Here is a 54,595-nt window from a genome sequence, read left to right on the forward strand (position 1 = left end):
ACGCCGCGGCGGCCCCGACGCTCAGATCATGATCATCGACTACAACGCCGAGATGATCGCCGCCGGCCGGACCAAGGGCGGCGAGCCGGAGATCACCTGGAACGTGGGCGACGCCCAGCGCCTGCCGCTGCCCGACGCCTGCGCCGACGCCTATGTGATCTCGTTCGGCATCCGCAACGTCACCGACATTCCCGCGGCCCTGCGCGAGGCGCGCCGGGTGCTGAAGCGCGGCGGCCGGTTCCTGTGCCTGGAGTTCTCGCATCCGGCCACCGAGATGCTGCGCAAGGCCTATGACGCCTATTCCTTCAAGGTCATTCCGCAGATCGGCCAGATCGTGGCCAAGGACCGCGACAGCTATCAGTACCTGGTCGAGAGCATCCGCCGCTTCCCCGACCAGCGGACCTTCGTCTCGATGATCGAAGAGGCCGGCTTCAAGAAGGCCGGCTACACCAACTTCACCGGCGGCGTCGCGGCCCTGCACCACGGCTGGGCGCTCTAGATCATGGGCAGTCTCGCCGCCTTCGGACGGCTGGCGGCCGCCGGCTGGTCGCTGGCCCGCAACGACGCCCTGCTGCCGCGCGAGCTGGACGAGCTCTATCCGCCCAGCGTGAAGGCGTTGTCGAAGTCGTTGCGGATCTTCGCCGGCCGCCAGGCGCGCGATGGCCGTCCCGGCGAGCGGCTGGCCCGCTCGCTGGAAAGGCTCGGCCCCGTCGCCATCAAGCTCGGCCAATTGCTCTCCACCCGCGCCGACATCTTCGGCGCGGCCTTCGCCGAGGACCTGTCGCGGCTGAAGGACAAGCTCGACCCCTTCCCCACCGCGATCGCGCGGCGCGAGGTGGAGCTGGCGCTCGGCCGTCCGATCGAGACGCTGTTCGCCAGCTTCGGCGAGCCGGTCGCCGCCGCCTCTCTCGCCCAGGCGCACGAGGCGATGCTGCTGGACGGCCGCAAGGTCGCGGTGAAGGTGCTGCGTCCGGGCGTCGACCGCCGCGTCGCCCAGGACGCCGAGGTGCTGTGGCTGGCCGCCAGCCTGGTGGAGAAGGTCTCGGTTCCCGCCCGCCGGCTGGAGCCCAAGGCCCTGGCCGCGACGGTCATCCGCGCCACCGAGCTGGAGCTGGATCTGCGGCTGGAGGCGGCTGGCGGCGACGAGCTGGCCGAGATCATGGCCCGCGACGGCTACATGTCCGCGCCCAAGGTGGTGTGGGACGGGGTCGGCAAGAAGGTCCTGACCCAGGAATGGGCCGCCGGCGCCCCGCTGTCGGACCCGGCGACGCTGGACCTGCCCGGCCTCGACCGCCCGGCCCTGGCCGACAAGCTGCTGCGCGCCTTCCTGTCGCAGGCGCTGGACCACGGGGTCTTCCACGCCGACCTGCACGAGGGAAACCTGTTCGTCGCCGCCCCGGCCGAGATCACCGCCGTCGATTTCGGCATCATCGGGCGCCTGGCGCCGGCCGAGCGGCGCTATCTGGCCGAAATCCTCTGGGGCTTCCTGCAACGCGACTACGAGCAGATCGCCCAGACCCACTTCGAGGCCGGCTATGTGCCGCGCACCCATTCCGTCCACGCCTTCGCACAGGCCTTGCGGGCGGTGGGCGAACCGCTGTTCGGACGTACGGCGCGCGACGTCTCCATGGGCCGGGTCCTGACCCAGCTCTTCGAGATCACCGCCCTGTTCGACATGCGGCTGCAGCCGCAACTGGTGCTGCTGCAGAAGACCATGATGACGGTCGAGGGCGTCGCCCGCCGGCTCGATCCCGACCACGACATCTGGAAGGCCGCCGATCCGGTGGTGCGCCGCTGGATGCTGCGCGAACTCGGGCCCGCCGCCCGCGCCAGGCGCTTCGTCGACGAGGGGCTGGAGGCGCTGCGCGCCCTTCACCGGCTGATCGAGAACCCTCCGCAGCCGCAAGCCGCGCTCGCCGTGGTCCAGAAGGAAAGCCCGGCCTTCGCCTGGTTCGCCATCGGCGCGGCCGTGGCCGGGGCGGCCTTCGCCCTGGCCGCCTGGGTGTTCTGAGCCGCCGGCCGCCATGTCCTACGACCTGCCGCCCGCCCTGCGCCTGGCCGCCGACCGCCTGATGGAGGGCGTCTCGCGCAAGGACATGGCGCAGCGCGCCGACGCGATCTCCCGCCGTTATCGCGGCGGCGGCGGATCGGCGGCGGTGGTGACCTCACAGGCCGACGCGACGGCCTATGTCCTGACCCGGCTGCCGGCCACCTACGCCGCCTGCGCCCGCGTCTTCGCCGAGGCGGCCGAGCGCGCGCCCGACTTCGCGCCGCAGAGCCTGCTGGACGCCGGCGCCGGACCCGGCGGAGCCGGATGGGCGGCGCTGGAGGCCTGGCCGCAGATCGCCGCCGCCAGCCTGCTCGATTCCAACCGCGCCTTCCTCGACATCGCCGAAGCCCTGGTTGCTGAAGGGCCGGCGCCGCTGAAGGCCGCCCAGCGGCTGCGCGCCGACCTCACCGCGCCCGGCGACTGGCCGGCCGCCGACCTGGTGGCGGCCAGCTACGCCCTGGCCGAGATCGCGCCCGCCGCCCTGGCCGGAACGGTGGAGCGATTGTGGGCCGCGACACAGGGCCTGCTGGTCCTGGTCGAGCCGGGGACGCCGGCCGGCTACCAGCGCCTGCTGGCCGTCCGCGACCAGCTCATCGCGGCGGGCGGCGTGATCCTCGCCCCCTGCCCGCACCAGCAGCCCTGCCCGCTGGCCGCGCCGGACTGGTGCCATTTCTCCCAGAGGCTGGCGCGTTCGCGCGACCACCGCCTGGCCAAGGGCGCGGAGACGCCGTTCGAGGACGAGAAGTTCAGCTATCTGGTCGTCGCCCGGCCAGGCGTCGCGGCCGGTGTTCCCACGCCCCGCGTCCTGGCGCCGCCGCGAGCCGGCAAGTCCGGCATAGAGCTGAAGCTCTGCACCCCTGCCGGGGCGCTGGAAAACCGCTTCGCCGCCCGGCGCGACAAGGCCGCCTATGCTGTGGCCCGCCGGATCGACTGGGGCGAGGCCCTTCCCGGCTAGATCGGGCGTTTGCTCGAAGGCTCTGGCCTTACCGCGCCTGGCGGGCGACAGTCGCGCCCGCGCTCGCCCTATTCAGAGCCGCACGATTTCAACGAAACAAGGGAGGCCATTATGCCCAAGAGCCGCGAAATTCATCTGGTCAAGCGCCCGAACGGCATGCCGGCGCCCGAGGACTTCGCCATGGTCGAGACCGATGTGGCCGACGCCGCCGACGGCGAGGTGCTGGTCCAGAACCTCTACATGTCGGTCGACCCGGCCATGCGCCCGCGGCTGACCGCCGGCCAGGAACTGAACGAGGCGATGATGGGCGGGGCGCTGGGCCGGGTGGTCCAGTCCAGGCATCCCGACTTCGCGGTCGGGGACCTGGTCACCAATCGCAACGGCTTCCGCGAATTCTTCGTTTCGAGCGGCCAGGGCCTGGCGCGGCTGGCCGCCGATCCCGACCTGCCGGTGATCGCCTACATGCACGCCATGGGCATGACCGGCTTCACCGCCTATGGCGGCATCCTGCATATCGGACAGCTCAAGGACGGCGAGCAGGTCTTCGTCTCCACCGCCGCAGGGGCGGTCGGCTCGATCGCCGCCCAGATCGCCAAGATCAAGGGCTGCTACGTGGTCGGCTCCACCGGCTCGGCCGACAAGGCGGCCTGGCTGAAGGACGAGGTCGGGCTGGATGCGGTGATCAACTACAAGGAGACCCCAATCAAGAAGGCCCTGGAAGAGGCCACGCCCAAGGGGATCGACGTCTATTTCGACAATGTCGGGGGCGATCACCTGGAGGCGGCCCTGCGGCGCATGAACACCCTGGGCCGCATTCCGGTCTGCGGCTTCATCTCCGGCTACAATTCGGGCCATTCCAGCGTCTCGAACCTGTCGAACATCATCTATTCGCGGGTGATGCTGCGCGGCTTCGTCGGCACCGATTTCCTGCACCTGCACGACCAGTTCCTGGCCGACATGGCCGGCTGGCTGAAGGCCGGGAAGATCAAGACCCAGCAGACGGTGCTGGACGGCATCGCCAATGCGCCCGCCGCGATGATCGGCCTGATGCAGGGCAAGAACGCCGGCAAGATGCTGGTGAAGCTGGCGGAGTAGTCCGACCACGCTCCGCTCATCCCGGCGAAAGCCGGGACCCAGGCGGCCCATCCCTCCGCACAAGCTTTGATCCAGCTTGGGCCCCGGCTTTCGCCGGGGTGAGCGGGGGAAGGGGAGCAACTGGTCCCTACATGACTATCCCGCATCTTCCCTCGTCCCGCGCCGGTGCTAGGCTCCCCTGCTCGCAGACCGGGAAGACCGCATGTTCCGCACCCTCGCCGCCCTCGCCTTCGTCCTGGCCCTGGGAGGCCTGGCGCCCGTCTGGGCCGCCGACGTGGTTCCGCCGATCGCCTACAAGGAACGCACCCTGGCCAACGGGCTGAAGGTCTATTCCTCGGTCGACCGCACGACGCCGAACGTCACGGTCCAGGTCTGGTACGGGGTCGGCTCCAAGGACGATCCGGTCGGCCGCTCGGGTTTCGCGCACCTCTTCGAACACATGATGTTCAAGGCCACGCGCGACATGCCGTCCGAGACCATCGACCGGATGACCGAGGACGTAGGCGGCTTCAACAACGCCTCCACCTATGACGACTTCACCAACTATTACGAGGTGGTGCCGGCCGAGCATCTGCAGCGCCTGTTGTGGGTCGAGGCCCAGCGCCTGGGCGCGCTGGTGGTGGACGAGGCGACCTTCAGGTCCGAGCGCGACGTGGTGAAGGAGGAGCTGCGCCAGTCGGTGCTGAGCCAGCCCTACGGGCGGCTGTTCTATCTCTACCTGCCCCAGGCCAGCTATCAGGCCCACCCCTACAAGCGGCCGGGCATCGGCTCCATCGAGGAGCTGGACGCCGCCACCATCGACGACGTGCGGGCCTTCCACGCCGCCTATTACCGGCCCGACAACGCCGCCCTGATCGTGGTCGGCAATTTCGATGAGGCGCAGCTCGACGCCTGGGTCGACAGGTATTTCGCGCCACTGAAGACGCCCGCCACGCCGATCAGGCGGGTGACGGCGGTCGAGCCCCCGCGCACCACGCCCGGCGTTTTCAAGGGCTATGGCCCCAATGTGCCGCTGCCCGCGGTCCTGATGACCTGGCATGCGCCGGCCGCCAGCAGCCCCGACGCCCCGGCCCTGACCGTGCTCGACGCCATCCTCTCCAGCGGCAAGTCCTCGCGGCTCTACAACAGCCTGGTCTACGAAAAGCAGGTGGCGGCCGACATCTTCTCCGACGCCTCCCTGCCCCAGCAGCCGGGCATGGTGATGCTGGGCGCCATCCTGGCCGGCGGCAAGACCCTGGCCGAGGGCGAGGCGGCGCTGCTGGCCGAGGTCGCGCGCCTGCGCGAGGCGCCGCCGAGCGAGGCCGAACTGGCCGAGGCCAAGAACGAGCTGATCGCCCACAAGCTGCGCGAGCGCGAGACCATCGACGGCCGCGCCTTCGCCCTCGGCTACGCCCTGCGCACGGCCGGCGACGCGGCCCTGGCCAACCGGGAGTTGGCGGAGCTGCAGGCCGTCACCGCCGCCGCCGTGCAGCGGGTGGCGCGGACCTATCTGACCGACGCAGGCCGCATGACCATCCTCTACCAGGCCGACAGCGCCCGCCCGGCCGGTGAGACGGACGCGGCGCCCAAGCCGCCGGTCGTGGCGTCCGCCAAGTATGACGGCCCGGTCGTCACCCTGGCGCCGGAAGGCCAGCGCCAGGCGCCGCCGCCGGTCGGGACGCCGGTCAAGCCGGTCCTGCCGCAGCCGGCGGAACGGACCCTGGCCAACGGCCTGAAGGTGATCGTCGCCAGGTCATCGGACCTGCCGCTGGTCTCGGCCTCGCTCACGGTGCGCGCCGGCGCCTGGGCCGATCCGCAGGGCCTGGCCGGCGCCATGGGCATGACCGCCGGCATGCTGACCGAGGGCACCAAGACCCGCGGGGCCCAGCAGATCGCCAGCGAGGCCGAGGCGCTGGGCGCCACCCTGACCTCGGGCGGCGGCCAGGAGTCCGCGGCCGTCACGCTCAACGTCATGCCGGGCAAGCTGGACGCGGCCATGGCGATCATGGCCGACGTGGTGCGGAACCCGGCCTTCGCCAGCGAGGAACTGGAACGCCAGCGCAGCCAGGCCCTCGACGGCCTTTCGGTCGCCTACCAGTCGCCCGGCCAGCTCGCCAGCCTGGCCGCCGCGCCGGTGGTGTTTGGCGGCACGCCCTTCGGCCAGGTCGCCTCGGGCACCCCGGCTTCGATCGCCAGGATCGCGACGGGCGACCTCGCCCGGCTGCACGGACGCTATTTCCGGCCCGACAACGCCATACTGGTGATGACCGGCGACATCGCCCCGGAGGCGGGTTTCGCCCTGGCGGAGAAGGCGTTCGGCGACTGGGCCGCGCCGGCCGATCCGGCTCCCGCCCGCGCCGAGGTCAGCCCCAGGGCCGCCCCGCGCGCCGTGGCTATCGACCTGCCGGGCACGGGCCAGGCGGCGGTGAGCGTCGCCAAGGCGGCGATCGCGCGGGGCGATCCCGACTACTATGCGGGCGCGGTGGCCAATTCGGTGCTGGGCGGCGGCTACTCCGCCCGCCTGAACCAGGAGATCCGCATCAAGCGCGGCCTCTCCTACGGCGCCAGCTCGCGCCTTGCGGGCATGCGCACCACCGGCCTCTTCCGCGCCGTCGCCCAGACCAAGAACGAGTCCGCGCCGCAGGTGTTGGACCTGATCCTGGCCGAGCTGCAGCGCATGGCGAGCGCCCCGGCCGGGCCGGACGAACTGAAGGCCCGGAAGTCGGTGCTGATCGGCGGGTTCGGCCGCGAGCTGGCCACCACCGACGGCCTGGCCGGCATCCTGGGCAATCTCGCCCTCTACGACCTGCCGCTGACCGAGGTCGCCGACTACACCGGCAAGGTTGAGGGCGTCACGGCCGCCCAGGTCCAGGCGTTCTCGGCCAAGGCGCTGTCGCCCGCCAGCGTCAGCGTCATCGTGGCCGGCGACGCCAAGGCGTTCGAGGCCGGCCTCAAGCAACGCCGCCCCGACCTGGAGGTGATCCCCGCAAAGGACCTCGACCTGGACGCGGCCAGCTTGCGGAAGTGAGGTGGTTAGTGGCTCCGCCGCTGAGGGAGATGGCTGAGTCCGCAGGCCCCCTCCGTCTCGGCGCTGCGCGCCGATCCACCTCCCCCAGCGGGGGAGGAATTGTTCATGCTTGGCGGGCCCATTTGCTGAGGTCGCGTTCGCGGCCCATGAGCGCCAGGCCCGAAGCGATGGATTCCAGTTCGGCGCCGCTCTCGATCCTTTCGGCGGGGAAGCGGCGGTAGAAGATGTCCCGCACCGCCGGGACCAGGGACGAGCCGCCGGTCAGGAACACCTTGTCGACGCCCTCGGCGCCGAGTCCTGCGTCCGCCAGCGCGCGGTCGACGGCGTCCTCGATCAGGCGCAGTTCCGGGGCGATCCAGTCCTCGAACTCGGCCCGTTCGACCTGGGCGCCGATGTCGATGCCGCCGGCGGCGAAGCGAAAGGCGGCGGCGTCCTGCGAGGACAGCGCCTCCTTCAGGTCCGAGACGGCGCGATAGAGGCGGTAGCCGTAGTTCTCGTCCAGCACCTCGACCAGCCGTTCGATCTTCTCCGGCTCCACCGCCTCGCGGACCAGCTTGCGGATCTCGCGCATGTCGCGGCTGGCGCGCATCAGGGCGAGCTGGTCCCAGCGGGCGAAGGTCGAATAGTAGCGGTTGGGGATCGGCAGCACCTTGCCGAACGAGGTGTAGCTGGACCCCTTGCCCAGGGCCGGCGAGACCAGGTTGTCGATGATGCGGTAGTCGAAGGCGTCGCCCGCCACCCCGACCCCGGCGCGGCCGAGCGGGATCGCGGTGATCTCCCCGGCCTGGCGCGTGAAGCGGATGATCGAGAAGTCGCTGGTGCCGCCGCCGAAGTCGCCGACCAGCACGGTGGCGTCTTCCTTCAGCTCGCGGGCGAAGAAGAACGCCGCCCCGACCGGTTCGTAGGCGTAGAGGATCTCCTCGAACCCCAGCCGTCGGAACGCGGTCTCGTAGCGCGCCAGGGCCAGGGCCTCGTTCGGGGCGCCGCCGGCGAAGGTCACCGGCCGCCCGACGATCACTCGCCGCGGCAGGTCGGCCATGTCGCCGCCGCCATGCTCGCGCAGCTTCAGGAGGAAGGTCGAGAGCAGGTCCTCGAACTGGTAGCGTCGCCCGACGATCTGGGTTTCGGTGAAGCTCTCCGAGGCGGCGAAGCTCTTGAACGACTGGATGAACCGCGTTTCCAGCGGGTCTTCCACATAGGCCTCGATGGCCCATGGGCCGGCCTCGATCTCCCGTTCGTTCGGCAGGTCGGGCGGGGCGTAGAACGACAGGGCCGAGCGGAAGGCGAACACGTCACGCTCCGGCGCCGGGAACCGCGCCAGATGCGCCGGCCCTTGCGCGCCTGCGAGCGCGACGACCGTGTTGGTCGTGCCGAAGTCGATGCCGATGCTGAGACCGGTCATGGGTCGCGCTCCTTTCGGGGATGGGACGGGAAGACCGCCCGCACCCCCGAAGGCGCGGGCGGCCCTAGATCAGGTGGGCGAGCGCGCGGCTCACGCCTGCGCCTCCGCCAGGTCCTGCTCGTAGGCGGCCAGGGTCGCCATCTGCAGCACGCGGGCGACCGAGGCCGACAGCGGCGCGATCTGGACGGACTTGGTGAGGCCGAGCAGCATCGGCCCGATCACGGTCGCCCCGCCCAGGGCCTGGACGAGCTGGGTCGAGATCGAGGCCGAATGGATGGCCGGCATGATCAGCACGTTGGCCGGGCCGTTCAGGCGCATGAACGGATAGTTGACCCGCTTGGAGGGATCGAGCGCCAGGACCGGCGTCATCTCCCCCTCGTACTCGAAGTCGACATCCATCATGTCGAGCATCGCGACCGCGTCGCGGACCTTTTCCGAACGCATGCCCATCGGGTTGCCGAAGGTCGAATAGGACATGAAGGCCACGCGCGGCACATAGCCCAGGGTCTTGACCGTGCGGGCCGCCTCGACGGCGATCTCCACCAGTTCCTCGGCGTCCGGCATCTCGGTGATGCTGGTGTCGGCGATGAACAGGGTATGGCCCTTGGCCAGCACCACGCTCATGCCCATGATCCGGCCGTCGGGCTCGGGGTCGACCACCCGCAGCACCTCTTCCAGCACCTGGTCGTAGGACCGCGTCACGCCGGTCACCATGCCGTCGGCGTAGCCCAGCGACACCATCGAGGCGGCGAAGGAGTTGCGGTCCTGGTTGACCAGCCGCTGCACGTCGCGCTTCAGGTAGCCCTGGCGCGACAGCCGCTCGTAGAGGAAGTCCACGAACTCCGGATTGTGGCGCGAGACCCGGGCGTTGACGATCTCCAGCTTGGTCTCGGCCGGGTCGAGGCCGGCCTCGACCATGTTCGCCTTGACCAGTTCCTCGCGTCCCACCAGCACCGCATGGCCCAGGCCCGCGGCTTCGAAGGCGTGGGCGGCGCGGATCACCGTCGGCTCCTCGCCCTCGGCGAAGACGATGCGCTTCTTGGGCGCCTTCAGCACCGCGCCCTGCAGCTTCTGGAGGAAGGCCGCGGTCGGGTCTAGGCGCTGGGCCAGCGAGGCCCGATAGGCGTCCATGTCGGTGATCGGCCGGCGGGCGACGCCGGTGTCCATCGCCGCCTGGGCGACGAAGGGCGGGATGTAGGCGATCAGCCGCGGGTCGAACGGGGTCGGGATGATGTACTGCGGCCCGAACTTGAGCTGCGTGCCGTGATAGGCGGCGGCCACCTCGTCGGGCACGTCCTCGCGCGCCAGTTGGGCCAGGGCCTGGGCGCAGGCGATCTTCATCTCCATGTTCACCCGGCGCGCGCGCACGTCCATGGCCCCGCGGAAGATGTAGGGGAAGCCGAGGACGTTGTTCACCTGGTTCGGATAGTCCGAGCGGCCGGTGGCGACGATGGCGTCGGCGCGGACGGCGTGGACCTCCTCCGGGGTGATTTCCGGATCGGGGTTGGCCATGGCGAAGATGATCGGCCGGTCGGCCATCGACTTCACCATCTCCTGGGTCAGGGCGCCCTTGGCCGACAGGCCGATGAAGACGTCCGCGCCGGCCATGGCGTCGGCCAGGGTCCGGGCGTCGGTCTCGATCGCGTGGGCGCTCTTCCACTGGTTCATGTCGTTCGGGCGGCCGCGATAGATCACGCCCTTGGAGTCGCAGGCGATCACGTTCTCGGGCGAGGCGCCCATGGCCTTGATGAGCTCCAGGGTGGCGATGCCCGCCGCCCCGGCGCCGTTCAGCACCACCTTGACCTGCGAGATGTCGCGCCCGGTGATGGCGCAGGCGTTGATCAGGCCGGCGGCGGAGATGATCGCCGTGCCGTGCTGGTCGTCATGGAACACCGGGACGTCAAGCAGTTCCTGCAGCTCGGTCTCGATGCGGAAGCATTCGGGAGCCTTGATGTCCTCGAGGTTGATGCCGCCGAAGGTGACCCCGATGTTCTTGACCACCGTGATGATCTCGTCGGGATCGGTGGCGCTGACCTCGATGTCGATGGAATCGACGTCGGCGAAACGCTTGAAGAGGACGCTCTTGCCCTCCATCACCGGCTTGGAGGCGAGCGCCCCCAGATTGCCGAGCCCCAGGATCGCCGTCCCGTTGGAGATCACCGCCACCAGGTTGCCCTTGGAGGTGTAGTCGTAGGCGGCCTCGGGATCCTCCGCGATCTTCAGGACCGGTACGGCGACCCCCGGCGAATAGGCAAGCGACAGGTCCCGCTGGGTGGCCATCGGCTTGGTCGGGGCGATGGCGATCTTCCCGGGAACCGGGTGCTTGTGGAAGCTCAGGGCTTCTTCGTCGGTGAAGGTGCGTTTCTCGGCGTCGCTCATCGGCGCGGCGTTTCCTCTTGGCCTTCTGAGGCCTGGCTAGGCTGAAAGGGCGTCACCCTATAAACCCCGAGCGCCTGCTGACAACCGCTGAGCGCCGCCTTAGCGTCCTGCCGCCGCGGCGCCGTTGCGCATCTGCCGCGTCTGCGAGCCGTCCGGCGACAGGAAGATCAGCCCATCCGGATCGAACCGAATGCGCCGCGACGGGGCGCCCTCGACGAAGAACAGACCGTTCTCGTCTAGCGGCGTGAGCACGTTCTGCGGCTGTCGACCATAGCGCAGGACCAGGACCTTTCCGTCCACGGCCGCCTCGAACGGACCATAGCCGCCGGCATAGGCCGCCAGCCTTTCATGGGCGATCTGCGGATGGGCCTCCAGCGCCTCGAGCGTCCAGCGGTTCTCGGTCAGGGCCGGCTCGCCGAGCGGTGCGGAGACCAGCTTGGCCAACGCCAATCGCTGGGCCTGCGCCAGGGCCTCGTCGGCGGTGGTGGGTACGTCGGGGATCACCCCGGTCCCTTCCCAGTTCGTGCCTGTGATCGGATTGATCGGCGTGCCGCTGGAGATGAACACCGAAAGGCCGTCGTCCAATGGCGCCGACCCGCCTGGATTGGCTCCGCCGCGAGAAGCTTCCCCTACCACGGTCGCCCGTTTGGCCGCTTGCAGGGTGTAAGCGAAGCTTTCGGCCGCTGAAGCCGTGCGACCGCTGGTCAGGACGTAGAGCGGTGTTTCCAGCCGCCGCTGCGTGGTGATTGGAACCGTCGGCCCCTCGTCGCCGTCGGGTTCGCCCCGAGTCTTGAAGGTATTGTAGATTTTCGCCCCGTCCGGCGTGAAATGGCCGATCAGGTAGCCGACCATGGCCGGTGAGCCGCCAAAGTTCTCTCGAAGATCGAAGATCACCGCGTCCGTTCCGGCGACCAAGGCCAGGGCGGCGTCAGCGGCTCTTCGCACCGCCTGGTCGCCAGTCGGCTCGAAATGGGCGAAGCCGCGCATGTCGATGTAGCCGATATTGCCCGGCAGGATGCGAACCGCCGCAAAGCCATAGCCGCCCCGCCGCGCCAAGAAGCTGGGCGGACCAGATGGGCCGCGTTGGCTGGTCGTCGGTCCGGGAGGAGTCCAGCTTACCGAGAAGTGCCCGTCGAGTGGCCGGAGACGTTCGGTCAGGGCCGCCGCAAAATCCCGCGGATCGGTCAGCTTGTCATAGACGCCCTTCTTCGCCTCCGCTCGCAATTCCGCGGCGATCCGGTGAGCGCGCGGTGCGTCGAAGAAGCGGGTGTCGATGGCCTTGGCCAGGGCCTCGACCTTGGGGCGTGGCGTGATCTGCGGGGGTGTCAGGGCCGAGGCGGCGGCGACGGATGCAAGCGCAGCCGCCAGCGCGGTCGGAGCCAGGACGGCGCGGCGCCAGCTGGGGAGAGGACGGGACATGCGAAAACTCCGGGGCTGGCGACGGCTATGGCCGACTTGGCGACACGCCGGAACGCCGGTCAAGGCCGCCGAGCCGTCGGCAGCCTGACGTCGCGCCTTGACCGGCCGGCCTTGGGCGGGAGACTAGGCGCCCGCAATCGCCTTCGGAGAGTTTCCCCTGACCGCCCCAATCGATATCGCCGTGGCCGGCGCGCTCGGCCGCATGGGCCAGGCCGTGGCCAAGGCGCTGGCCGAGCGTTCCGACATGCGGCTGGCCGCCCGTTTCGACCGTCCTGGCGCGACCGGCGAGGGACTGGTCTCGATGGAGGCGGCGTTGGAAGCCTCCCAGGCGGTGATCGACTTCACCACCCCGGCCGCCTCCGTGGCCCTGGCCCAAGCGGCCGCAGCGCGCAAGGGGCCGGCCCTGGTCATCGGCTCGACCGGCGCGTCGCCCGAGCAGGTCGGCGCCATCGAGGCGGCCTCGAAGGCGGTCCCGATCGTGTTCGCCGGCAACTACTCGCTGGGCGTCAACATGTTGATGGGCCTGGTCGCCCAGGCGGCGCGGGCCCTGCAGGCCGACGCCTACGACATCGAGGTGACCGAGGCGCACCACAAGCGGAAGGTCGACGCCCCGTCCGGCACCGCCCTGATGCTGGGCGAGGCCGCCGCCCGCGGCCGCCAGGTCGCCCTGGCCGAGGTCGCCCAGCGGGTCCGCGACGGGATCACCGGCCCGCGCCCAGCCGGCGAGATCGGGTTCTCGGTCGTGCGCGGCGGCGGGATCATCGGCGAGCATTCGGTAATCTTCGCGGCGGAGGATGAGATCCTGACCCTCAGCCACTCGGCGCGGGACCGCGGCCTCTTCGCCCGCGGCGCGGTCGAGGCGGCGCGCTGGGTCGTGGGCCGTCCCCCCGGCCTCTACGACATGCAGGATGTTCTGGGATTGAAGTGATGGCCGATCTCCTAGCCCGCGACGCCACCGGACAATTGCTGGCGCTGAAGGCCAAGGAGATTTCCGCCGTCGAGCTGCTGAAGCTCGTCCTGGCGCGGCACGAAAGGACCCATGGGCGGCTGAACGCCGTGGTTGCGGCCGATCTCGACCGGGCGCTGGACTACGCCAGGGCCGCCGACGACCTGCGCGCCAAGGGCGCCGCCGGGGCGCTGACCGGCCTGCCCATGACGGTCAAGGACACCCTGGACGTCATCGGCATGCCCGCCTCTTCCGGGGTCGAGGTTCTGCGGCGGCGAAAGCCCGATGACGCCGCGGTCGTGGCCGCCGTGCGGGCGGCGGGCGCGGTGATCTGGGGCAAGACCAACGTGCCGGTCAGGGCCGCCGACTGGCAGAGCTTCAACCGGCTCTATGGCGCGACCAGCAATCCCTGGGACCTGGCGCGCACGCCCGGCGGGTCTTCGGGCGGCGCGGCCGCGGCGCTGGCGGCCGGGGTCACCGCCCTGGAGATCGGATCGGACATCGGCGGCTCCCTGCGGGTTCCGGCCAGCTTCTGCGGGGTCTTCTCGCACAAGCCGACCTGGGGCCTGGTCAGCCAGGCGGGCCACATTCCGCCGGCCCCCGGAACCCATGCCGAGCGCGATCTCAACGTCGTCGGCCCGATGGCCCGCTCGGCCCGCGACCTGCGGCTGCTGATGTCGATCCTGGCCGAAGGCGTGCCGGCCAAGGCCGAGATTCCCGATCTCAAGACCCTGAAGCTCGGGCTGTGGCTGGACGGCTTTCCTTTGGACTCCGAGGTCAGGGCGACGATCGAGGATCTCGCCGGCCGCCTGCGCGCGGCGGGCGCGGAGGTGCGGCCGATCTCCGCCCCGGTCCCGCTCGACCAGCTCATGGACAGCTACCAGGTGCTGCTGGGTTCGGTGGTCGCCACGGACATGCCCGCCGCGGCCCAGGCGCGTCTGCGCCGGATGCGGGCCCTGGCCGCCCTCGCCCGCGGGCTCGGCGCCGGCCGGGCGTCCTGGGCGGGCCTGGCGCGCGCCTACGCCGCCAGCCATGCGGAATGGATCGCCGCCGACGAGGTGCGCGCGCGCCTGCGCGCCACGGTCGAGGCCGACCTGGCAAGCCTCGACGCCATCCTCGTCCCCGTCGCCCCGACCGTCGCCTTCCCGCACGATCACCGGCCGTTCGCCGCGCGGCGGCTGAAGCTGTCGGACGGTGGGACGATCCCCTATGGCGCCATGCTCAACTGGATCGCGCTGGCCACCGCCTGCCACCTGCCGGCCACGACGGTCCCGGCGGGCCTGGCCGCCAGCGGCCTGCCGGTCGGCGTCCAGATCATCGGCGCGCATGGCGCCGACTCCCGCACCCTCTCCATCGCCCAGGCCGTGGACGAAGCCCTCGGCGGCTTCATCGCCCCGCCGCCGGGATAAGGAAATCGCTCCCTTTCTGGAGGGAGGATCAAAGCGCCTTGAGCCGTTCCGCCGCCTCTGGCATTCCCGCCCCACACTTCCAAGACAGGGGCGAGCCCGCATGACCATGACCGCCAGGTTCAAGCGCTGGGAGGGCAATCGCGACCTGCCGCTGCCGGCCTACGCCACCGCCGGGGCCGCCGGGTTCGACTTCCGCGCCGCCACGCCCGAGGGCGAGACGGTGACCATCGCGCCGGGCGCGCGCAAGGTGATCCCGACCGGCTTCGCCGTCGCCCTGCCGACAGGCTACGAGCTGCAGGTGCGGCCGCGTTCAGGCCTGGCGGTCAAGAACGGGATTTCCATCGTCAATGCGCCCGGCACGGTCGACTGCGACTATCGCGGCGAGATCATGATCTGCCTGATCAATCTGGGCGCCGAGGACTTCCACGTCCGCCGCGGCGACCGCATCGCCCAGGGGATCATCGCCGCCGCCCCGCAATGGGAGCTGGTCGAGGTCGAGGAGCTGGACGACACTGTTCGCGGAGCCGGCGGCCACGGTTCGACCGGAGTCTAGTTTCGGCGGAGTGCGGCTGGCTCGGGCCCGCCGCTCGCCCAGTCGAGCAGCTCGACCGTATGGACGACCGGGACGCGCGCCCCGCCGGCGATCTGGGTCAGGCAGCCGATATTGCCGGCGGCGATGACGTCGGGGGCCGTCGCTTCGAGATTGCCGACCTTGCGCTCGCGCAGGCGTCCGGCCAGCTCCGGCTGCAGCAGGTTGTAGGTTCCGGCCGAGCCGCAGCAGATATGCGCCTCCATCGGCTCGGCCACCGCAAAGCCCGCCGATTGCAGCAGGGTCTTCGGAACATGGCCGATCTTCTGGCCGTGCTGCAGCGAGCAGGCCGAGTGGTAGGCGACCTTCAGGGGCCGGGGGGCCGCGGCCTCGATGGGGCCAAGCGCTTCGAGAACCTCGGAAACATCCTTGGCCAGGCCGGCGACGCGCGCGGCCTTGCCGGCCCATTCGGGCGACTGCTGGAAGAGGACGCCGTAGTCCTTCACGCTCGTACCGCAGCCCGAGGCGGTGACGATGATCGCGTCCAGCCCCTCGCCTTCGATCTCGCGGGTCCAGGCGGCGATGTTGGCGGCGGCGAGCGCGTGCGAGCGCTCGGTCTTGCCCATGTGGTGCGGCAAGGCTCCGCAACAGCCCGAGCCGTCCGCCACCACGACCTCGACCCCCAACCGGGTCAGCAGGCGGATCGCCGCGGCGTTGATCTGCGGCGCCAGCACCGGCTGGGCGCAGCCGGCCAGCATGGCCACCCGCATCCGGCGCGGGCCCTGAGCCTCGAACACCTGCGGCTTTTCGGCCGGGTCGGGCGGCGGCAGGCGGGCTGGCGCCATCTGCGCCATGGTCTTCAGCCGCCCAGGCAGCAGGCCCCGCAGCGGGCGGCCGACCTGCGCGGCGCGCAGGGCCAGCCGGAACGCGGCCCGGTTCGGCAGCAGCCAGGCCAGCAGGCCGCGCAGCAAACGCTCCGGCCACGGACGGACATGGTGCTGCTCGATATGCGCGCGGGCGTGATCGACCAGGTGCATGTAGTCCACGCCCGACGGGCAGGTGGTGGCGCAGGAGAGGCAGGAGAGGCAGCGGTCCACGTGCTTGACCGTTTTGGGCGAAGGGGGGCCGCCCGCCTCCAGCATCTCCTTCATCAGGTAGATGCGCCCCCGTGGGCTGTCGAGCTCGTCGCCCAGCAGCAGGTAGGTCGGGCAGGTCGCGGTGCAGAAGCCGCAGTGGACGCAGGTGCGGATGATCTTCTCGGACGTGGCGACCTGGGGGTCGTCCAGTTGCTCGGGGCGGAAATTGGTCTGCATCAGGGCTGCATCCGGCCAGGGTTGAAGATCCCCTGCGGATCGAATTGGCGGCGCACCCGCTCGCTGAGGGCGGCGACGGCGGGCGACGGCGGCTGGAACGGCGGGGTGCAGGCCCGCACCTCTTGGCTGGCCCGCATCAGGGTCGCATGGCCATCGGCGCCGGCGACCTTCGCCAGCACGGCCCGCACCTGCGGGGCGTGGGCGTCGGGGACGGCCGGCGCCTCCAGCCAGACGCCGCCGCCGGCCCAGTCGTAGACGCAGCGGCCGCCCAGGTCGCCGGCCAGGCTGCGCCCGATCTCCGCGCCCAGGGTCGGGGGGACCGAGAGCTTCCAGACCTGGGTCTCGCCGCCGGCCAGCAGCCGGGCGTCGGCGATCTCCGACCAGACCGCGCCGGACGCCTCGTGGTCCAGCACAGTCAGCGGCCCCAGCCCGGCCAGCAGGTCGGCGAGGTGCGCGATCCGTGCGCTCATCGAAGGTTTGACGCCCTCGACCCGCAGCAGGGTCGCGCTGGCCCCCGCTCCTGCGACTTCGGGAACCGCCGAGCCGCATGCGATGTCGGCCGGTAGGTGCGCGGCCGAGGAGACCTGGGCCGGGCAGCCCATGGCCTTGGCCATCGCCGTCATCGCCGCCTGGTCCGACAGGCCGCCGATCGAAAGGGTCTGCGAGGTCGGCGGCGCGGGCAGCACCTTCAGGGTCAGCTCGGTGACCGCGAACAGCGTGCCGAAACTGCCCGCCGTCAGTTTGGGCAGGTCGAAGCCGGTGACGTTCTTGACCACCCGGCCGCCCGCCGCGAAGGCCTCCCCGAAGCCGTTGACGCCCTTGACCCCCAGGCTGTGGTCGCGCGGGCCTCCGGCGGTCAGGCGGCGCGGGCCGCCGCGGCCGGTCATCACCGCCCCGCCGATGCTCCCGCCCTGGGCCGGCAGGCCCCAGAGCGGGCCGAAGTCCGGCGGCTCAAAGGCGAGGCACTGGCCGTTCGCGGCCAAGAGCTGGGCGATCTCGGCCATCGGCGTTCCCGGCCGCACGACCAGGATCAGCTCCTCCGGCTGATAGGCGACGACGCCGGCCAGGGCCGAGAGGTCCAGCACCGCGTCGGCCGCCACCGGCCGCCCGAAGGCCCGGCGCGTTCCGCGGCCCAGCAGTTCGAGCGTGCGGCCCCCCGCCAGGGCGTCCTTCACCGCCTCGACCGTCTGGTCGGCGTCGGCCGGGCTCCAGGTCTGGCCCATCTCAGAACCGCTCCAGCTCGGGGAAGCGGAGCTGGCCGCCATGGATATGGACGCGGCCGAGTTCGGCGCAGCGGCAGAGCTTGGGAAACACCTTGCCCGGATTGAGCAGGCCGCCCTCGTCGAAGGCGCATTTCAGCCGCTGCTGCTGGTCGAGGTCGGCGGGGCCGAACTGCACCTCCATCAGGTCGCGCTTCTCCACGCCCACCCCATGCTCGCCGGTCAGCACGCCGCCGACCTCGACGCAGAGGGTGAGGATGTCCGCGCCCAGCTTTTCGGCCAGGTCCAGCTCGCCGGGCTTGTCGGCGTCGTAGAGGATCAGCGGGTGCAGGTTGCCGTCGCCGGCATGGAAGACATTGGCGATGCGCAGGCCGCAAGCCTGCGACAGCTCGTTCATCCGGGTCAGGACCCTTGGCAGGGCCGCGCGCGGAATGGTGCCGTCCATGCAGTAGTAGTCGGCCGAGATCCGCCCCACCGCCGGGAACGCCGCCTTGCGTCCAGCCCAGAAGCCTATGCGCTCGGCCTCGTTGGTCGAGATGCGCAGATAGCTCGCCCCGCAGCGGTCGCCGATCTCGCGCACCACCTCGATCAGGTGGTCGACCTCGGCCGGCGGCCCGTCCAACTCGACGATCAGCAGCGCCTCGACATCGAGCGGATAGCCGACCTTCACGAAGGCCTCGGCCGCGGCGATGGCCAGCCGGTCCATCATCTCCATGCCGGCCGGAATGATCCCCGCGGCGATCACCGCGGCCACGCAAGCGCCCGCCGCCTCGACCTCGGCAAAGCCCATCAGCAGGGCGCGCTGGGTCTCCGGCGCCTGCAGGATGCGGACCGTGACCTCGGTCACCACGCCCAGCAGCCCTTCGGAACCGCAGACCACGCCCAGCAGGTCCAGGCCCTCCGGGTCGAGGTGCTTGCCGCCCAGCCGCAGCACCGTGCCGTCGATCAGCACCATCTCGACCCCCAGCAGGTTGTTGGTGGTCATGCCGTATTTCAGGCAGTGTACCCCGCCGGAGTTCTCCGCGACATTGCCGCCGATGGAGCAGGCGATCTGGCTGGAGGGATCGGGGGCGTAATAGAAGCCGCGCTGCGCCACTGCCTGGGTGACGGCCAGGTTGGTGACCCCCGGCTGCACCACCGCGCAGCGGTTGTCGTAGTCCACCTGCAGCACGCGGTTGAACTTGCCCATGCCGAGGATGATGCCGTCGGCCAGCGGCAGCGAGCCGCCCGAGAGGGAGGTGCCGGCCCCCCGCGGCACCACCTTCAGCCCCTCGCGATGGCAATAGGCCAGCACCCGGCTCACCTGCTCGACGGTCTCGGGCAGGACCACGATCATCGGCCGCTGGCGATAGGCGGTCAGGCCGTCGCACTCGTAGGCGGCCAGTTCGGCGTCGTCGTCGATTACCCCTTCGCCGGGAACGATGGCGCGCAGGGCGGAGACGAACTCCGGGCGGCGGGCCAGCAAGGCGGCATCGGGCGGCGGCATCTGCATGTCGGTTTCGACATAGCGCGAGGCGCGGGTGAACGCCAATCGCCCGGAGGCCACGGTGAGGGTTTGTGCAGGCCGCGCGTCTTGGGAGTCGGCAGCCGGGACCGGAGGTGGTTCGAGTGCAAACTCTGTTCAAAGAGTCTCTTGTTCACGAACGCGTCATGTCGGAGTTCATAGCCTCGCTTGAAGAGGAGGAACTTCATGCCGCGATTCATCGCTCGGTCCATCGCCCTGGGCGCCTGCGCCGCCGCCGTCCTGGCGACGCCGGCCCTCGCCCAGGCGCCAAACGGCGAGACGCTCTTCAAACAGCAATGCGGCGTGTGCCACTCGATCGCCCCGGCGCCGGGCAAGATGGGTCCCCCGCTGAAGGGCGTGGTCGGGCGCAAGGCCGGGACCCTGCCCGGCTACGCCTATTCGGGCGCCATGAAGGCCTATGGCGTCACCTGGGACGCAGGCAAGCTGGAGGCCTATCTGGCCAAACCGACGGCGGCCGTTCCGGGAACCAAGATGATGATCGGGGCGGCCAATCCGGCCCAGCGCTCAGCGATCGTCGCCTATCTCGCCACCCAGAAGTAGCGAGGCTCCATGAGCGCGGTTGAGCTTCGCCGGGGCGCCGGCGGGGCCGCCGCGCATGCGGCCCCGGGGCCTGCGACCGACTATCACGCTCTGGGCGCCTTCACCGAGACCTGGGCGTTCCTCGAGCTGTTCTTCGGACGCTGCGCCGAAACGGTGGGGATCGACGCCGAGGGCGAGGCTTCGGCGCGGGCCGAAGCGCTGGCGCGCGCGGTGCCGGCCAATCCGGCGTTCGCGCCCCTGGCCGGCAAGACCTGCACGCTGGCCCGCGAGGCGGCCGATCTGGCCCAGCGCCGCCAGGCTCTGCTGGAGGACCTCGCCTACGCCAGTCTGCGCCGCATGGGGGTGGAGGTCTGCAACGCCCCGCCCGCCGGCCCGCCGCCGGCGCTCGACGCCCTGCATATGAGCGCCTGCGATCTCGTGCGCCGCACCGTGCTGTTGCTGGGCCAGCTCAAGGCCCGGCGAGGCGGCTCGGCCTAGCTTAACCGGTCATCCACACGAAGGCGGTACGCGGAAACCACGTTCCTCGAGGCTTGGATCACCATCGCCTTTCGGCGCGTGGTCTACGGTCGAGGGTGTTCGGGGGAATGCGCGTGAAACGGCGAACGATCGTGGCGGGAGCCGCGCTGCTGGCAGGGCTGTCCGGGGGGCAGGCCGCGGCCCAGGCCAGCGACGCCATCTGGATGTGCGCGTCGGAAGTGGCCGGCCCCGACGGGATCGGCATGACCATGGGCCTCCTCGGCCCCGGGCTGCGCCGTACCGCTCAATCGACGATCTACGTGGCCACCTTCCGATCCCCGATCGCGCAACAGTCTCACGACGCGGTTTACGAAGCGGCGTTCGGCCAGCACATGGCTTCGCGCGGCCAGGGCGGCGGCACGGTCTCCTGCGGGATCAAGGCGTCCGACGCTGCGGTCCAGTCGGCGTTGGCCACCCTCACCGGGACCTCCTACGTCGGCTATACGGGCGCCGGCGGCATCAAGGTCACCCGGAGCGTGGTGCGCATCGACTGGCGCCCCGCGGACGTGGCGGCCGCCCCGCCGCCGCCCGCGGTCGCAGCAGCGCCCGCCCCGGCCAAAACCGTTTCGGCTCTCGGCGCGGCGTTCGAGGACCTCGGCCCGCAGGCCGCAGCCATCGTCCGGTTGGATCCGGCCGCCGGCGCGCTGGTGATGGCCGTCGAGGCCGGCGGGAAGGCCGAGATCGGCGGCCTCAAACGCATGGACGTGGTCACTGAGATCGCCGGCCAGCGGGTCGACCGGGCCGTCGATGTCATCACGATCGTCGGCCGCATGCGGCCTGGCTTCGTCGCACCGGTGAAGGTCTGGCGCGGCGGTGCGACGACCGATTTGAACATCGAGATCGCCGCCCTGCCGGTGCAGGCCCCGCCCGCGCCGGCCGCACAGGGCGGCGGCCAGTCGTCCGAGCTCAAGGCCGCGCTTCAAGCCGCACTGGACCGTGGGAAGGGCTACGCCGCTCAGGCGCACACTGCGGCGGAGGAAGGCAAGGCCATGGCCGCCCAGGCGCGCGCGGCCGCCGTGGTCGCGCAGGACGCCGCGCAGCGCGGCGAGAAGAAGGAAGCCGGCTATTCGGCCTGGAACGGCCTGACGGCGGCGAGGGTGAAGTATCGCCACGCCGGCGGTGGCGTGAAGGAGGCGCCCGCTGGACCCGGCGTTCGCACCTACGAGGACGGCGAAACGGTCGCAGGACAATTCGATGGCCGTTTCGTGACTGGCCTTGGTGTGAACCGGCTGGTCAAAGGGACAGTCTACGAAGGTGAGATGGACAAGTTCCAGCGAGAGGGCCTCGGTGTGCTGACCGCAGCCCAGGGCTGGGTTTACGCGGGCAGGTTCGCTGCCGGGCGCACGGCGTTGGGTGTCTTCACGAACAGCACCGAGCCGCCCTATGCCGAATTCGCCGTCAGCACCTTGAAGGGCCAGCAGCAATCGGGCGTGATGATCCTCAGGGACGGTCGCCAGCAGATCGGCGAGTTCTTCTCGGAGAAGCTGACCGGCCTGGGCGCCGAATACGATGCGAGCGGCAGGCTGTTGCGACAGGGCTTCTGGGCGGCCGGCGAACTCAAGACGCCGATCGCCGAATCAGCGGCCCTGACAGGGGCCGCCGCACCCGCGACGCCCGCTCCGGGCGGTCCGCAATAACGTGACCGGGTGGAAGGTCAGGCCAGGGCCTGGGCCATGCGCAGGGCCAGCTTGCGGGCGACTTCGGACTTGGCCGTGCGGTCCCAGCGTTCGACGCCGCCGGCGGTGACGATGCTGACCGCATTGTCGTCGCCGCCCATGGTGCCGGCGATGCTGACGTCGTTGGCGACGATCCAGTCGCAGCCCTTCCGGGCCAGCTTGGCCTGGGCGTAGGCTTCCACGTCGTCAGTCTCGGCCGCGAAGCCGACCACCAGTCGCGGACGCTGGGCGCTGCGCGACAGGGTGGCCAGGATGTCGGGGTTCTCGACCAGGGAGATGGTCGGGGGTCCGCCAGCGCCCTTCTTCATCTTCGAGCCGGCCGCCGTTTCGGGCCGCCAGTCGGAGACCGCCGCCACGCAGACGGCGATGTCGGCGGGCAGGGCCGCCTCGCAGGCGGCCAGCATCTCGCGCGCGGTCTCGATGTCGACCCGCTTCACCCCGGCGGGCGTCGGCACGGCGACAGGGCCGGCGACCAGCGTCACCTCCGCGCCGAGGTCCGCCAGGGCCTTGGCGATGGAAAAGCCCTGCTTGCCGCTGGAGCGGTTGGTCAGCAACCGCACCGGGTCGATCGGCTCGGCGGTCGGGCCGGCGGTGACGATGGCGCGCTTGCCGGCCAGCGGCCGCGCGGCCGGGCCTTCTAGGGCCGCCATGATCGCCTCGAAGATCGCCGCCGGCTCGGCCATGCGCCCGAACCCGAACTCGCCGCAGGCCATGGCCCCCTCGTCCGGCCCGACGAACCGCACGCCGTCGGCCTTCAGGGTCGCCAGGTTGCGGCGCGTGGCCGGATGCTCCCACATGCGCACGTTCATCGCCGGGGCCATCAGCACCGGCTTGTCGGTGGCGAGCAGGGTGGTGGCGGCGAGGTCCCCGGCCAGGCCGTGCGCCGCCTTGGCCATCAGGTCGGCGGTGGCCGGTGCGACCACAACCAGGTCGGCCGAGCGCGACAGCTCGATATGGCCCATCTCCGCCTCGTCGGTCAGGGAGAAGAGCTCGGAATAGACCTTGTCCTCGCAGAGGGCCGAGAGCGACAGCGGGGTTACGAACTCCGCCCCTGCGTGGGTCAGGATCGGCCGGACCCCGACGCCGGCCTTGCGCAGCAGCCGCACCAGTTCGAGCGACTTGTAGGCGGCGATCCCGCCGCCGACGATCAGGAGAATTCGCTTGTCCGACAAGGCTTTTCCACCCTCCGTTCCGGCCGCTCGTCATAGAGCCCTTTGGCCTTGCAAGCTAGGCTCTGGACAAGCACCGATTTCTGTTCTTAATTTGTTCTGCAACCTGCCCGCGCAAGGAGAACCCAAGTGGCGCTGCAGTACAGACATGTGTTGAGCCTGGGCCTCGCCCTCGTGCTGGTCGCCGCCTGCGAGCGGCCCTCGGCGGTGGCCGACAAGACGCCCGATCAGGCGCCCGTGCAGGGCCTGCGCGAGGCCGCGCCCGCCCGCACCGCCGAGGCCGGACGCAACGAAGCGCCGGTGCGCGAACTGGACGGGCGGCCGATCTGGTCGTCCAGTCGCCGGGGCACGGCCGAGGAGAACGCCCAGCGCGCCTTCGATCGCAACGGCGAGGCGTTCGGGGCCAGGACCCTGGACGAGTTCATCCGCAAGACCCACGCCTTCGTGGCGAATCCGCCGCGCGGGACCGAGCGGCTGACCCGCCGCAACGGCGACGTGCTGCTCTACGATCCGAAGGGCAATGTCTTCGCGGTCGCCACCAAGGACGGCGCGCCGCGCACCATGTTCAAGCCGGACGAGGGCGCGGCCTACTGGCAGGAACAGAGGGACCGCGAAGCGCGGCAGTCGGCCCGTAGCGAGCGGGGCGAGCGCGACAGCGAAGGCTAATCCAAGACGCGGGCTTCTTCCGGCAGCATGATCGGCACGCCGTCGCGGATCGGATAGGCCAGCTTGGCGCCGTTGCTGATCAGTTCGCCGGCCTCGCGGTCATAGACCAGCGGGCCGTGGGTGATCGGGCAGACCAGGATTTCCAGCAGCCGCGGATCGACTTCCGCGGTCAGGGACAGGGGGACAAGGGCGTCGCTCATGGGCCCCTTCTACTGGATGGATTGCGGCCCGTCATCGTCCGCGCCGAGCCCGTCGATCTCCAGGAGGGCGGTCAGGGCCTCGCAGCGCTCGGTCATGGTGGGCGCCTCCAGCAGCGCCTGCTTCTCTGGCGGGTCGAACGGCAGGCCCATGGCCAGGCTGGTGACCAGGCTTTCCAGGGGCGCGGACTCGGCCGTCTCCCAGTCGATGTCCAGTTCGCGGCGGTTCAGATAGCGCTTGAGGGCGCCGGCGAAACGCCGCCGGTCGAAGGCGGCGATCTCCGCGCCTTCGTCCGAAAGGTCGTCGGCGAAGGCGTCGAAGGCCGCGCGGACCTGGCGATAGGGCGTGGCGACCGACAGCTCTTCCTTCAGGAGGAACCGACAGATCCCGGTCAGGGTGATGAGGTAGCGGCCGTCGGAGGTTTCGGAAAAGCTGGTCACCCGTCCGGCGCAGCCGACGCCGGCCAGGTTCGGCCGGGTGCGGTCGCCGCCGCTGCGCGTCTGGACCATGCCGATCATGCGGTCGCCGGCCATGACGTCGTCGATCATGTTGAGATAGCGCGGCTCGAAGATCTGCAGCGGCAGGTCGCCGCCCGGCAGCAGCAGCGCCCCGTCGAGGGGAAACACCGGGATCACCTGGGGCAGGTCGGAAACCTTGCGGAATACGGCGGCCGGCATGACGCGCCTCCCCTTCACGAGAACAGGATGGATGACAGCCGTCGCCGCCCCGCGCGGGTGATGTCCGATCCGGCGCCCGCCGCCTCGAAGATGGTCAGGAGCTGTTTGCGGGCGGCGTCCTCGTTCCAGTCGCGTTCGCGCTCGATGATCGTCAGCAGATGGTCGACCGCCTCGCCCCAGGCGCCGCGGGCGGCCAGGGCCTTGGCGATCTCGAACCGGGCCTCGTGGTCGCCTGCGTCCCGGGCCAGGCGCTGTTCGAACTCGCTCACCTCGCTCGGACCTTCCTCGGCCAGGGCGAGCGCGGCGCGCACGCTGTCGAGATCGGCGTCCTTGGCCCCTTCCGGCGCCATGGCGGCGACCTCGGCCGCCCGCTCGGCGTCGCCGCCGGCCAGGTAGCAGCGGGCCAGGCCGCCGATGGCCTTCACATTGTCGGGTTCGCCCTGCAGCACCTGGGCGTAGGCCTGGGCCGCGCCGCCGACGTCGCCGACATCCAGCGACTCCTTGGCCATAGCCAGCAATTCGTCCGTGGCGTTGGCCGGCGCCTGGCCGGCGATGCGGTCGACGAACTGCTTCACCTGGCTGTCGGGCAAGGCGCCCATGAAGCCGTCCACCGGCCGGCCGCCGACGAAGGCGAACACCGCGGGGATCGACTGCACGCGAAGCTGGCCGGCGAACTGCGGGTTCTGGTCGATGTCGATCTTGACCAGCTTCACCTTGCCCTTGGCGGCCAGGACGTTCTTCTTGATGGACGGGCCGAGCTGGCGGCAGGGACCGCACCAGGTCGCCCAGAAGTCGACGATGACCGGCGTCTCCTTCGACGCCTCGATCACGTCGGCGATGAAGCTGGCGTCCGTGCCGTCCTTGATCAGGTCGTCGGCGGATTGGGGCTGGGTTTCGCCGATCAGGCTCATGTCGATCTTCCAGACTTTGGGTAAGGCCCGGGCTTAACGCGCCCGGCCGCTAAAATGGTCCCTTCCTGCGCCGGCTTCAACGGCGCGGTGAGGACTTAGGACGCCTGGACCAGCGCCATGGCGGCGAAATCGACGACGATGGGCGTCACGCCCAGGGCCGCCAGGAAGGCGGCGAAGCCTTCGCGCGATACGCCGGTGGTCGCGGTGTTGGTCAGGGGATGGAAATTGACCCGCTCGGCCTGCGCCAGCCGCCGGTCGAGCACGAAGGTCAGCCGGCGCTCCACGTCGTTGATGAGGCCGAACGCCGTGACCGAGCCGGGCGTCACGCCCAGGGCCTGCTCCATCAGCTCCGCCGATCCGAACGACAGCCGCGCCGAGCCGATCACCGTATGCAGGCGCTTCAGGTCGATCGCCGTGTCGTCCTGGGCCGAGATCAGCCACAGCCGGCCCTTGGCGTCCTTCAGAAACAGGTTCTTGGTGTGGGCGCCGGGGATGTCGTCCTTGATCCCCTCCCCTTCCCCCACGCGGAACACGGCCGGATGATCGGTGGTGTCGTGCGCGATGGCGTGGGCGTCGAAGAAGGCGATCAGGTCGGAACGGGTCTTCATGGCGCCTGCTTAGCCGAAGGCGGGCTCTGGCCGCTAGCGGGGGGCCGCCAAGGGGACTAGAGCAGTCGGGATAGAGCCAGTCTGGAGGGAACCCATGGAGCTCGAGTGCTATCCGACCGCCGAGCGGCCGCCTGAAATCGTCCCTGGCCGGCCGCAGCGGGCCTGGATGGACCACTTCGCCGAGCGCCACCCCTATCGATGCCTGCCGCTGGCCATGGCCAACACCACCGGCTGGGAGATCCTCTGCCCGATGGCCTTCACCGCCGAGTGGAACGGCGGGGTGATGCAGGACGACATCACCCTGACCGCCGACCGGCCGCATCCGGACTTCCACAACTTCGTGAAGAGCCATTTCAGCCACGGCGTCGTGACCTTCCACCCCGGCTATCTGTTCCGCACCCCGCCCGGCTGGTCGATGGTCGCCCAGGGGCCGCCGAACCACGTCAAGGACGGCGTCCAGCCGCTGGCCGGCCTGGTCGAGACCGAATGGCTGCCCTTTCCCTTCACGATGAACTGGATCTTCACCCGGCCGGGCCGCGTGCGGTTCGAGAAGGGCGAGCCCTTCTGCTTCATCACCCTGACCAAGGACCGGGAGATGGCGCAGTTCCAGCCGGTGATCCGCGGCATGGATCGCAACCCCGAGCTGCGCGACCAGTACGACACCTGGGAAAAGCACCGCAGCGAGTTCAACAAGCGCATCTTCCGCGCCGACCCCGACGCGACCAAGGAGGCCTGGCAGCGCTACTACTTCCGGGGCGAGTTCCCCGAGGAGGTCGCCGAGGCCCCGAAGGACCATGTGAACAAGCGCCGGCTGAAGAGTCCAAAATTTGGTTGAGAGGGGTGTTGCCAACCTGCGGGCGCTCTGCCATAAGCCCGCTCTCGATTTTCGGGCGGCGGGGAAAACAAAGTCGCTTCGGAGTGCGGGCGTAGCTCAGGGGTAGAGCACAACCTTGCCAAGGTTGGGGTCGTGAGTTCGAATCTCATCGCCCGCTCCAATCGAAAATCGGACCAAGCAGGGGTCGCCTTCGGGCGGCCCTTTTGCTTTTCCGGCTCCTCGTGCATTGCATTCGCCGCCGCTGCGGGCGTATAGGCGCTGGCCATGACCTTCGTTTTCGACCCCGCCAGCCCGAGCCGAGCGCGCACTGCGCCTGCGGCCGCCTGCGCGTCGAAAACCACCATGACCATGATTATCACCCCCACCTCTGGGACGGGGCGAACGCGCGCGCTTTAGCCAAGCCGACGGATCGCAAGATCAGGAACCCCGCTCCCGAACAGGCAGCGGGGTTTTTTGTTGTGCGCGCCGTCGGTCCTCCACCTCGAAAGGACTGAAAGATGGACTGCCAGGACCTCCCCGATCATCCAGCCGCCGCGGGCCTCGCCGCCCGACGCTTCGCCGACGCCCTGGCGGCGCAGGCGCTGCTGACCCACACGGCGCGGCTGGAGGCGACGCTCGCCCCCACCGCCGGGCTGGAGGCGCTGTTCGCCGTCGAGCAGGCGCTGGACCTGGCCTGGCCGGCGGCCGCCCCGGCCTGCGAGATGATCTGGGCGACCGAGGAGGCGCCCCAGACCCTGGCCCTGCGCGCCTTCGACGAGGCCGGCCACCTGCTGCTGGCCCAGGCCTATCGCCGCGGGGGGCTCAAACATGGCTGAACCAGCACCCTGCCCTCACCGGACCTTCCTGCTGGAGACCGCGCCGGAGGCGGACGCCCTGCTGCGGGTGCTGGCGCCCTTCGCAGCGCTCGGCGCGCGCATCCTGGCCCTCGAAGCGCGCGAAGCCTCAGATCGCACCTCGATCCGCATCGAGGCCGCCGGGGTCGGCGGCGAGGCGGGCGACCATCTGGCCGAGCGCCTGCGGCGCCTGCCCTTCGTCATGCAGGTCGGCGTGGTCTGGCGGCTGGAGGCTGCGACCTGAGGTCGCGGTGCGACCAAGATCCCGAATTCATGATTCTGAATGAGCGGCTCACCGCGGGGCCGCAGCCTGGAGATTCCGGTCACGGCCGAGGGCGTCGAGACCGCCGAGCAGCTCGAATTCCTGCGCGGGGAAGCCTGCGCCGAGGTCCAGGGCTACGCCATCGGCCGCCCCGCCCCCGTCGACGCCCTGGAGGGCTGGACGGACGAGGCGGTCCGCAAGGCGCTGGCGGGCTAAGCCCGCCCGGTCAGTTCGCCGGCCGGGTCACCCGCGGGCCGAGATTGGCGATGACCGCCCGCGCGTCGAAGGCGCGCGGGTCGTCGGCCGGCTTGGCGCCGCGGTTCATGACGATCTCGGCGCTGGCCTCGAACTTGGTGACGGTGCGCACGTCCATGCGGTCGGCCCAGAAGGGGTCGCCCCACCAGGGGTCCCAGGTCCGCCAGCCGAAGCCGCCGTAATAGCGCCAGTAGGGCCGCCAGTAGCCGTAGGACGGGCCGTACCAGGGGCTGTAGAGCGGGTCGCGCTCGACATAGGTCCGGCGGTCCGCCTCGGTGTTGCGGTCGACGACGGCGAACCAGTCGTAGCCTTCCTGCACGGTCAGCTCGGCGGCGCGGAACAGCAGATAGCCCTCGACGGTCTCGCGCGAGGTGAGGCTGTTGCCCGAGAAGTTCACCCGAAAGCGGTTGGCCTCGACCCGCTGTTCGGAATAGCCGCCGGACACGGCCTGGCCGGGCAGGTTCGGCTGATAGGGCGTGGCGGTGGCGCAGGCGCTCAGCAGGCCCGCTAGGGCGAGGCTGGCGACGATGGCGGCTGACTTGCGTGACATGACTTCAGAATCCGAAGTTCCATCGTCCCTCGACGACGGGTGATCTTAGGCGAAACACCTGGGCCTAATTATGGTTGCGCTTGTTAAGCTCCGCCAGCCTTCTGGGCCATCATCAGGGCCGCGGCGAGCAGCAGGAGGCCGACCGCGACGGCGAAGCCGCGCCGGAAACCCGGTTCGCTCATCCTGGCGGCCAGGGCCGCGCCGCCCAGGCCATAGGCGCTCATGGCCACGACATCGAGCGCCAGGGTGGCGCAGGCGAAGGCGGCGAGCTGGGCCGGTAGCGGACGCGCCGGGTCGAGGAACGGCGGCAGGACGGCGGTGAAGAACAGCACCGCCTTGGGATTGGCGATCTGCACCGTGAAGCCGTCGAGGAAGGCCGAGCGGCCCTGGCGGAAGGCGCCGGCGGCGGGCTCGGCGTCCTTCTGGAACGCGCCCTTCAGCGACTTCAGACCCAGCCAGGCGATGTAGGCCGCCCCCGCATAGGCCAGCAGGTGGAACACCTGGGGAAAGGCCAGGACCAGGGCGCCCAGGCCCAGGGCGGCCGCGCCGAACCAGACCAGGGTGGCGCTGTTCATGCCCACGACCCCGACCAGGGCCGCGCCCTTGCCCTTCTGCGCGCCGGTGGCGATGGCGAACAGATTGGCCGGGCCGGGCGTGGCGGCCATCACCGCCATCACCCCTAAGAAGGTCGCGTAGCGGGCCGGATCGACGGGGAGGTTCATGAGCGGCCCGAGGCGAGGGGAGGGGTGCAGAAATGCTGAGTCCGCCCCGAGGTAATCCCCATTGCGTCGCTCGGAAAGCTCTGCGACCTGCCAGGCCGGATCGGGAGGGACGATGGGTCCGGAGTTCTGGCTCTATTTCGCCGTCGGCTTCGCCGCGCAGCTCGTCGACGGCGCGCTGGGCATGGCCTATGGCGTGGTGACGACCACGGTGCTGCTGGCGGGCGGCGTGACCCCGGCCAACGCCTCGGCCAGCGTGCATGCGGCCAAGGTGTTCACCGGCGCGGCCTCGGCCATTTCGCATATCGCTCACCGCAATGTGGACTGGCGGCTGCTGGTCCTGCTGTCGACCGGCGGCGTGGTCGGGGGCGTGCTCGGGACCTACATCCTGACCTCGGTCGATGGCGATGCGATCAAGCCCTACGTGGTCGGCTGGCTCGGTTTGATGGGCCTGGTCATCCTCTATCGCGCCTGGAAGGGGGCTCGGCCCAAGCCGTTCTCGTGGAAGTCGCCGCTGCCGCTGGGCCTGACCGGCGGGTTCTTCGATGCGGTCGGGGGCGGGGGCTGGGGGCCGGTGGTCACCTCCACCCTGCTGGGCTCGGGCGCGGACCCGCGCAAGGCGATCGGCACCACCAACGCCGCCGAGGCGTTTGTGGCCGCGGCGGTCTCGGCGGCGTTCCTGGCGGCCCTGGTGTCGGGCCATTGGGAAACCGACGGCCTGACCGATCACCTGTGGTCGGTGCTGGGGCTGATCGGCGGCGGCGTGATCGCCGCCCCGGTCGCCGGCTGGATGACCAAGGTCCTGCCCCTGCGGATGCTGACCTGGATCGTCGGCCTGGTGGTGACGGGCCTGGCCATCTGGCAGGCGGTGATCCTGTTTGGTTAGGCGCCGACGATCGCCAGGGTCCAGAGGATCCGGCCGGCCGCGCCCAGCAGCAGGAGGGCGCTGGCGGCCATCTGGATCATGAACCCGGCCTCGCGCTTCTTCGGATCGGCGACATAGCCGACCGCATAGAGGATGCGCCCGACGATCCAGACCACGCCCAGGCCCGCGGCGATCAGGTCGTTCCAGTAGATGGCGAACAGCCAGAGGCCCGCCAGGAAGATCGGCAGCCATTCCAGCGTATTGGCCTGGACCCGGATGTGGCGCTCGAGGATCGGATCGCCGGTCATGGCCGGGGCGGCGACGCCGCTTTGGGCGCGGGCCCGGCCGACCCGAACTCCCATCCAGACATAGACCAGCAGCGCGGCTACGGTGACCAGCGCCACATAACTGTGCGGTTGCATGTTTCCCCCTGAAGTCGGTGGCGCCTCGCGCGCCTTGGGGCCAAGCTTGGCACAGTCCGGCGCCCGCAGGGAACCGCCCATGCGGGTCGATGCGTTTCACTGACACCTACGGAACATTGGCATCCACGGAACACTGGAGGCCCGCCCATGCAGGTCCTTTCCGAAGCGATCCGCGATATCTCCTACGATCCGCAGCGCGCGAAGCTGTTCGTGACCTTCAACGACGGCGACCAGTACGTCTATGTCGGCGTCCCCGGCGAGGTGCACCGAAGTTTTCTGGACGCGGACTCCAAAGGCCAGTTCTTCGCCTACGAGATCCGCGATCAGTACCCGTACAACCGGGTCGGGGCCTGAAACCGCGATCCTTCCCCGTCAGCGGGGCTGACTGACGGGGGCAGGCATATGGCGCGGATGAGCAGCCGCAACCCACTTCGCATGTCGTCCCGGAAAGCGCGCAGCGCTTGTCCGGGACCCATGAACACCTGAGCTTTCAGGCTCTGGCGCCGCCGAGACGGCCCCTGAACCGCATGTGTTCATGGGTCCCGGTCTTGCTTCGCAAACCGGGATGACACCCATATGCGATCGCTCCGCCCCCAGCGGTCACCCCCGCCGGTCGCGCTTGGCCGAGACGCGCAGGCGCAGGGCGTTGAGCTTGATGAAGCCGGCGGCGTCACGGTGGTCATAGGCGACCTTGCCTTCTTCGAAGGTGACCAGCTCCTGGTCGTACAGCGAATAGGGGCTGGTGCGGCCGATGACCGTGACATTGCCCTTGTAGAGCTTCACCCGCACCTGGCCGGTGACGTTCTTCTGGCTGTAGTCGATGGCCGCCTGCAGCATCTCGCGCTCGGGGGCGAACCAGAAGCCGTTGTAGATGAGCGATGCATATTTCGGCATCAGCTCGTCCTTCAGGTGCATCGCGCCGCGGTCGAGGGTGATCGACTCCATGCCGCGGTGCGCGGCCAGCAGGATGGTCCCGCCGGGGGTCTCGTAGACGCCGCGCGACTTCATGCCGACGAAGCGGTTTTCGACCAGGTCGAGCCGGCCGACGCCGTTGTCGTGGCCGAGCTGGTTCAGCTTGGTCAGCAGGGCGGCGGGCGAAAGCTTCACGCCGTCGATGGCGACCGGATCGCCGCCCTCGAAGTCCATGGTGAAGATCGTCGGTTCGTTCGGCGCGTCCTCGGGCGAGATGGTGCGCATGTGGACGAACTCGGGGGCCTCGACCGCCGGGTCTTCCAGCACCTTGCCCTCGGAGGAGGAGTGCAGAAGGTTGGCGTCGACGCTGAACGGCGCCTCGCCGCGCTTGTCCTTGGTGATCTGGATCTGGTGCTTCTCGGCGAAGTCCAGCAGGGCCTCGCGGGACTTGAAGTCCCATTCGCGCCAGGGGGCGATCACGTGGATGTCGGGTTCGAGGGCGTAGTAGCCCAGCTCGAAGCGGACCTGGTCGTTGCCCTTGCCGGTGGCGCCGTGGCTGACGGCGTCGGCGCCGGTCTGGCGGGCGATCTCGATCTGGCGCTTGGCGATCAGCGGCCGGGCGATCGAGGTGCCGAGCAGGTACTGGCCCTCATAGACCGTGTTGGCGCGGAACATCGGGAACACGAAGTCGCGCACGAATTCCTCGCGCAGGTCCTCGATGAAGACGTTTTCGGGCTTCACGCCGGCGGCGATGGCCTTGGCGCGGGCCGGTTCGATCTCCTCGCCCTGGCCGAGGTCGGCGGTGAAGGTCACGACCTCCGCCCCGTATTCGGTCTGCAGCCACTTGAGGATGATCGAGGTGTCGAGCCCGCCCGAATAGGCCAGGACGACTTTCTTGATGGAGGGTTTGCTCGTGCTCATGGGTGGCACCCTACGCCAGGATCAAAACAATTGGATTGCAAAGACACCAACAATCGTCGCGATATTGGCGCCAGATTCCATGTTCGTCAGCATAGAGGGCGCCTGGCGCCAATGAAAATCGACGCCATCGACCGACGCATCCTGCGGGCCCTGCAACGCGACGGCCGCATGCAGAACATCGACCTGGCCAGGGAGGTGGGACTGTCGCCTTCGCCCTGCCTGCGGCGGGTGCGGCTGCTGGAGGAGGCTGGGGTCATCGAGCGCTATGTCGCGGTGGTCGACGGGGCCAGGGTCGGGGCGGGGCTGACGGTGTTCGCGCGGGTCTGGTTCAAGACCCAGGACGCCGAGGTCACCCACCAGTTCGCCGAGGCGGTGAGGCGGTTTCCCGAGGTGGTGGAATGCTACCTGACCACCGGCGAATGCGACGCCCTGCTGCGGATCGTCACCGCCGACCTCAACAGCTACTGGCGCTTTCAGGCCGATCACCTGACGCGCATCCCCAGCGTCCAGAGCGTGAAGACCGACGTGCCGATGGAGACGGTCAAGCGCAGCTACGAAATCCCGCTGCCTTAAGGCTTTAAGGAGCCCTCGGCCTCCAGGGTCTCCAGCGTCTTGCGCAGCCATTGCAGGTGGATCATGGCGATCACCGCGGCGAGGGTGGCGCGCAGGCCGAAGAAGATCACGTTGTAGGCCAGGTCCGGCGCCCGGTGATGGCCCCACAGCAGGATCAGGCCCACCGCGACGGCGGCGAGGATCGGCAAGGTCAGGGCGAGGTTGCGCGGCGCGCGCCAGCCGCCGACCAGGGGCAGGCGGGTTTCGGCGTCGATGCGGTTCCAGGCCGCGCGGGCGCTGCTGGCCATGATCGACAGGGCCAGGATCCAGAGGGCGTCCGCGGCGATGCTGAGGAGGTTCATTCTAGACCGTCACCTGGGTGCCCAGCTCGACCACGCGGCCGGGCGGAATCTTGTAGAAGTCGGTGGGGTTGGCGGAGTTTTTCATCAGGAAGATGAATATCTTATCCTGCCAGAGCGGCATGCCCGAGTGAGCCGATGGCACGATGGAGCGGCGGCCCAGGAAGAAGCTGGTGGCCATGATGTCGAACTTCAGCCCCAGCTTGCGGCAGAGGCCCAGCGCCTTGGGCAGGTTGGGGCTCTCCATGAAGCCGTAGGAGATGAAGACCTTCTTGAAGTCTTCGTTGACCTCCTCGATGCGGATGCGGTCCCCGTCGCGCACGCGCGGGGTCTCGGCGGTGACCACGGTGAGGATGATGTTCTTCTCGTGCAGGACCTTGTTGTGCTTAAGGTTGTGCATCAGGGCGACGGGGGCGATGTCCGGGTCCGAGGTCAGGAAGATCGCCGTGCCCGGGGCGCGGTGCGGGGCGCGGGCCTTGAGGATTTCGGAGAGCTCGATCAGGGGCACGCTGTCGCGGCGGGTCTTCTCGGCCAGGATCTGGGCGCCGCGGGTCCAGGTCCACATGATCAGGACCAGCACCCCGCCCATCACCAGCGGCAGCCAGGCGCCGTCGGGGATTTTCAGCAGGTTCGAGCCGATGAACACCAGGTCCAGCGCGCCGAAGGCGCTGGCCGCCAGGGCCGCCTGCCAGACCGGGCGCTTCCACATGAAGCGGATGATCACGAAGAACAGCAGGGTGTCGACGAACATCGCGCCGGTGACGGCGATGCCGTAGGCGGCGGCCAGAGACGAGGAGTCCTGGAAGGTGAACAGCAGCACCAGCACGCCGATCATCAGATAGGTGTTCACCTGGGGCACGTAGATTTGGCCGGCCTGGGTCTCGGAGGTGCGGCGGATGTCGATGCGCGGCAGCAGGCCGAGCTGCACGGCCTGCTGGGTCATGGAAAAGGCGCCGGTGATCACCGCCTGGCTGGCGATGACGGTCGCGGCCGTGGCCAGCACGAAGACCGGCCAGTAGGCGAGCTCGGGCACCATCTCCCAGAACGGGTTGAAGCGCGCGGCCGAGTGGGCCAGCACGTTCGCGCCCTGGCCCAGATAGCTGAGCGCCAGGCAAGGCAGGGCGAAGGCCAGCCACGAGGCGCGGATCGGCGCGCGGCCGAAATGGCCCATGTCGGCGTAGAGCGCCTCGGCCCCGGTCACCGCCAGGAACACGCTGCCCAGGATGACGAAGCCGACCAGGCCGTCGTTCACCAGGAAGCGGACGCCGTAATAGGGGTTCAGCGCCCGCAGGATCGACCAGTCGTCGGCGATGTGAAACACCCCGAGCCCGCCCAGGGTGAGGAACCACAGGGCCATGATCGGCCCGAAGAAGGCGGCGACGCGGTGGGTGCCCCTGGCCTGGACCATGAACAGCGCCACCAGCACGCCGGCGGCGATGGGGACGAGATAGGGCTCGACGCCCGAGCCGACGCCCGGCGCGTCCTTCAGGCCCTCGACTGCCGAGAGCACCGAGATCGCCGGGGTGATGATGCCGTCGCCGTAGAACAGGGCGGCGCCGATCACGCCCAGGAAGAAGACGGCGGTGGAGCGCTTGGGCAGGTAGCGCTGGGCCAGGGCCATCAGGGCCAGGGTGCCGCCTTCGCCCTTGTTGTCGGCCCGCATCAGGAAGACGACGTACTTGATGGTGACGATCAGGACGAGCGCCCAGAGCACCAGGGAGACGACGCCCAGCACCGCCAGCTCGCTGGCCCCGCCGGAGCGCGAATGGTGCAGGGCCTCCTTCATCGCATAGAGCGGACTGGTCCCGATGTCCCCGAAGACGACGCCGATCGCGCCCAGGGCCAGGGCCGCGAAGCTGTCCTTCTTATGGTGAGGATGGGACTCCTTGGCCGCCTCCGGGGCGACGCCGGCCGAGTCAGCCATTCAAGCTCTCCGGGAACACGCCATCAGGCTCCCATGCGCGGCGGAAACGCCACAAAGGCGAGCGCGATTACACCCAATCTCGCGACGGTACAATCGCGATGAACCCGCGTCACGCCGCCGCCCCGCCTGATCTCACGCCGACTTGACCTTGCCTGGGCTTTGGCCACCTTCGGGCGCGAGCAGGGCAAGGGGCGCAGATGGACCGCAGATTGGCGCTGGTGACGGGGGCCTCGGCCGGATCGGCGCGGCCTTCTGCCGGCTCTATGCGAGCCAGGGCTACGACATCGCCCTGACCGCGCGCCGGGCCGGGCGGCTGGACGAACTGGCCGAGGCGTTGCGGGCGAAATTCGGGGTCGAGACCCTGACCATTCCCGCCGACCTGGCCGACCCGCAGGCGCCGGGGATGATCCTGAAGCACCTGGCGGCGCAGGGCCGGGCGGTCGACGCCCTGGTCAACAACGCCGGCTACGGCGTGCCGGGCGGCTTTCTTCAGTCGCCGTGGGAGACGCACGAGGCCTTCCTGCGGGTCATGCTGACCGCGCCGACGGAACTGGCCTACCGGGTGCTGGCGGGGATGGGCGAGCGGCGGTTCGGGCGGATCGTCAATGTCGCCTCCCTGGCCGGGCTGATCCCCGGATCGCCGGGGGCGACGCTCTATGGGGCGGTGAAGGGCTATCTGATCAAGGCCAGCCAGAGCCTGCACCTGGAGACCCTGGGCAAGGGCGTGCACGTCACTGCGCTCTGCCCCGGCTTCACCTATTCGGAGTTTCACGACGTCAACGACACGCGCGAGCAGATCAGCCGCAGCGCCCCGTCGTGGATGTGGATGGACGCCGAGGCAGTGGCCGCCGCCGGCTATGCGGCGGCCGAGGCCAACCGGGCGATCTGCGTGCCGGGGCTCCCCAACAAGGCCATCGCCGCGGGCGTGAAGCTGGCGCCCGACACCTGGGCCCTGGCGCTGATGGCCTCGCAGGGGCCGCGTTTCCGGGGCGAGGTCTGATCGGCAGGGCGGGGCGCAAACCTGCCGAGATGGGCGATCGCCGATGGAAAAGCAGGGATTTCGGCGCCGATAGAGGCGCTATCGGCAGGTTTTCGACCCTGATCTTGCAGAAAGGCGCCGATAGCTACTTCGCGTAGGGGGCGGCGGCTTCGCGCAGGATGACGCCGGCGGTGGATTCGGCGATCCCGGCCAGGATGAACTGCACGGCCAGGGCGCAGAGGATGAGGCCCAGGACCCGGACCACGATGGTCAGGCCGATCCGGCCGAGCAGGCGGCTGATGAGCGGGGTGGCCCAGAAGATCAGCATGACCGCCAGCGACAGGGCGGCGATGACGCCGACCCCCACCGCCGCGCCCGCCAGGCCGAAGGTCTTGGCCTCGGAGGCGTAGATCACCACGGTCGAGATCGCGCCGGGGCCGATCAGCAGGGGCATGGCGAAGGGGACGATCATCCGCTCGAAGCGGCGGCGGGCGTGGGCGCGGCCCTCGCCGGCCGGGAGGTCGTCGTCGGCCGCGCCGGCGAAGGCGGCGGTGAAGTCGTCGCGCGCCATCTCCAGCCCGAGCAGGAACAGGATCACCCCGCCGGCGATGCGGAAGGCCGGAAGCGAGATGCCGAAGAACTCCAGCAGCGACAGGCCCGAGAAATAGAAGAAGGTCAGGAAGCCGAAGACGAACAACGAGATGTAGACCGAGATCCAGCGCGCATCGCGGCTCTTCACGCCGTTCGTCGCCGCCGCGAACAGGGGCACGTTGCCGATCGGATCGATCAGGGCGAACAGGGCGACGAAGAAGTTGACGGCGAAGTTCCACTGGCTCATGCACCGCTCTTAGCCCAATTCGCCGCCCACGCCGACACCCGCCAGGGGTGGCGCGCCCCTGCCTGGAAGGACCCCCGCATGGCCCTCGCCGATCCGCGCCTGATCGTTCCGCTGGATACGCCCACGACCGCCGATGCGCGGCGGCTGGTCGAGGCCATCGGCGCGGCGGCGAGCTTCTACAAGGTCGGGCTGGAGCTGTTCGCCACCGGCGGGGGCATGGAGCTGGCGCACGAGCTGAAGGGCGCGGGCAAGCAGGTGTTCCTCGACTGGAAGCTCCACGACATCGGCGCCACGGTCGAGCGTTCGGCCGCCGTGCTGGCGGGGGCCGGCTGCGACTTCCTGACCGTCCACGCCGAGCCGCAGGTGCTGGCCGCCGCGGTGCGGGGCAGGGCGGGCTCGGACCTTAAGGTGCTGGGCGTGACGGTGCTGACCAGCCTGACCGACGCCGACCTGGCGGACATGGGCTTTTCGGAAACCACCGGCCAACTGGTCGAGCGGCGCATCCGCCACGCCATCGCCGCCGGCGCCGACGGGGTGATCGCCAGCCCGCACGAGGCGGCCCTGGCCCGCAGGCTGGGCGGGCCGGACTTCCTGGTGGTCACGCCGGGCGTGCGCCCCGAGTGGTCGGCGAAGAACGACCAGGCCCGCATCGCCACTCCGGCTGACGCGCTGCGCGCCGGCGCCAGCCACATCGTCTGCGGCCGGCCGATCACCGCCGCGCCCGATCCGCATGCGGCGGCGCTGAAGGTGGCGGCGGAGATGGCGGAGGCCTGAGCTGCGGGAGCTTTTCGCCCCGCTTCGCAGGCAGGGCTATCGCATATGGCGCGGGTGAGCCGCCGCCCTCCTTGCATGTCGTCCCGGAAAGCGCGCAGCGCTTGTCCGGGATCCATGAACGCCTGATATTTCAGGATCTTGTGCTGTCGGGACATATTCCGATCCGCCTGTGTTCATAGGTCCCGGTCTTGCTTCGCAAACCGGGATGACACCGATACGGAAAGGAAGGCCGCCTACAGCATGGAGGGGATGACGCGGTCGGGGGGGCGGTGGCCGTCCATCCAGGTCTTCAGGTTGATGATGACCTTTTCGCCCATGTCGATGCGGGCCTCGACCGTGGCCGAGCCGAGGTGGGGCAGCAGCACCGCCTTGGGCTGGGTCAGGAGCTTGGGGTTGATCGCCGGTTCGAACTCGAAGACGTCGAGGCCGGCCCCGGCGATCGCGCCTTCGGCCAGCATGTCGGCCAGGGCCGCCTCGTCGATGATGCCGCCGCGGGCGGTGTTGACGATCACCGCATGCGGCTGGAGCAGCTTCAGCCGGCGAGCCGAGAGCAGGTGGTAGGTGGCCGGGGTGTGCGGGCAGTTGACCGAGATGATGTCCATGCGGGCCAGCATCTGGTCGAGGCTTTCCCAGTAGGTGGCCTCCAGCTCCTCGGAGATCACGTGGCTGACCGGCTTGCGGTTGTGATAGTGGATCTGCATGCCGAAGGCCTTGGCCCGGCGCGCCACGGCCTGGCCGATGCGGCCCATGCCGATGATCCCCAGCCGCTTGCCGTTGACGCGGCGGCCCATCATCCAGGTCGGGGTCCAGCCGGTGAACCCCCCGGCCTGGACCACGTTGGCGCCTTCCACGATGCGGCGCGAGACGGCCATGATCAGGGCCATGGTCAGGTCGGCGGTGTCCTCGGTCAGCACGCCGGGGGTGTTGGTGACGACCACGCCGCGTTCGTTGGCGGCGGCCACGTCGATGTGATCGATCCCCATGCCGAAATTGGCGATCAGCTTCAGCCGGTCCCCCGCCTGGGCCAGCAGGTCGGCGTCGATGGCGTCGGTGATGGTGGGCACGATGGCGTCGGCCCGCTGCATGGCCGAGAGCAGGGCCGCGCGGTCCATCGGGGCGTCATCGAGGTTCAGCTCGGTGTCGAACAGTTCGCGCATGCGCGTCTCCACTTGGTCGGGGAGGCGGCGGGTGACGATGACTTTGGGTTTGCGAGCGGGCATGGGCGTTCTGGAAAGGAATCTTTAACCGCGCTCGGCGCGCCTTGCGTTGTGACCAGGAACCTCTAGCAAAGCCCCCATGGACGGCCAAGGCGAGCCACGTACGAATGAGCGGCGGAAAGCCGCTGCGCTCACTTTTTTAGCGGCGACGCTGGCCTGGGCGGCCTGGGCGGCCTGGGCGGCCCCGGCGCAGGCCGCGCCGCGGCAGACGCCGTCGGGCCAGCCGGTGCCGCGCTATGTCTCGCTGAAGTTCGACAAGGTCTATGCGCGGGCGGGGCCGGGAGAGGATCACCGGCTGCTGTGGGTCTACGAGGCCAAGGGCCTGCCCGTGCAGGTGATCGCCGAGAACATCGAGTGGCGGCGCATCTGCGACCCGGACGGCGGCGTGGCCTGGATTCACCGCCGGCTGACCAGCGGCGAGGCCACGGTGATGCGGGTCAAGACCACGCGCCTGGCCCTGCACAAGAAACCGCGCGCCGAGGCCGAGATCGTCGCCTATCTCAACCCCCGGTCCATCGCCGAACTGGTCAAGGACTGCGAAAAAGGCTGGTGCAAGGTGCGCGGCGAGGGGGTCAGCGGCTGGGCGCCGGCCGGCGAACTCTGGGGCGTTTCCCCGGCCATCCAGTGCAAGGTCGGCGGAGCGTCGCGGCCGCGCAGCCGTTGAGCAGATGGGCTGGCTCTGCTAGGGCCTGAAGTGACGATTCCCAAGGGCCCGTAAAACGGACCGCCGCCAAGAAAGCCAAGCATGATCCAGGGCGCCAAGGCCAAGGACCACTACGATCTCGAAGAGCTGCTGGCCTGCGGCCGTGGCGAGATGTTCGGCCCGGGCAACGCGCAGTTGCCAGTGCCGCCGATGCTGATGTTCGACCGCATCGTCAAGATCACCGAGGACGGCGGGGCGCACGGCAAGGGCTATGTCGAGGCCGAACTCGACATCAACCGGGACCTCTGGTTCTTCCAGTGCCACTTCATCAACGATCCGGTGATGCCCGGCTGCCTGGGCCTGGACGCCATGTGGCAGCTCGTCGGCTTCTTCCTCGGCTGGTCGGGGGCGCCCGGCAAGGGCCGCGCCCTGGGGGTCGGCGAGGTGAAGTTCACCGGCCAGGTGACGCCGAACGTGAAGAAGCTCGTCTACAAGATCGACCTGAAGCGGGTGATCATGCGCAAGCTGGTCATGGGCATCGGCGACGGCGTGCTCGAAGCCGACGGCAAGGTGATCTACGAAGCCAAGGACCTGCGCGTCGGCCTGTTCGACGCCAAGGACCTGGTCTGAGGACGGAGCCGCCCATGCGTCGCGTCGTCGTCACCGGGATCGGCATCGTCTCCTCGATCGGGAACAACGCGGGCGAGGTGCTGACCTCGCTGCGCGAAGCCCGGTCGGGAATTACGTTCTCGCCGGAATATGCAGAACTGGGCTTCCGCTCGCAGGTGCACGCCGCGCCGACCGTGGACTGGGAGTCGATGGTCGACCGCCGCGCCGCGCGGTTCCTGGCCCAGGGCACGGCCTTCGGCCACATCGCCATGGAACAGGCTATCGCCGATTCCGGCCTGGAAGAGGGCGAGGTCAGCCACGAGCGCACCGGCCTGATCGTCGGCTCCGGCGGTCCCTCGACCAAGGCGATCATCGAGGCGGCCCACACCGCCAAGGAACGCGGCCCCAAGCGCGTCGGCCCGTTCGCGGTGCCCAAGGCGATGAGCTCGGGCGCCTCGGCGACGCTCGCCACCTGGTTCAAGATCAAGGGCCTGAACTTCTCGATCTCCTCGGCCTGCGCCACCTCCACCCACTGCATCGGCTCGGCCTACGAGCAGATCCTGATGGGCAAGCAGGACGTGGTGTTCGCCGGCGGGACCGAAGAGCTGGACTGGACCTTGAGCGTGCTCTTCGACGCAATGGGCGCGATGAGCTCGAACTTCAACGACCGCGCCGCCACCGCCAGCCGCGCCTATGACGCCGCCCGCGACGGCTTCGTGATCGCCGGCGGCGCCGGGATCGTGGTGCTGGAGGAATACGAGCGCGCCAAGGCCCGCGGGGCGAAGATCTATGGCGAGATCGTCGGCTACGCCGCCAATTCCGACGGCTTCGACATGGTCGCGCCCTCGGGCGAGGGGGCGGTGCGCTGCATGCGCCTGGCCATGGCCGACCTGGGCGGGCGCCGGGTCGACTATCTGAACCCGCACGGCACCTCGACCCCGGTCGGGGACGTCAAGGAGATGGGCGCGGTGCGCGAGGTGTTCGGCAAGGACGTCCCGCTGATCTCGTCCACCAAGTCGCTGACCGGGCACAGCCTGGGCGCGGCCGGGGCGCAGGAGGCGATCTATTCGCTGCTGATGCTGAACAACGGCTTCGCCGCCGAGAGCGCGCACATCGAAAACCTCGATCCGGAGTTCGCCGACCTGCCGATCCTGCGCCAGCGCAAGGACGTGGAGCTGGAGACGGTGATGTCTAACTCCTTCGGCTTCGGCGGCACCAACGGCTGCCTGGTGATGGCGCGGGTCTGACCCCGCGCCGCGCCGCCTCATAGACCAGACCTCAAGGAGATCCCGCGTGGCCGACGAGTATCAGATGCCCAAGGGCGAGCTGATGAAGGGCAAGAAGGGCGTGATCACGGGGGTGGCCAACCACCAGTCGATCGCCTGGGGCATCGCCTCGCAGCTCGCCGCCCAGGGCGCGGAGCTGTCCTTCCTGCACCTGCCGGGCATGGAGCGGCGGGTGACGCCGCTGGCGCAGAGCGTCGGCGCCAAGGCCATCGTGCCGGCCGACGTGCAGGACGACGCCTCGATGGACGCGGCCTTCGCGCAGATCGAGAAGGCGCATGGGACCATCGACTTCTTCCTCCACTCGATCGCCTTCGCCAACAAGGACGAGCTGAAGGGCTCGTTCGTCGAGAACACCAGCCGCGAGAGCTTCCTGCGGGCGATGGACATCTCGGTGTTCAGCTTCGTGGACTGCGCCAAGCGCGCGGCGCGGCTGATGCCGAACGGCGGGTCGATCGTGACCATGACCTATCTGGGCGCCGAGCGGGCGATCCCCAACTACAACACCATGGGCGTGGCCAAGGCGGGGCTGGAGGCGGCGACCCGCTATGTGGCGCGCGACCTGGGCCCGGCGCGAATCCGCGTCAACGCCATCTCGGCCGGGGCGATGAAGACCCTGTCGCTGGCGGGGATTTCCGGCGGCCGCGGCATGCTGGCCCAGGGACGGGCGATGTCGGCGCTGGGCGAGGACACCTCGATGGAAGGCGTGGCCGGTTGCGCGCTGTGGCTGATGTCGGACCTTGGCCTGTCGACCACCGGCGAGGTGGTGCATGTGGACGCCGGCTTCCACATGATGGGCGTGGGGACGGACAGCGAAGGCTGAGACGCGTCGCTGGCTGGGGCTTCTTTTCCTCACCTGCGCAGCGGGGGTGATCGCATATGGCGCGGATAAGCGGCGGCAGCCCCCTTCGCATGTCGTCCCGGAAAGCGCGGAGCGCTTATCCGGGATCCATGAACGCCTGAGCTTTCAGGCTCTGGCGCCGCCGAGACGGCCCCTGAACCGCATGTGTTCATGGGTCCCGGTCTTGCTTCGCAAACCGGGATGACACCCATATGCGATAGCCCCCCGCATAGTGGGGGAGGAAGTTCCTCTACGCCGCGCCGTAGGCCTTCATGAAGCGGTAGGCGGCTTCGTGGGCGATGTGGTCGATCTCGGTCTCGTCCAGGGTGCGGCCGACGCCGAGCAGGTGGGCGAGCTGGTGCGAGCCGATCACCATCGAGGCGAAGAAGTCGGCGGCCAGGGGCGGGTCCTCGACCGCCAGGCGGCCGGCCTCGGTCTCCAGCCGCAGGAAGTCGGCCAGGCGCCGGCGCGAGGTGGCCGGACCGGATTCGAAGAAGGCGCGGGCCAGGTCCGGCTGGTCGGCGGCGCTTTCCACCGTCATGCGCAGCATGGCGCCGCCGCGCGGCTGCATCACCGCATCCAGCATGAAGCGGGCGAAGGTGGCCAGGGTCTCTTCCGGGCGGCCCGCCGCGGCGGCCGGCGCCATCAGCGGGGCGGTGATCTCGCGCACGCGGCGGTCGACGATGGCGCGGATCAACTCGGGCTTGGAGCCGTAGTGGTTGTAGATGGTCTGCTTGGAGACCTTGGCCCGGCGCGCGATCTCCTCCATCGAGGCGGCCAGGCCCCGCTCGCCGAACACCTGGCCGGCGGCGTCGAGGATGGCCTGGGTCTTGACGCGGTCGATCTGACCGGGCGCGCGCGGCATCAGTGACCCCCGCCGCCGGGACCGGCCGGCGGGGTCTTGCCCGGCGTGGCCAGGAAGCCCAGCAGGGCGGCGACCGCGCAGCCCGCCGCCAGGAAGAAGAAGCCGTCGCCGAAGCCCATCACGGCGGCGTCGCGATAGAGGCCCATGGAGAGGAACTTGCGGGCCGCGCCCTCCGGATTGGCCACCCCTTGCTCCTGCATCATGGCGGTGAGGCCGGCCAGCATGTCCTGGCCCTGGAGGCTGGAGACGCTCATGGCGGCCGACAGCTCGCTCATGTGCAGGGCGGTCTGGTCGGTGAGCACGGTGGTGAGGATGGCCAGGCCGATGGCGCCGCCGACGTTGCGGATCAGGTTCACCAGGCCCGAGGCGTCCTTCATCATCGAGATCGGCAGGGTGGAGACCGACAGGGCCTGGGCGGCGATCATCGCCACCATCACCCCGAAGCCGCGGATCGCCTGCAGGGCCGCGAACTCCCAGAAGCCCCAGTCGGCGGTCACGCGGACGCCGAGGCCGACGCCGTAGGCGGCGAGGGCGAAGCCCGCGACCAGCGAGATGCGCGGGTCCATCATCCGCACCACGCGGCCGACCACCGGGGCGCTGAGGAACATGGTCAGGCCCGAGACCAGCATGGTGGTGCCGACCTCGGCGGCCGAATACTGGCGAATCTGGCCCAGGAACAGCGGCAGGATGAAGGTGCCGCCGAACAGGCTCATCCCCGAGACGGCGTTCATCAGGAAGCCGAGGGTGAAGTTGCGGTCCTGGAACGGGCGCAGGGAGACGATCGGCTGGCGGTAGGTGAGCTGTCGCCAGATGAACACCACGCCGGTGATGACCGCGGTGACGGTGAGCCAGAGGATCAGGTCGTCCTCGAACCAGCCCTCGCCCGAGCCTTCCTCGAAGACGTACTGCATCGAGAGCAGGAAGACGGTCATGGTGACCAGGCCGAACCAGTCGATGCCCTTGGCCAGCTCCGGGTCGCCCTTGTCGAAATCGCCGTAGCGGCCGACCAGGAACATCACCAGCAGGCCGGGCGGGATGTTGACGAAGAACAGCCAGCGCCAGTTCAGCGCCTCGGTCAGGTGGCCGCCCAGGGTGGGGCCGATGGTCGGCGCCAGGGTGACGATCAGCCCGACGGTGACATTGGCCATCACCCGCTTCTCCGGCGGAAAGACGGTCATGGCGGTGGCGAAGACGGCGGGGATCATCGCCCCGGCGGCCAGGCCCTGGAGCGCGCGGGTGACGATCATCATCTCGATGCTGGTCGAGAGGCCGGTGAGGATCGAGGTGACGATGAAGCCGGCGGCGGCGGCCACATAGACCGGCCGCGTGCCCCACATCTTGGTCAGGTAGGCGGTGAGCGGGATGATCACCACCTCGGCCAGGAGGTAGATGGTCTGCACCCAGCTTATCTCGTCGGCGCTGGCGCCGATGCCGGCCTGGATCTGGCTGAGCGAGGAGGCGACGATCTGGATGTCGAGCGTGGCCATGAACTGGCCGACGACCATGCCGCCGAAGCCGAGGAAGATCTTGACCCAGTCGATCTCGCCGGTCTCGGTCACATGACCGCCCGCGGGGCCGGCCGGGGCCTGGCCCGGCTTGATGTCCGCGACAGCGGTGTCGGCCACGACCGGGCTCCTAGCGCGAGGCGCCGGTGCGGGCGAGCTGGGCGGCGGAGACCGCCTGGGCGAAGCCCGGGCCGGTGTCGGCGGTGACGTCGACCTTCACCTCGACCGAGAGGCCCGGGCGCAGGGCCCCGGCGAGCGGGGAGGCCGGATCGACCGCGATCTTCACCGGCAGGCGTTGGGCGATCTTGGTGAAGTTGCCGACCGCGTTCTCCACCGGGATCAAGGCGAATTCCGAACCGGTGGCGGGGGCGAAGGAGTCGATCTTGCCCTTGAACGCCTGCTTGCCGAAGGCGTCGGCGCGGATGGTCACCGGCTGGCCGACCTTCAGGCGCGAGACCTGGGTCTCCTTGAAGTTGGCGACGATGTAGGCGTTCTGGACCGGCACCACGCTCATCAGGGCGCTGCCGGGGCGGACGTACTGGCCAGGGCGCACGGCCCGCGCCCCCACCACGCCGGCGACCGGGGCCTTGATCTCGGCGCGGTCGAGATTGATGCGCGCCTGCTCGACCGCAGCATGGGCGGCCTGGGCCTGGGCCAGGGTCTGGGCGCGGCTGGAGCCGAGGCTCTCGGCGGTGCGGCGCTCGGCCTCCAGGGTGGCCCTGGCCTGCTCGACGCCGGCGCTGGCCTGGCTGGCGGCGGCCTTGGCGGTCTGGGCGCGCTGGGGCGAGACCCAGCCCTGGGTGGCGAGGGTTCCGTAGCGGGCGAGCTCGGCCTGGGCGAGCTGGGCCTGGGCGTGGGCCGAGGCGACGCCGGCCGCCTTCTGGGCGATCATCGCCTGTTCCAGCCGGGCCTTGTCGTCCACCGCGCGGACGGCGGCGTCGAGCGCCGCGGCGTTGGCTTCGGCCTGGGCCAGGGCCGCCTTCAACGGGGCGGTGTCGAGCCGCACCAGCACCTGGCCGGCCGCGACCTGCTGGTTGTCGCCGACCAGCACCTCGGCGACGTAGCCGTCGACCTGGGGCGCGACCGAGACCTTGTCGGCGGCGATGAAGGCGTTGTCGGTCTTTTCGTAGTGCTGCTTGTCCATCCACCAGGCGGCGCCGCCGATCACCAGGAGCACGGCCACCACCCCGCCAGCCGCGAGGGGAACGAACTTCTTGGGCAAAACCGCCATGGGATACGCCTGAAATAGCTCAAAAATGGACGCACCGGTCCAATCAAGACGGAAGTAAGACCGCTTGCCGGGCGGCGCAATGGGTAAGGTGGCCGCTAGGTCCGGAACCAGCCGCCGACGACGCAGGAGGCCTCGCCCCCGCGGATCGTCACCGTGGCGGGGCGGCCGACGCCGGGCTTGAAATAGATGACGCCTTTCGAAGTGGCGACGGCCAGGGCCGCCGGGCCGTTGAACTGGCAGACATGGAAGGTCTCGCCGGGGATCAGGCCGCCGTCCTGGGGCGCGGCGCAACTGGCGTGGCCGAAGCGGCGGGAGAACTGCGCGCCGCCATAGGAGAAGGTGCGCGGGCCCTGGGGACCGAACAGCTCGGCGGCCGGCTGGACGGTCGGGCAGTCGGGTCCGGCGACGGTCCAGGCCGCGCGCTCCTCGTGGCGCAGGGCCCAGGCCTGATAGATCACGAAGGCCGGTGCGGCGGCCACGAAGATCAGGAAGGCGGCCGCGCCGACCGCCTGCGATCCTGGCCGAAGGGAACGTGCTGGCGTCATGGCGGCCTCCCCCGATGCAGATCATACGCAATCGGCGGCGGGTGCAACCCTGGGGCGCGGGAGCGCTCTCGCCGGAAAGGCCTCCCGGCGCCTGGCCAGGAGTGCTAGATCACCGGCATGGCATTCGATGCGGACGTGATCATCGCCGGCGCCGGCATGGCGGGCGCCACCCTGGCCCTGGCCCTGAAGAGCGCGGGGCTGGAGCCGATCCTGATCGACCCGGTGGTGTTCGACGACCAGGTGGCGCCGACCTTCGACGGGCGGGCCTCGGCCATCGCCTTCGCCTCGTTCCGCCAGTGGCGGACGCTGGGCCTGGCCGCCGAGATCGAGCCCTACGCCCAGCGGATCGAGCAGATCCTGGTGACGGACGGGTTCTCGCCGGGCGCGGCGGCGCGCCAGCCGACGCCGTTCTACCTGCGCTTCGATTCCGCCGAGATCGCGGGCTGCACCGAGGGCGAGCCGTTGGGCTACATGCTGGAGAACCGGCGCAGCCGCGCGGCCCTGGCGGCCGGCGTCGGGCGGGCGGGCGTCCGGGTCGAGGCGCCGGCGCGGGTGAAGAGCGTCGAACTGGCGCCGGCCGGGGCGCGGGTGACGCTGGAGGACGGCCGGGTGCTGACCGCCCCGCTGGTGGTGGGCGCGGAGGGGCGCGGCTCGGTGGTGCGGGCCGCCGCCGGCATCGGCGTGACCGGCTGGGACTATCACCAGACCGGGGTGGTCGCGACGGTGAAGCTGGAGCGCGGCCACGAGGGCGTGGCGCACGAATATTTCCTGCCGGGCGGGCCGTTCGCGATCCTGCCGCTGACCGAGGACCGGGCGAGCCTGGTCTGGACCGAGAGCCGGGCCAAGGCCGCGGCGCTGAAGGCGGCCTCGCCCCAGGCGTTCCATGCGCACCTGCAACGGCGGTTCGGAGAGTTCCTGGGGGCCGCGACCCTGGACGGCGGGGTGTTCACCTATCCGCTGTCGCTGCAACTGGCCGAACGGATGGCCGCACCGCGCGCGGTGCTGTTGGGCGACGCCGCCCACGGAATCCACCCGATCGCCGGCCAGGGGCTGAACCTCGGCCTCAAGGGCGCAGCGGCGTTGGCGCAGGTGCTGGTCGAGGCCGCGCGGCTGGGCGAGGACATCGGCTCGGAGCTGGTGCTGGAGCGCTACGCCCGCTGGCGGCGGTTCGACACGGTGATGCTTGCCGCGGCGACCGACGTCTTCACGCGGCTGTTCTCGAACGACAACCCGGTGCTGCGGCTGGCGCGGGGCGTGGGCATGGCGGCGGTCAACCGCATCGGGCCGGCGCGGCGGTTCTTCATGGAAGACGCCGGCGGCGCCAGCGGCGACCTGCCCCGGCTGCTGCGGGGCGAGGCGCTGTAGGAACGGCCCCGGCCCTTGACGGGTCGGGACCTTGGGCCGGTCAGGCGCCGTGGCGGTTCTTGAGCAGGTCGTCGACCACCGACGGATCGGCAAGCGTGGTGGTGTCGCCGAGGTTGGAGAGGTCGTTCTCGGCGATCTTGCGCAGGATGCGGCGCATGATCTTGCCCGAGCGGGTCTTGGGCAGGCCCGGCGCGAACTGCACGATGTCCGGGGCGGCGAACGGCCCGATCTCGCGGCGGACCCAGCCCTTGAGCTCGGCCTGCAGGATGTCGGAGGGGGCGCTGTCGGCCTTCAGGGTCACGAAGCAGTAGACGCCCTGACCCTTGATGTCGTGCGGGTAGCCGACGACCGCAGCCTCGGCGACATGCTCGTTGGCGACCAGGGCGCTCTCGATCTCGGCGGTGCCCAGGCGGTGGCCCGAGACGTTGATGACGTCGTCCACCCGGCCGGTGATCCAGTAGTAGCCGTCCTCGTCGCGGCGGCAGCCGTCGCCGGTGAAATACTTGCCCGGATAGGTCGAGAAGTAGGTGTCGATGAAGCGCTGATGGTCGCCGTAGACCGTGCGCATCTGGCCCGGCCAGCTATCGGTGATGCAGAGATTGCCGGAGGCCGCGCCCTCCAGCACCGCGCCCTCGGCGTCGACGAGCTGGAACTTCACGCCCGGCAGCGGCTTGGCGCAGGAGCCGGGCTTGGCCGCATGGGCGCCGGGCAGGGGCGAGGCCAGGCACGCGCCGGTCTCGGTCTGCCAGTAGGTGTCGACGATCGGGCAGCGGCCTTCGCCGACCACGCGGTTGTACCAGAGCCAGGCCTCGGGGTTGATCGGCTCGCCCACCGTGCCCAGCAGGCGTAGCGAGGTGCGCTTGGTGCGGGTGACGTATTCGTCGCCCTCGCGCATCAGGGCGCGGATGGCGGTGGGGGCGGTGTAGAAGATCTCGACCTTGTGGCGGTCGATCACGTCCCAGAACCGCGAATGGTTCGGATAGTTGGGAACGCCCTCGAAGATCAGGCTGGTGGCGGCATTGGCCAGCGGGCCGTAGACCACGTAGCTGTGGCCGGTGACCCAACCCACGTCGGCGGTGCACCAGAAGACCTCGCCAGGTCGATAGTCGAACACCAGCTCGTGGGTGTAGGCGGTCCAGGCGAGATAGCCGCCGGTGGTGTGCAGCACGCCCTTCGGCTTGCCGGTCGAACCGGAGGTGTAGAGGATGAACAGCGGGTCCTCGGCGTTCATCGGCTCGGGATCGCAGGTGTCGGAGACGCCCTGCTTGAGGTCCGAGAAATAGGCGTCGCGGCCCTCGGTCATCGGCACGTCGCCCTTGGTGCGGCGGATGACGATGACGTCCTTCACCTGCGGGCAGGTCTGCAGCGCCTCGTCGACATTGCGCTTCAGCGGCACGATCCGGCCGCCGCGCAGGCCCTCGTCGGCGGTGATGACGATGCGGCTGTCGCAGTCCTGGATGCGGCCGGAGATGGAGTCCGGCGAGAAGCCGCCGAAGATCACCGAATGCACCGCCCCGATGCGGGCGCAGGCCAGCATGGCGACCGCGGCCTGCGGGATCATGGGCAGGTAGATGGTGACGCGGTCGCCCTTCTTGACGCCCTTGGCCTTCAGCACGTTGGCCATGCGGCAGGTTTCGGCCAGCAGCTCGCGATAGGTGAGGGTGGTGGTCTCGCCACCGTCGCCTTCCCAGATGATGGCGACCTGGTCGCCGCGGGTCGGGATATGGCGGTCCAGGCAGTTGACCGAGAGGTTCAGCACGCCGTCGGCGAACCAGCGGATGCGGAAGTCCTCCTTGTTGAAGGAGACGTCCTTGACCACCGAGAACGGCTTGATCCAGTCGAGCCTGTTCCCGACCTTGGTCCAGTAGGCGTCGGGATCGGCCTCGACCTGCGCGACCGCGGCCTCGTAGCCCGCCGCGTTCATGAGGGCCTTCTGCGCCCAGGCTTCGGGAACCGGAAAGACTTCGCCTTCGCTCACGCTGCTACTCCCTAATCTAACGCTTTCCTTCGGAGTTACGCGCGCGGGGGCCGGCGTGCAAGGGCGGGGGGCCGGAGGCTTTAGGAATGAGCGCCGCCGCGGCGTTGCGGATGGCGCATAGCTTGCCCATCCGTGTCGTCCGGGAAAGCGCGCAGCGCTTGTCCGGGATCTATGGACGCCTGAAGCTTCAGAACCTTGCGCTGTGGGAACACGCCGACCCGCCTGTGTTCATGGGCCCCGGTCTTGCTACGCAAACCGGGGTGACATCGGTTTGTGGTGGGCCTGGCCGAGCGTGAGAGTCCTGAAGCGCCGGGGATGCGGCCCGCTTGCCGGGCGGGACGGATCGGGGAATGGTCGGGGTTTCCGCTATCGAGCCGAGCCATTCCGACATGCGCCTGACCCTGGCCTTCGCCGCCCTCGCCCTCGCCGCCTTCCCCGCCCTGGCGGCGGACGCCGACGGGAGCCGCTGGTGGGCGCATGTCGAGACCCTGGCCGGGCCGCAGTTCGAGGGGCGGATGACCGGCACGGCCGGCTATGACCGCGCCGCCGACTACGCCGCGCGCGCCTTCGCCGCCTATGGCCTGCAGCCGGCCGGGACGGAGGGCTATCTCCAGCCCATGACCTTCACCGAGCAGACGGTGCTGGCCGACCGCTCGAGCGCGGCGCTGGTCGCCGGGGGAGAGGTCGCGCCGCTGGAGGTCGTCCCGCTGGAGGTCGGGCCGGACCTGCTGTTTGGCGCGCGCATTCCCCAGCCGGAGGCGATCGAGGCGCCGCTGGTGTTCATCGGCTATGGCCTGCACTTGCCGGAGGTCGGCTATGACGACTTCGCCGGCCAGGACCTGAAGGGCAAGATCGCGGTCTATGTGAACGGCGGGCCGGGCGACATCGCCGCCGAGCTGAAGTCGCACTCGCGCGGGTCGGAGACCTGGCGTGCGGCGCAGGCGGCCGGGGCGGTGGGGTTGATCTCCATCGCCAATCCGAAGTCGATGGACGTGCCCTGGGCGCGGCAGGTCCAGAACTCGAACCAGCCGGGCATGTACCCGGCCGACGCCGCGCTGAACGAGGTGCGCGAGGCCAAGCTGTCGGCGGCGTTCAATCCGGCCCAGGCCGAAAAGCTGTTCGCCCGCTCCGGCCACAGCTTCGCCGAGGTGCTGGCCCTGGCGGATGCGGCCAGGCCCATCGCGGGTTTCGACCTGGCCCAATCGATCCGCGCGCAGGTGGCGACGCGGACGCGGCAGGTGACCTCCGCCAATGTGGTCGCCAAGCTGCCGGGGCGCGATCCGGCGCTGGCCGCCGAGCATGTGGTGGTCACCGCCCACCTGGACCACCTGGGCCTCAACACCAGCGGCGCGGGGCCGGCCTATTATCCCGGCGCGCTGGACAATGCGGCGGGCGCGGCCTCGGTGCTGGAGATCGCCCGCGACATGGCCGCCGCCAAGGCGCGGCCGCGACGCTCGGTGCTGTTCGTACTGCTGACCGGCGAGGAGAAGGGGTTGCTGGGATCGCGGCACTTCGCCGGCCGGCCGAGCGTGCCGGCGGACTCGGTGGTGGCCGACCTCAACATGGACATGGCCCTGCCGCTTTGGACCTTCGATTCGGTGCTGATGTACGGGGTCGACGAAAGCACCCTGGGCGACACGGCACGGCGGGTGTCGAAGGCGGCGGGGCTGGAGGTGGTGGCCGATCCCTATCCGGACCGCAACTCGTTCATCCGCTCGGATCAGTACAGCTTCATCCGCGCCGGGATTCCGGCCCTGGCCTTCAAGTTCGGCTTCAAGCCGGGCACGCCGCAGGCGCAGATCGAGTCCGCCTGGCGGGCCAGCCGCTATCACGCCCTGACCGATGATCTTTCGCAGCCGGTGGAGAAGGCGCAGGCGGCCAGGTTCAATGTCTTCCTCGGCAAGCTGATCTTCGCCGTCGCCGATGGGCGCGAGCGGCCGCGCTGGAAGGAGACCAGCTTTTTCAAGAGGTTCGCGAAGTAGGGCGCTTTTCCGCCTGTTGAGGCCATTGCGCCATCAGCTGCTCCCCCTCTGGGGAGGGCAATCGCATATGGCTCCGATAAGCGGCGGTAGCCCACTTCGCGTGTCGTCCCGGAAAGCGCGCAGCGCTTGTCCGGGATCCATGAACGCCTGAGCTTTCAGGCTCTGGCGCCGCCGAGACCGATCCCGAACCGTATGTGTTCATAGGTCCCGGTCTTGCTTCGCAAACCGGGATGACACCCATATGCGATAGCCCTGCCCCTCAGGGGGAGCTGTCGGCGAATGCCGACTGAGGGGGACTTCGAGCCCCGCCGCCCCGTGGGCCGACTGTGCGCCGGAGACTTGAACTCGGAGTGGATTTCCCGGACTTGCTGCTGGCGGATTTAAAGTCCCCCTCACCCGGCCATACGGCCGGGAGCTCCCCCAGAGGGGGAGCATCCAGGCTCGTGTCGGGCAGGGAAAGCGCTTCGTTCCTGCGGCTAGGGCGCTACTATCCTGGCGCATCTGCTCAGTAGGATTTCACGACATGCTGCTTCACCTTTCGACCTGGCAAGAGATCGAGGCCTTTCTCCAGCGCTCGAAGGCGGTGGTGATCCCGATCGGGTCGAACGAGCAGCATGGGCCGACGGGGCTTCTGGGCACCGACTGGCTGTGCCCGGAGATCATCGCCCACGAGGCGCAGAAGAGCGCGGACCTGTTGGTCGCGCCGACCTTCAACATCGGCATGGCGCAGCATCACCTGGGCTTTCCGGGGACGATCTCGCTGCGGCCCTCGACCTTCATCGCCGCGATCGGCGACTGGTGCCGCTCGCTGGCGGCGCACGGGTTCGAGAAGATCTATTTCCTGAACGGCCACGGCGGCAATGTCGCCACCATCGAGGCGGCGTTCTCAGAGCTCTACGCCGAGGCGAGCTTTGCGCGGGCCGAGCGGGGCTTCGCCTGCAAGCTCAAGAACTGGTGGGAGCTGCCGGGCGTAACCGCCCTGGCCAACAGCCAGTTCCCGACCGGCCATGGCAGTCATGCGACGCCTTCGGAGATCGCCGTGACCCAGTGGGCCTATCCGGACGCCATCAAGACCGCGAACTATGCGCCACAGATCGCGCCGACCGGGCCGATCCGCGAGGCCAGGGACTTCCGCGCCCGCTATCCCGATGGGCGCATGGGCTCCGACCCGGCCCAGGCGACGCCGGAAAAGGGCGGGGAGCTGGTCGCCCTGGCCGCCAAGGGCCTGGCCGCCGACCTGGCGGCGTTCGCGGCCGAGCCGTTCCCGGCGCGGGGGTGAGCGAGGGGCCGATCAGGCGGTGAGCACCTCGCCGCCCACCACCTGGACCGGCCAGGGGGAGAGCGCCTGGCCGGCGCAGGGGCCGGCGACGCAGACGCCGTCGAGCGGGCGGAAGAGGGCGGCGTGGCCGCCGCAGAGGATCAGGTCGCCCTCGCGCCTCAGATAGCGGTCGTCCCAGGCGGCCAGGGGCCAGCCGGCATGGGGGCAGGAATCGACATAGCCGCGGACCTGGCCGCCTGTCCGCACCACGAAGCCGGCGAACAGCTTGCCGTCCTGGCGGAAGCGGAACCCCCTGGAGCCGGGGTCGGCCAGGTCGGAAAGGGCGCAGAGCCGCACGCCCGGCCTTGGCCGGGCCGGGTTGTCTGGCCCGTCGCGCATCAGGTCGAGAAGCCGCCGAGCGTGGCCTTGAAGGCGGTGATGTCGACGCGCTGGAAAAGGCCCGCCTTGACATAGGGGTCTTCGGCCGAGAACGCCTGGGCTGCGGCCAGGTCCTCGAACTCCATCACCAGCAGCGAGCCGGCCATGTTCCCCTCGGCGTCCAGCAGCGGGCCGCCGACGCGCGCCTGGTCCTTGAAGCCGCCGACATAGGCGAGGTGCGCCTGGCGGTTGGCGAGCCGCAGGTCGAGCGAGGCGGGCTTGTCGAGGCAGTGGATGGCGAAGAGGGGCAAGGGGTCTTCCTTCTATCGTTCGGAGCGGATCGGGCGGGCGAGCAAGCGGCCGATGGCTTCGTCCACCTGGGCTTCGCCGGCCAGGATGGCGGCGACGGCTTCGCAGATCGGCGCCTCGACCCCGAGCTTGCGGGCCAGGGCGACCACGGCGGGGGCGGAGGCGACGCCCTCGGCCACCGAGACCTTGCCGGCCAGGGCCTGCTGGAGGGTCTGGCCGGCCCCGAGGGCGAGGCCGACGCTCATGTTGCGCGATTGCGGGGAGGAGCAGGTCAGCACCAGGTCGCCCAGGCCGCAGAGGCCGGCGACGGTCTCGGCCTCTCCGCCCAGCGCCACGGCCATGCGGGTCATCTCGGCGAAGCCGCGGGTGATGAGGG

Annotated in this window: 53 protein-coding genes, 1 tRNA gene and 2 pseudogenes (1 of these 56 cut by a window edge); 29 read left to right on the top strand and 27 right to left on the bottom strand. The window is 69.9% G+C overall.

Going from position 1 to position 54,595, the window contains the following annotated elements; all coding sequences use genetic code 11:
• From ACE3TL_RS04430 to ACE3TL_RS04450, 5 genes are all read left to right on the top strand, one after another.
• Positions 1-499: ubiquinone/menaquinone biosynthesis methyltransferase (locus ACE3TL_RS04430; protein ID WP_374577518.1), on the top strand; the 499-nt coding region annotated here is incomplete at its 5' end.
• A gap of 3 nt (positions 500-502) precedes the next feature.
• Positions 503-2,011 (top strand): 2-polyprenylphenol 6-hydroxylase, encoded by a 1,509-nt coding sequence (gene ubiB / locus ACE3TL_RS04435; RefSeq protein ID WP_374577519.1) that lies wholly within the window; start codon positions 503-505, stop codon positions 2,009-2,011.
• A 13-nt stretch (positions 2,012-2,024) separates the two neighbouring features.
• Positions 2,025-3,005, top strand: a complete 981-nt coding sequence (locus tag ACE3TL_RS04440) for a small ribosomal subunit Rsm22 family protein (protein ID WP_374577520.1) — start codon at positions 2,025-2,027, stop codon at positions 3,003-3,005.
• 111 nt (positions 3,006-3,116) lie between these two features.
• Complete coding sequence (locus ACE3TL_RS04445) at positions 3,117-4,100, top strand: NADP-dependent oxidoreductase (protein WP_374577521.1); 984 nt, start codon at positions 3,117-3,119, stop codon at positions 4,098-4,100.
• Between the two features lie 202 nt (positions 4,101-4,302).
• Positions 4,303-7,107 carry a M16 family metallopeptidase gene (locus tag ACE3TL_RS04450; protein WP_374577522.1) on the top strand — a complete coding sequence of 935 codons (2,805 nt, stop codon included), beginning with the start codon at positions 4,303-4,305 and terminating at the stop codon, positions 7,105-7,107.
• 103 nt (positions 7,108-7,210) lie between these two features.
• On the opposite strand, the gene ACE3TL_RS04455 is transcribed toward ACE3TL_RS04450, so the two are convergent.
• From ACE3TL_RS04455 to ACE3TL_RS04465, 3 genes are all read right to left on the bottom strand, one after another.
• Entirely contained in the window at positions 7,211-8,509 is a 1,299-nt protein-coding gene (locus ACE3TL_RS04455; protein WP_374577523.1) for an Hsp70 family protein, read from the bottom strand.
• Positions 8,510-8,599: 90 nt separating this feature from the next.
• A complete protein-coding gene (locus ACE3TL_RS04460) occupies positions 8,600-10,888 on the bottom strand; it encodes an NADP-dependent malic enzyme (protein ID WP_374577524.1) in 2,289 nt (762 codons plus the stop codon).
• 99 nt (positions 10,889-10,987) lie between these two features.
• The gene (locus ACE3TL_RS04465) at positions 10,988-12,307 is read right to left on the bottom strand and encodes a S41 family peptidase (protein WP_374577525.1); all 1,320 of its coding nucleotides are present in this window, start codon (positions 12,305-12,307) and stop codon (positions 10,988-10,990) included.
• A gap of 181 nt (positions 12,308-12,488) precedes the next feature.
• Here ACE3TL_RS04465 and dapB point away from each other — a divergent pair, with 181 nt between their 5' ends.
• The 3 genes from dapB (at position 12,489) to dut (ending at position 15,215) form a co-directional block, all read left to right on the top strand.
• The gene (dapB, locus tag ACE3TL_RS04470; RefSeq protein WP_374577526.1) at positions 12,489-13,235 is read left to right on the top strand and encodes a 4-hydroxy-tetrahydrodipicolinate reductase; all 747 of its coding nucleotides are present in this window, start codon (positions 12,489-12,491) and stop codon (positions 13,233-13,235) included.
• A complete protein-coding gene (locus ACE3TL_RS04475) occupies positions 13,235-14,662 on the top strand; it encodes an amidase family protein (protein ID WP_374577527.1) in 1,428 nt (475 codons plus the stop codon). Before dapB ends, ACE3TL_RS04475 begins: the two co-directional genes overlap by 1 nt.
• A gap of 100 nt (positions 14,663-14,762) precedes the next feature.
• On the top strand, positions 14,763-15,215 hold the full coding sequence (gene dut / locus ACE3TL_RS04480; protein ID WP_374577528.1) for a dUTP diphosphatase: 453 nt from the start codon (positions 14,763-14,765) through the stop codon (positions 15,213-15,215).
• Here the strand turns inward: dut and glcF are convergent.
• From glcF to ACE3TL_RS04495, 3 genes are read right to left on the bottom strand one after another with little or no spacing between them, the layout of a single operon-like run.
• Positions 15,212-16,504, bottom strand: a complete 1,293-nt coding sequence (gene glcF / locus ACE3TL_RS04485; protein ID WP_374577529.1) for a glycolate oxidase subunit GlcF — start codon at positions 16,502-16,504, stop codon at positions 15,212-15,214. The two genes, dut and glcF, sit on opposite strands and share 4 nt — an antisense overlap.
• The gene (locus ACE3TL_RS04490) at positions 16,504-17,727 is read right to left on the bottom strand and encodes an FAD-binding protein (RefSeq protein ID WP_374577530.1); all 1,224 of its coding nucleotides are present in this window, start codon (positions 17,725-17,727) and stop codon (positions 16,504-16,506) included. The genes glcF and ACE3TL_RS04490 overlap by 1 nt, the downstream gene beginning before the upstream one ends.
• Before the next feature lies 1 nt (position 17,728).
• Complete coding sequence (locus ACE3TL_RS04495; RefSeq protein WP_374577531.1) at positions 17,729-19,255, bottom strand: FAD-linked oxidase C-terminal domain-containing protein; 1,527 nt, start codon at positions 19,253-19,255, stop codon at positions 17,729-17,731.
• A 159-nt stretch (positions 19,256-19,414) separates the two neighbouring features.
• On the opposite strand from ACE3TL_RS04495, the gene ACE3TL_RS04500 reads away from it, so the two are divergent.
• The 3 genes from ACE3TL_RS04500 to ACE3TL_RS04510 all read left to right on the top strand — a co-directional run bounded on the left by ACE3TL_RS04500 (position 19,415) and on the right by ACE3TL_RS04510 (position 21,942).
• Positions 19,415-19,789, top strand: a complete 375-nt coding sequence (locus ACE3TL_RS04500) for a cytochrome c family protein (RefSeq protein ID WP_374577532.1) — start codon at positions 19,415-19,417, stop codon at positions 19,787-19,789.
• Between the two features lie 9 nt (positions 19,790-19,798).
• Entirely contained in the window at positions 19,799-20,266 is a 468-nt protein-coding gene (locus ACE3TL_RS04505) for a hypothetical protein (RefSeq protein WP_374577533.1), read from the top strand.
• A gap of 113 nt (positions 20,267-20,379) precedes the next feature.
• Positions 20,380-21,942, top strand: coding sequence for a hypothetical protein (locus tag ACE3TL_RS04510; RefSeq protein WP_374577534.1), 1,563 nt, complete (start codon positions 20,380-20,382; stop codon positions 21,940-21,942).
• Between the two features lie 17 nt (positions 21,943-21,959).
• On the opposite strand, the gene coaBC is transcribed toward ACE3TL_RS04510, so the two are convergent.
• Positions 21,960-23,153 carry a bifunctional phosphopantothenoylcysteine decarboxylase/phosphopantothenate--cysteine ligase CoaBC gene (gene coaBC, locus ACE3TL_RS04515; protein WP_374577535.1) on the bottom strand — a complete coding sequence of 398 codons (1,194 nt, stop codon included), beginning with the start codon at positions 23,151-23,153 and terminating at the stop codon, positions 21,960-21,962.
• 126 nt (positions 23,154-23,279) lie between these two features.
• Here coaBC and ACE3TL_RS04520 point away from each other — a divergent pair, with 126 nt between their 5' ends.
• Positions 23,280-23,816, top strand: a complete 537-nt coding sequence (locus ACE3TL_RS04520) for a hypothetical protein (RefSeq protein ID WP_374577536.1) — start codon at positions 23,280-23,282, stop codon at positions 23,814-23,816.
• Here the strand turns inward: ACE3TL_RS04520 and ACE3TL_RS04525 are convergent.
• The 4 genes from ACE3TL_RS04525 to ACE3TL_RS04540 form a co-directional block, all read right to left on the bottom strand.
• Positions 23,813-24,016: a Trm112 family protein gene (locus ACE3TL_RS04525; protein ID WP_374577537.1), complete on the bottom strand. Its 204-nt coding sequence runs from the start codon at positions 24,014-24,016 to the stop codon at positions 23,813-23,815. The two genes, ACE3TL_RS04520 and ACE3TL_RS04525, sit on opposite strands and share 4 nt — an antisense overlap.
• A 9-nt stretch (positions 24,017-24,025) precedes the next feature.
• Complete coding sequence (locus ACE3TL_RS04530) at positions 24,026-24,691, bottom strand: LON peptidase substrate-binding domain-containing protein (protein WP_374577538.1); 666 nt, start codon at positions 24,689-24,691, stop codon at positions 24,026-24,028.
• Between the two features lie 14 nt (positions 24,692-24,705).
• Positions 24,706-25,602 carry a tetratricopeptide repeat protein gene (locus tag ACE3TL_RS04535; protein ID WP_374577539.1) on the bottom strand — a complete coding sequence of 299 codons (897 nt, stop codon included), beginning with the start codon at positions 25,600-25,602 and terminating at the stop codon, positions 24,706-24,708.
• Between the two features lie 95 nt (positions 25,603-25,697).
• Entirely contained in the window at positions 25,698-26,210 is a 513-nt protein-coding gene (locus ACE3TL_RS04540; RefSeq protein ID WP_374577540.1) for a prolyl-tRNA synthetase associated domain-containing protein, read from the bottom strand.
• 94 nt (positions 26,211-26,304) lie between these two features.
• Here ACE3TL_RS04540 and ACE3TL_RS04545 point away from each other — a divergent pair, with 94 nt between their 5' ends.
• The 5 genes and pseudogenes from ACE3TL_RS04545 to ACE3TL_RS04565 all read left to right on the top strand — a co-directional run.
• Complete coding sequence (locus ACE3TL_RS04545; RefSeq protein ID WP_374533036.1) at positions 26,305-27,045, top strand: DUF6065 family protein; 741 nt, start codon at positions 26,305-26,307, stop codon at positions 27,043-27,045.
• Between the two features lie 85 nt (positions 27,046-27,130).
• Positions 27,131-27,205: transfer RNA gene (locus ACE3TL_RS04550), tRNA-Gly, on the top strand.
• A 337-nt stretch (positions 27,206-27,542) separates the two neighbouring features.
• Positions 27,543-27,860 (top strand): hypothetical protein, encoded by a 318-nt coding sequence (locus ACE3TL_RS04555; RefSeq protein ID WP_374577541.1) that lies wholly within the window; start codon positions 27,543-27,545, stop codon positions 27,858-27,860.
• Positions 27,853-28,122 (top strand): hypothetical protein, encoded by a 270-nt coding sequence (locus tag ACE3TL_RS04560; RefSeq protein WP_374577542.1) that lies wholly within the window; start codon positions 27,853-27,855, stop codon positions 28,120-28,122. The genes ACE3TL_RS04555 and ACE3TL_RS04560 overlap by 8 nt, the downstream gene beginning before the upstream one ends.
• Positions 28,123-28,179: 57 nt before the next feature.
• A pseudogene (locus ACE3TL_RS04565) lies at positions 28,180-28,356 on the top strand (EAL domain-containing protein); the annotation flags it as partial.
• 10 nt (positions 28,357-28,366) lie between these two features.
• On the opposite strand, the gene ACE3TL_RS04570 reads toward ACE3TL_RS04565, so the two are convergent.
• Both ACE3TL_RS04570 and ACE3TL_RS04575 read right to left on the bottom strand, forming a co-directional pair.
• Positions 28,367-28,945 carry a hypothetical protein gene (locus tag ACE3TL_RS04570; protein WP_374533032.1) on the bottom strand — a complete coding sequence of 193 codons (579 nt, stop codon included), beginning with the start codon at positions 28,943-28,945 and terminating at the stop codon, positions 28,367-28,369.
• An 83-nt stretch (positions 28,946-29,028) separates the two neighbouring features.
• Positions 29,029-29,667: a LysE family translocator gene (locus ACE3TL_RS04575; protein WP_374577543.1), complete on the bottom strand. Its 639-nt coding sequence runs from the start codon at positions 29,665-29,667 to the stop codon at positions 29,029-29,031.
• A 112-nt stretch (positions 29,668-29,779) separates the two neighbouring features.
• On the opposite strand from ACE3TL_RS04575, the gene ACE3TL_RS04580 reads away from it, so the two are divergent.
• Positions 29,780-30,550, top strand: a complete 771-nt coding sequence (locus ACE3TL_RS04580) for a sulfite exporter TauE/SafE family protein (protein ID WP_374577544.1) — start codon at positions 29,780-29,782, stop codon at positions 30,548-30,550.
• On the opposite strand, the gene ACE3TL_RS04585 is transcribed toward ACE3TL_RS04580, so the two are convergent.
• Entirely contained in the window at positions 30,547-30,951 is a 405-nt protein-coding gene (locus ACE3TL_RS04585; RefSeq protein ID WP_374577545.1) for an MAPEG family protein, read from the bottom strand. The genes ACE3TL_RS04580 and ACE3TL_RS04585 overlap by 4 nt on opposite strands.
• A gap of 147 nt (positions 30,952-31,098) precedes the next feature.
• Here ACE3TL_RS04585 and ACE3TL_RS04590 point away from each other — a divergent pair, with 147 nt between their 5' ends.
• Positions 31,099-31,305: a KTSC domain-containing protein gene (locus ACE3TL_RS04590; RefSeq protein WP_374577546.1), complete on the top strand. Its 207-nt coding sequence runs from the start codon at positions 31,099-31,101 to the stop codon at positions 31,303-31,305.
• Between the two features lie 246 nt (positions 31,306-31,551).
• Here the strand turns inward: ACE3TL_RS04590 and ACE3TL_RS04595 are convergent, their stop codons facing one another.
• Positions 31,552-32,784: an argininosuccinate synthase gene (locus ACE3TL_RS04595; RefSeq protein WP_374577547.1), complete on the bottom strand. Its 1,233-nt coding sequence runs from the start codon at positions 32,782-32,784 to the stop codon at positions 31,552-31,554.
• Positions 32,785-32,895: 111 nt separating this feature from the next.
• Here ACE3TL_RS04595 and ACE3TL_RS04600 point away from each other — a divergent pair, with 111 nt between their 5' ends.
• On the top strand, positions 32,896-33,357 hold the full coding sequence (locus tag ACE3TL_RS04600) for an Lrp/AsnC family transcriptional regulator (RefSeq protein WP_374577548.1): 462 nt from the start codon (positions 32,896-32,898) through the stop codon (positions 33,355-33,357).
• Here the strand turns inward: ACE3TL_RS04600 and ACE3TL_RS04605 are convergent.
• Both ACE3TL_RS04605 and ACE3TL_RS04610 read right to left on the bottom strand, forming a co-directional pair.
• Complete coding sequence (locus tag ACE3TL_RS04605) at positions 33,354-33,698, bottom strand: hypothetical protein (protein WP_374577549.1); 345 nt, start codon at positions 33,696-33,698, stop codon at positions 33,354-33,356. The genes ACE3TL_RS04600 and ACE3TL_RS04605 overlap by 4 nt on opposite strands.
• A 1-nt stretch (position 33,699) precedes the next feature.
• Positions 33,700-35,619, bottom strand: coding sequence for a potassium transporter Kup (locus tag ACE3TL_RS04610; RefSeq protein WP_374577550.1), 1,920 nt, complete (start codon positions 35,617-35,619; stop codon positions 33,700-33,702).
• A 197-nt stretch (positions 35,620-35,816) separates the two neighbouring features.
• Here ACE3TL_RS04610 and ACE3TL_RS04615 point away from each other — a divergent pair.
• Positions 35,817-36,619, top strand: a pseudogene (locus tag ACE3TL_RS04615) (SDR family NAD(P)-dependent oxidoreductase).
• Positions 36,620-36,743: 124 nt separating this feature from the next.
• On the opposite strand, the gene ACE3TL_RS04620 reads toward ACE3TL_RS04615, so the two are convergent.
• Positions 36,744-37,436, bottom strand: coding sequence for a MarC family protein (locus tag ACE3TL_RS04620; protein ID WP_374577551.1), 693 nt, complete (start codon positions 37,434-37,436; stop codon positions 36,744-36,746).
• A 78-nt stretch (positions 37,437-37,514) separates the two neighbouring features.
• Between ACE3TL_RS04620 and pyrF the strand changes: the two genes are divergently transcribed.
• Positions 37,515-38,210, top strand: coding sequence for an orotidine-5'-phosphate decarboxylase (gene pyrF / locus ACE3TL_RS04625; RefSeq protein ID WP_374577552.1), 696 nt, complete (start codon positions 37,515-37,517; stop codon positions 38,208-38,210).
• A 233-nt stretch (positions 38,211-38,443) separates the two neighbouring features.
• On the opposite strand, the gene ACE3TL_RS04630 is transcribed toward pyrF, so the two are convergent.
• Entirely contained in the window at positions 38,444-39,430 is a 987-nt protein-coding gene (locus tag ACE3TL_RS04630) for a 2-hydroxyacid dehydrogenase (protein WP_374577553.1), read from the bottom strand.
• 76 nt (positions 39,431-39,506) lie between these two features.
• Between ACE3TL_RS04630 and ACE3TL_RS04635 the strand changes: the two genes are divergently transcribed.
• The 4 genes from ACE3TL_RS04635 (at position 39,507) to ACE3TL_RS04650 (ending at position 42,785) form a co-directional block, all read left to right on the top strand.
• Positions 39,507-40,091, top strand: a complete 585-nt coding sequence (locus ACE3TL_RS04635) for an SH3 domain-containing protein (protein WP_374577554.1) — start codon at positions 39,507-39,509, stop codon at positions 40,089-40,091.
• 81 nt (positions 40,092-40,172) lie between these two features.
• Complete coding sequence (gene fabA / locus ACE3TL_RS04640; RefSeq protein ID WP_374534267.1) at positions 40,173-40,700, top strand: 3-hydroxyacyl-[acyl-carrier-protein] dehydratase FabA; 528 nt, start codon at positions 40,173-40,175, stop codon at positions 40,698-40,700.
• A gap of 14 nt (positions 40,701-40,714) precedes the next feature.
• A complete protein-coding gene (gene fabB / locus ACE3TL_RS04645) occupies positions 40,715-41,926 on the top strand; it encodes a beta-ketoacyl-ACP synthase I (RefSeq protein ID WP_374577555.1) in 1,212 nt (403 codons plus the stop codon).
• 46 nt (positions 41,927-41,972) lie between these two features.
• Positions 41,973-42,785, top strand: a complete 813-nt coding sequence (locus tag ACE3TL_RS04650; RefSeq protein ID WP_374577556.1) for an enoyl-ACP reductase — start codon at positions 41,973-41,975, stop codon at positions 42,783-42,785.
• 268 nt (positions 42,786-43,053) lie between these two features.
• Here ACE3TL_RS04650 and ACE3TL_RS04655 read toward each other — a convergent pair whose 3' ends face one another.
• From ACE3TL_RS04655 to ACE3TL_RS04670, 4 genes are all read right to left on the bottom strand, one after another.
• Complete coding sequence (locus tag ACE3TL_RS04655) at positions 43,054-43,668, bottom strand: TetR/AcrR family transcriptional regulator (RefSeq protein ID WP_374577557.1); 615 nt, start codon at positions 43,666-43,668, stop codon at positions 43,054-43,056.
• A complete protein-coding gene (locus ACE3TL_RS04660) occupies positions 43,668-45,293 on the bottom strand; it encodes a DHA2 family efflux MFS transporter permease subunit (RefSeq protein WP_374577558.1) in 1,626 nt (541 codons plus the stop codon). The genes ACE3TL_RS04655 and ACE3TL_RS04660 overlap by 1 nt, the downstream gene beginning before the upstream one ends.
• A gap of 10 nt (positions 45,294-45,303) precedes the next feature.
• Complete coding sequence (locus ACE3TL_RS04665) at positions 45,304-46,404, bottom strand: HlyD family secretion protein (protein ID WP_374577559.1); 1,101 nt, start codon at positions 46,402-46,404, stop codon at positions 45,304-45,306.
• A 95-nt stretch (positions 46,405-46,499) separates the two neighbouring features.
• The gene (locus ACE3TL_RS04670) at positions 46,500-46,949 is read right to left on the bottom strand and encodes a hypothetical protein (RefSeq protein ID WP_374577560.1); all 450 of its coding nucleotides are present in this window, start codon (positions 46,947-46,949) and stop codon (positions 46,500-46,502) included.
• Between the two features lie 117 nt (positions 46,950-47,066).
• On the opposite strand from ACE3TL_RS04670, the gene ACE3TL_RS04675 reads away from it, so the two are divergent.
• Complete coding sequence (locus tag ACE3TL_RS04675; protein WP_374577561.1) at positions 47,067-48,314, top strand: UbiH/UbiF/VisC/COQ6 family ubiquinone biosynthesis hydroxylase; 1,248 nt, start codon at positions 47,067-47,069, stop codon at positions 48,312-48,314.
• Between the two features lie 40 nt (positions 48,315-48,354).
• Here ACE3TL_RS04675 and acs read toward each other — a convergent pair whose 3' ends face one another.
• Complete coding sequence (gene acs, locus ACE3TL_RS04680) at positions 48,355-50,238, bottom strand: acetate--CoA ligase (protein WP_374577569.1); 1,884 nt, start codon at positions 50,236-50,238, stop codon at positions 48,355-48,357.
• A gap of 404 nt (positions 50,239-50,642) precedes the next feature.
• On the opposite strand from acs, the gene ACE3TL_RS04685 reads away from it, so the two are divergent.
• Complete coding sequence (locus ACE3TL_RS04685) at positions 50,643-52,274, top strand: M28 family metallopeptidase (protein WP_374577562.1); 1,632 nt, start codon at positions 50,643-50,645, stop codon at positions 52,272-52,274.
• Positions 52,275-52,797: 523 nt separating this feature from the next.
• The gene (locus ACE3TL_RS04690) at positions 52,798-53,553 is read left to right on the top strand and encodes a creatininase family protein (RefSeq protein WP_374577563.1); all 756 of its coding nucleotides are present in this window, start codon (positions 52,798-52,800) and stop codon (positions 53,551-53,553) included.
• Positions 53,554-53,565: 12 nt separating this feature from the next.
• Here the strand turns inward: ACE3TL_RS04690 and ACE3TL_RS04695 are convergent, their stop codons facing one another.
• The 3 genes in view from ACE3TL_RS04695 to ACE3TL_RS04705 are tightly spaced (at most 12 nt apart) and all read right to left on the bottom strand, a layout consistent with a single transcriptional unit that may run on beyond the window.
• Positions 53,566-53,931: a Rieske (2Fe-2S) protein gene (locus ACE3TL_RS04695; RefSeq protein ID WP_374577564.1), complete on the bottom strand. Its 366-nt coding sequence runs from the start codon at positions 53,929-53,931 to the stop codon at positions 53,566-53,568.
• On the bottom strand, positions 53,931-54,221 hold the full coding sequence (locus tag ACE3TL_RS04700) for a YciI family protein (protein ID WP_374577565.1): 291 nt from the start codon (positions 54,219-54,221) through the stop codon (positions 53,931-53,933). The genes ACE3TL_RS04695 and ACE3TL_RS04700 overlap by 1 nt, the downstream gene beginning before the upstream one ends.
• A 12-nt stretch (positions 54,222-54,233) precedes the next feature.
• Positions 54,234-54,595, bottom strand: the 3' portion of a protein-coding gene (locus ACE3TL_RS04705) for an NAD(P)H-dependent glycerol-3-phosphate dehydrogenase (protein ID WP_374577566.1). The gene runs 628 nt beyond the window's last position; only the last 362 of its 990 coding nucleotides appear in the window; its start codon lies beyond the right edge, outside the window; its stop codon occupies positions 54,234-54,236.

The sequence above is a fragment of the Phenylobacterium sp. genome, from assembly GCF_041920015.1.
In the GTDB taxonomy this organism is placed as follows: Bacteria; Pseudomonadota; Alphaproteobacteria; order Caulobacterales; family Caulobacteraceae; genus Phenylobacterium.

Excerpts from the sequence above, each read along its gene's own strand:
- ACE3TL_RS04580 (WP_374577544.1), top strand. The coding sequence starts at position 29,780 with ATGGGTCCGGAGTTCTGGCTCTATTTCGCCGTCGGCTTCGCCGCGCAG.
- ACE3TL_RS04575 (WP_374577543.1), bottom strand. The coding sequence starts at position 29,667 with ATGAACCTCCCCGTCGATCCGGCCCGCTACGCGACCTTCTTAGGGGTG.
- ACE3TL_RS04595 (WP_374577547.1), bottom strand. The coding sequence starts at position 32,784 with ATGAGCACGAGCAAACCCTCCATCAAGAAAGTCGTCCTGGCCTATTCG.
- ACE3TL_RS04685 (WP_374577562.1), top strand. The coding sequence starts at position 50,643 with ATGGTCGGGGTTTCCGCTATCGAGCCGAGCCATTCCGACATGCGCCTG.
- ACE3TL_RS04460 (WP_374577524.1), bottom strand. The coding sequence starts at position 10,888 with ATGAGCGACGCCGAGAAACGCACCTTCACCGACGAAGAAGCCCTGAGC.
- ACE3TL_RS04475 (WP_374577527.1), top strand. The coding sequence starts at position 13,235 with ATGGCCGATCTCCTAGCCCGCGACGCCACCGGACAATTGCTGGCGCTG.
- ACE3TL_RS04605 (WP_374577549.1), bottom strand. The coding sequence starts at position 33,698 with ATGAACCTCCTCAGCATCGCCGCGGACGCCCTCTGGATCCTGGCCCTG.
- ACE3TL_RS04555 (WP_374577541.1), top strand. The coding sequence starts at position 27,543 with ATGGACTGCCAGGACCTCCCCGATCATCCAGCCGCCGCGGGCCTCGCC.
- ACE3TL_RS04695 (WP_374577564.1), bottom strand. The coding sequence starts at position 53,931 with ATGCGCGACGGGCCAGACAACCCGGCCCGGCCAAGGCCGGGCGTGCGG.
- ACE3TL_RS04665 (WP_374577559.1), bottom strand. The coding sequence starts at position 46,404 with ATGGCGGTTTTGCCCAAGAAGTTCGTTCCCCTCGCGGCTGGCGGGGTG.
- dut (WP_374577528.1), top strand. The coding sequence starts at position 14,763 with ATGACCATGACCGCCAGGTTCAAGCGCTGGGAGGGCAATCGCGACCTG.
- ACE3TL_RS04675 (WP_374577561.1), top strand. The coding sequence starts at position 47,067 with ATGGCATTCGATGCGGACGTGATCATCGCCGGCGCCGGCATGGCGGGC.
- ACE3TL_RS04450 (WP_374577522.1), top strand. The coding sequence starts at position 4,303 with ATGTTCCGCACCCTCGCCGCCCTCGCCTTCGTCCTGGCCCTGGGAGGC.
- ACE3TL_RS04525 (WP_374577537.1), bottom strand. The coding sequence starts at position 24,016 with ATGAGCGACGCCCTTGTCCCCCTGTCCCTGACCGCGGAAGTCGATCCG.
- ACE3TL_RS04610 (WP_374577550.1), bottom strand. The coding sequence starts at position 35,619 with ATGGCTGACTCGGCCGGCGTCGCCCCGGAGGCGGCCAAGGAGTCCCAT.
- ACE3TL_RS04500 (WP_374577532.1), top strand. The coding sequence starts at position 19,415 with ATGCCGCGATTCATCGCTCGGTCCATCGCCCTGGGCGCCTGCGCCGCC.
- ACE3TL_RS04535 (WP_374577539.1), bottom strand. The coding sequence starts at position 25,602 with ATGAGCCTGATCGGCGAAACCCAGCCCCAATCCGCCGACGACCTGATC.
- ACE3TL_RS04570 (WP_374533032.1), bottom strand. The coding sequence starts at position 28,945 with ATGTCACGCAAGTCAGCCGCCATCGTCGCCAGCCTCGCCCTAGCGGGC.
- fabA (WP_374534267.1), top strand. The coding sequence starts at position 40,173 with ATGATCCAGGGCGCCAAGGCCAAGGACCACTACGATCTCGAAGAGCTG.
- ACE3TL_RS04490 (WP_374577530.1), bottom strand. The coding sequence starts at position 17,727 with ATGGGCCAGACCTGGAGCCCGGCCGACGCCGACCAGACGGTCGAGGCG.
- ACE3TL_RS04585 (WP_374577545.1), bottom strand. The coding sequence starts at position 30,951 with ATGCAACCGCACAGTTATGTGGCGCTGGTCACCGTAGCCGCGCTGCTG.
- ACE3TL_RS04465 (WP_374577525.1), bottom strand. The coding sequence starts at position 12,307 with ATGTCCCGTCCTCTCCCCAGCTGGCGCCGCGCCGTCCTGGCTCCGACC.
- acs (WP_374577569.1), bottom strand. The coding sequence starts at position 50,238 with ATGAACGCGGCGGGCTACGAGGCCGCGGTCGCGCAGGTCGAGGCCGAT.
- ACE3TL_RS04455 (WP_374577523.1), bottom strand. The coding sequence starts at position 8,509 with ATGACCGGTCTCAGCATCGGCATCGACTTCGGCACGACCAACACGGTC.
- ACE3TL_RS04600 (WP_374577548.1), top strand. The coding sequence starts at position 32,896 with ATGAAAATCGACGCCATCGACCGACGCATCCTGCGGGCCCTGCAACGC.
- ACE3TL_RS04690 (WP_374577563.1), top strand. The coding sequence starts at position 52,798 with ATGCTGCTTCACCTTTCGACCTGGCAAGAGATCGAGGCCTTTCTCCAG.
- ubiB (WP_374577519.1), top strand. The coding sequence starts at position 503 with ATGGGCAGTCTCGCCGCCTTCGGACGGCTGGCGGCCGCCGGCTGGTCG.
- ACE3TL_RS04505 (WP_374577533.1), top strand. The coding sequence starts at position 19,799 with ATGAGCGCGGTTGAGCTTCGCCGGGGCGCCGGCGGGGCCGCCGCGCAT.
- glcF (WP_374577529.1), bottom strand. The coding sequence starts at position 16,504 with ATGCAGACCAATTTCCGCCCCGAGCAACTGGACGACCCCCAGGTCGCC.
- ACE3TL_RS04445 (WP_374577521.1), top strand. The coding sequence starts at position 3,117 with ATGCCCAAGAGCCGCGAAATTCATCTGGTCAAGCGCCCGAACGGCATG.
- ACE3TL_RS04590 (WP_374577546.1), top strand. The coding sequence starts at position 31,099 with ATGCAGGTCCTTTCCGAAGCGATCCGCGATATCTCCTACGATCCGCAG.
- pyrF (WP_374577552.1), top strand. The coding sequence starts at position 37,515 with ATGGCCCTCGCCGATCCGCGCCTGATCGTTCCGCTGGATACGCCCACG.
- ACE3TL_RS04655 (WP_374577557.1), bottom strand. The coding sequence starts at position 43,668 with ATGCCGCGCGCGCCCGGTCAGATCGACCGCGTCAAGACCCAGGCCATC.
- fabB (WP_374577555.1), top strand. The coding sequence starts at position 40,715 with ATGCGTCGCGTCGTCGTCACCGGGATCGGCATCGTCTCCTCGATCGGG.
- ACE3TL_RS04540 (WP_374577540.1), bottom strand. The coding sequence starts at position 26,210 with ATGAAGACCCGTTCCGACCTGATCGCCTTCTTCGACGCCCACGCCATC.
- ACE3TL_RS04670 (WP_374577560.1), bottom strand. The coding sequence starts at position 46,949 with ATGACGCCAGCACGTTCCCTTCGGCCAGGATCGCAGGCGGTCGGCGCG.
- ACE3TL_RS04560 (WP_374577542.1), top strand. The coding sequence starts at position 27,853 with ATGGCTGAACCAGCACCCTGCCCTCACCGGACCTTCCTGCTGGAGACC.
- ACE3TL_RS04440 (WP_374577520.1), top strand. The coding sequence starts at position 2,025 with ATGTCCTACGACCTGCCGCCCGCCCTGCGCCTGGCCGCCGACCGCCTG.
- ACE3TL_RS04620 (WP_374577551.1), bottom strand. The coding sequence starts at position 37,436 with ATGAGCCAGTGGAACTTCGCCGTCAACTTCTTCGTCGCCCTGTTCGCC.
- ACE3TL_RS04630 (WP_374577553.1), bottom strand. The coding sequence starts at position 39,430 with ATGCCCGCTCGCAAACCCAAAGTCATCGTCACCCGCCGCCTCCCCGAC.
- ACE3TL_RS04530 (WP_374577538.1), bottom strand. The coding sequence starts at position 24,691 with ATGCCGGCCGCCGTATTCCGCAAGGTTTCCGACCTGCCCCAGGTGATC.
- ACE3TL_RS04635 (WP_374577554.1), top strand. The coding sequence starts at position 39,507 with ATGGACGGCCAAGGCGAGCCACGTACGAATGAGCGGCGGAAAGCCGCT.
- ACE3TL_RS04545 (WP_374533036.1), top strand. The coding sequence starts at position 26,305 with ATGGAGCTCGAGTGCTATCCGACCGCCGAGCGGCCGCCTGAAATCGTC.